The 45,797-nt window shown below is 73.7% G+C and carries 40 protein-coding genes and 1 pseudogene; 19 read left to right on the forward strand and 22 right to left on the reverse strand.

What is annotated here, in order from left to right:
• Window positions 1-866: transglycosylase domain-containing protein (locus VIG76_RS06495; RefSeq protein WP_331952308.1), on the reverse strand; the 866-nt coding region annotated here is incomplete at its 3' end.
• Window positions 867-977: 111 nt separating this feature from the next.
• On the opposite strand from VIG76_RS06495, the gene VIG76_RS06500 reads away from it, so the two are divergent.
• Window positions 978-1,928: a hypothetical protein gene (locus VIG76_RS06500; protein WP_331952310.1), complete on the forward strand. Its 951-nt coding sequence runs from the start codon at window positions 978-980 to the stop codon at window positions 1,926-1,928.
• Between the two features lie 14 nt (window positions 1,929-1,942).
• Here the strand turns inward: VIG76_RS06500 and VIG76_RS06505 are convergent, their stop codons facing one another.
• The 5 genes from VIG76_RS06505 to VIG76_RS06525 all read right to left on the reverse strand — a co-directional run bounded on the left by VIG76_RS06505 (window position 1,943) and on the right by VIG76_RS06525 (window position 5,632).
• The gene (locus VIG76_RS06505) at window positions 1,943-2,545 is read right to left on the reverse strand and encodes a DNA translocase FtsK (protein ID WP_331952312.1); all 603 of its coding nucleotides are present in this window, start codon (window positions 2,543-2,545) and stop codon (window positions 1,943-1,945) included.
• Window positions 2,546-2,802: 257 nt separating this feature from the next.
• Complete coding sequence (locus VIG76_RS06510) at window positions 2,803-3,390, reverse strand: DNA translocase FtsK (protein WP_331952314.1); 588 nt, start codon at window positions 3,388-3,390, stop codon at window positions 2,803-2,805.
• 38 nt (window positions 3,391-3,428) lie between these two features.
• A complete protein-coding gene (locus VIG76_RS06515; RefSeq protein WP_331952380.1) occupies window positions 3,429-4,394 on the reverse strand; it encodes a cation diffusion facilitator family transporter in 966 nt (321 codons plus the stop codon).
• Between the two features lie 2 nt (window positions 4,395-4,396).
• Window positions 4,397-4,693, reverse strand: a complete 297-nt coding sequence (locus VIG76_RS06520; RefSeq protein ID WP_331952316.1) for a DUF3253 domain-containing protein — start codon at window positions 4,691-4,693, stop codon at window positions 4,397-4,399.
• 9 nt (window positions 4,694-4,702) lie between these two features.
• The gene (locus VIG76_RS06525) at window positions 4,703-5,632 is read right to left on the reverse strand and encodes an aldo/keto reductase (RefSeq protein WP_331952318.1); all 930 of its coding nucleotides are present in this window, start codon (window positions 5,630-5,632) and stop codon (window positions 4,703-4,705) included.
• Between the two features lie 185 nt (window positions 5,633-5,817).
• Between VIG76_RS06525 and VIG76_RS06530 the strand changes: the two genes are divergently transcribed.
• Window positions 5,818-6,390, forward strand: a complete 573-nt coding sequence (locus tag VIG76_RS06530; RefSeq protein ID WP_331952320.1) for a hypothetical protein — start codon at window positions 5,818-5,820, stop codon at window positions 6,388-6,390.
• Between the two features lie 15 nt (window positions 6,391-6,405).
• On the opposite strand, the gene VIG76_RS06535 is transcribed toward VIG76_RS06530, so the two are convergent.
• Window positions 6,406-7,692: a GAF domain-containing serine/threonine-protein kinase gene (locus VIG76_RS06535; protein WP_331952322.1), complete on the reverse strand. Its 1,287-nt coding sequence runs from the start codon at window positions 7,690-7,692 to the stop codon at window positions 6,406-6,408.
• Window positions 7,693-7,741: 49 nt separating this feature from the next.
• Here VIG76_RS06535 and VIG76_RS06540 point away from each other — a divergent pair, with 49 nt between their 5' ends.
• Window positions 7,742-9,232: a CYTH and CHAD domain-containing protein gene (locus VIG76_RS06540; protein WP_331952324.1), complete on the forward strand. Its 1,491-nt coding sequence runs from the start codon at window positions 7,742-7,744 to the stop codon at window positions 9,230-9,232.
• A gap of 3 nt (window positions 9,233-9,235) precedes the next feature.
• Here the strand turns inward: VIG76_RS06540 and VIG76_RS06545 are convergent, their stop codons facing one another.
• Window positions 9,236-10,645, reverse strand: a complete 1,410-nt coding sequence (locus tag VIG76_RS06545; RefSeq protein ID WP_331952326.1) for an MFS transporter — start codon at window positions 10,643-10,645, stop codon at window positions 9,236-9,238.
• A 58-nt stretch (window positions 10,646-10,703) separates the two neighbouring features.
• Between VIG76_RS06545 and VIG76_RS06550 the strand changes: the two genes are divergently transcribed.
• The 3 genes from VIG76_RS06550 to VIG76_RS06560 are packed head-to-tail and all read left to right on the forward strand — an operon-like array spanning window position 10,704 to window position 14,215.
• On the forward strand, window positions 10,704-11,270 hold the full coding sequence (locus VIG76_RS06550; protein ID WP_331952328.1) for a hypothetical protein: 567 nt from the start codon (window positions 10,704-10,706) through the stop codon (window positions 11,268-11,270).
• A 7-nt stretch (window positions 11,271-11,277) separates the two neighbouring features.
• Complete coding sequence (locus VIG76_RS06555; RefSeq protein ID WP_331952330.1) at window positions 11,278-12,027, forward strand: dienelactone hydrolase family protein; 750 nt, start codon at window positions 11,278-11,280, stop codon at window positions 12,025-12,027.
• Window positions 12,028-12,079: 52 nt separating this feature from the next.
• The gene (locus VIG76_RS06560) at window positions 12,080-14,215 is read left to right on the forward strand and encodes an APC family permease (protein WP_331952332.1); all 2,136 of its coding nucleotides are present in this window, start codon (window positions 12,080-12,082) and stop codon (window positions 14,213-14,215) included.
• Between the two features lie 52 nt (window positions 14,216-14,267).
• Here the strand turns inward: VIG76_RS06560 and VIG76_RS06565 are convergent, their stop codons facing one another.
• On the reverse strand, window positions 14,268-15,044 hold the full coding sequence (locus tag VIG76_RS06565; RefSeq protein WP_331952334.1) for a potassium channel family protein: 777 nt from the start codon (window positions 15,042-15,044) through the stop codon (window positions 14,268-14,270).
• Between the two features lie 213 nt (window positions 15,045-15,257).
• Between VIG76_RS06565 and VIG76_RS06570 the strand changes: the two genes are divergently transcribed.
• The gene (locus VIG76_RS06570) at window positions 15,258-17,366 is read left to right on the forward strand and encodes a RecQ family ATP-dependent DNA helicase (RefSeq protein WP_331952336.1); all 2,109 of its coding nucleotides are present in this window, start codon (window positions 15,258-15,260) and stop codon (window positions 17,364-17,366) included.
• Here the strand turns inward: VIG76_RS06570 and VIG76_RS06575 are convergent.
• Window positions 17,363-18,979, reverse strand: a complete 1,617-nt coding sequence (locus VIG76_RS06575; RefSeq protein ID WP_331952338.1) for a cation:proton antiporter — start codon at window positions 18,977-18,979, stop codon at window positions 17,363-17,365. The two genes, VIG76_RS06570 and VIG76_RS06575, sit on opposite strands and share 4 nt — an antisense overlap.
• Before the next feature lie 98 nt (window positions 18,980-19,077).
• Between VIG76_RS06575 and VIG76_RS06580 the strand changes: the two genes are divergently transcribed.
• Entirely contained in the window at window positions 19,078-19,776 is a 699-nt protein-coding gene (locus tag VIG76_RS06580) for a hypothetical protein (protein WP_331952340.1), read from the forward strand.
• Window positions 19,773-21,314, forward strand: coding sequence for a DNA polymerase Y family protein (locus tag VIG76_RS06585; protein ID WP_331952342.1), 1,542 nt, complete (start codon window positions 19,773-19,775; stop codon window positions 21,312-21,314). Before VIG76_RS06580 ends, VIG76_RS06585 begins: the two co-directional genes overlap by 4 nt.
• A gap of 97 nt (window positions 21,315-21,411) precedes the next feature.
• Here the strand turns inward: VIG76_RS06585 and VIG76_RS06590 are convergent, their stop codons facing one another.
• Window positions 21,412-22,053 (reverse strand): UdgX family uracil-DNA binding protein, encoded by a 642-nt coding sequence (locus tag VIG76_RS06590; protein ID WP_331952344.1) that lies wholly within the window; start codon window positions 22,051-22,053, stop codon window positions 21,412-21,414.
• Window positions 22,054-22,235: 182 nt separating this feature from the next.
• On the opposite strand from VIG76_RS06590, the gene VIG76_RS06595 reads away from it, so the two are divergent.
• Together VIG76_RS06595 and VIG76_RS06600 are read left to right on the forward strand one after the other, a co-directional pair.
• Window positions 22,236-25,667: an error-prone DNA polymerase gene (locus tag VIG76_RS06595; RefSeq protein WP_331952346.1), complete on the forward strand. Its 3,432-nt coding sequence runs from the start codon at window positions 22,236-22,238 to the stop codon at window positions 25,665-25,667.
• A 113-nt stretch (window positions 25,668-25,780) separates the two neighbouring features.
• Window positions 25,781-26,152: pseudogene (locus tag VIG76_RS06600) on the forward strand (GNAT family N-acetyltransferase); the annotation flags it as partial.
• A 26-nt stretch (window positions 26,153-26,178) separates the two neighbouring features.
• Here the strand turns inward: VIG76_RS06600 and VIG76_RS06605 are convergent.
• Window positions 26,179-27,087 carry an MSMEG_6728 family protein gene (locus VIG76_RS06605; RefSeq protein WP_331952348.1) on the reverse strand — a complete coding sequence of 303 codons (909 nt, stop codon included), beginning with the start codon at window positions 27,085-27,087 and terminating at the stop codon, window positions 26,179-26,181.
• 45 nt (window positions 27,088-27,132) lie between these two features.
• Window positions 27,133-28,938 (reverse strand): DEAD/DEAH box helicase, encoded by a 1,806-nt coding sequence (locus tag VIG76_RS06610; RefSeq protein ID WP_331952350.1) that lies wholly within the window; start codon window positions 28,936-28,938, stop codon window positions 27,133-27,135.
• A gap of 119 nt (window positions 28,939-29,057) precedes the next feature.
• On the opposite strand from VIG76_RS06610, the gene VIG76_RS06615 reads away from it, so the two are divergent.
• Complete coding sequence (locus tag VIG76_RS06615; protein WP_331952352.1) at window positions 29,058-29,852, forward strand: SGNH/GDSL hydrolase family protein; 795 nt, start codon at window positions 29,058-29,060, stop codon at window positions 29,850-29,852.
• 16 nt (window positions 29,853-29,868) lie between these two features.
• On the opposite strand, the gene VIG76_RS06620 is transcribed toward VIG76_RS06615, so the two are convergent.
• Both VIG76_RS06620 and VIG76_RS06625 read right to left on the reverse strand, forming a co-directional pair.
• A complete protein-coding gene (locus VIG76_RS06620) occupies window positions 29,869-31,089 on the reverse strand; it encodes a D-alanyl-D-alanine carboxypeptidase family protein (protein ID WP_331952354.1) in 1,221 nt (406 codons plus the stop codon).
• 44 nt (window positions 31,090-31,133) lie between these two features.
• Window positions 31,134-31,940, reverse strand: coding sequence for a TrmH family RNA methyltransferase (locus VIG76_RS06625; RefSeq protein ID WP_331952382.1), 807 nt, complete (start codon window positions 31,938-31,940; stop codon window positions 31,134-31,136).
• Between the two features lie 69 nt (window positions 31,941-32,009).
• Between VIG76_RS06625 and VIG76_RS06630 the strand changes: the two genes are divergently transcribed.
• A complete protein-coding gene (locus tag VIG76_RS06630; RefSeq protein ID WP_331952356.1) occupies window positions 32,010-32,870 on the forward strand; it encodes a Sir2 family NAD-dependent protein deacetylase in 861 nt (286 codons plus the stop codon).
• Window positions 32,871-32,910: 40 nt separating this feature from the next.
• Window positions 32,911-33,519, forward strand: a complete 609-nt coding sequence (locus tag VIG76_RS06635) for a histidine phosphatase family protein (RefSeq protein WP_331952358.1) — start codon at window positions 32,911-32,913, stop codon at window positions 33,517-33,519.
• Between the two features lie 102 nt (window positions 33,520-33,621).
• Here VIG76_RS06635 and VIG76_RS06640 read toward each other — a convergent pair whose 3' ends face one another.
• Together VIG76_RS06640 and VIG76_RS06645 are read right to left on the reverse strand one after the other, a co-directional pair.
• Window positions 33,622-34,707 (reverse strand): glycosyltransferase family 4 protein, encoded by a 1,086-nt coding sequence (locus VIG76_RS06640; RefSeq protein WP_331952384.1) that lies wholly within the window; start codon window positions 34,705-34,707, stop codon window positions 33,622-33,624.
• A gap of 2 nt (window positions 34,708-34,709) precedes the next feature.
• On the reverse strand, window positions 34,710-35,606 hold the full coding sequence (locus VIG76_RS06645; RefSeq protein WP_331952360.1) for an alpha/beta fold hydrolase: 897 nt from the start codon (window positions 35,604-35,606) through the stop codon (window positions 34,710-34,712).
• 133 nt (window positions 35,607-35,739) lie between these two features.
• Between VIG76_RS06645 and treS the strand changes: the two genes are divergently transcribed.
• Complete coding sequence (gene treS / locus VIG76_RS06650; protein ID WP_331952362.1) at window positions 35,740-37,506, forward strand: maltose alpha-D-glucosyltransferase; 1,767 nt, start codon at window positions 35,740-35,742, stop codon at window positions 37,504-37,506.
• Window positions 37,507-37,557: 51 nt separating this feature from the next.
• A complete protein-coding gene (locus tag VIG76_RS06655) occupies window positions 37,558-38,316 on the forward strand; it encodes an exonuclease domain-containing protein (RefSeq protein ID WP_331952364.1) in 759 nt (252 codons plus the stop codon).
• Window positions 38,317-38,331: 15 nt separating this feature from the next.
• Here VIG76_RS06655 and VIG76_RS06660 read toward each other — a convergent pair whose 3' ends face one another.
• From VIG76_RS06660 to VIG76_RS06670, 3 genes are all read right to left on the reverse strand, one after another.
• Complete coding sequence (locus VIG76_RS06660; RefSeq protein WP_331952386.1) at window positions 38,332-39,861, reverse strand: glycosyltransferase family 39 protein; 1,530 nt, start codon at window positions 39,859-39,861, stop codon at window positions 38,332-38,334.
• The gene (locus VIG76_RS06665; RefSeq protein WP_331952366.1) at window positions 39,858-40,109 is read right to left on the reverse strand and encodes a type B 50S ribosomal protein L31; all 252 of its coding nucleotides are present in this window, start codon (window positions 40,107-40,109) and stop codon (window positions 39,858-39,860) included. Before VIG76_RS06665 ends, VIG76_RS06660 begins: the two co-directional genes overlap by 4 nt.
• A gap of 95 nt (window positions 40,110-40,204) precedes the next feature.
• Window positions 40,205-40,993, reverse strand: coding sequence for an ABC transporter ATP-binding protein (locus tag VIG76_RS06670; protein WP_331952368.1), 789 nt, complete (start codon window positions 40,991-40,993; stop codon window positions 40,205-40,207).
• 105 nt (window positions 40,994-41,098) lie between these two features.
• Here VIG76_RS06670 and VIG76_RS06675 point away from each other — a divergent pair, with 105 nt between their 5' ends.
• A complete protein-coding gene (locus VIG76_RS06675) occupies window positions 41,099-41,500 on the forward strand; it encodes a DUF6855 family protein (RefSeq protein ID WP_331952370.1) in 402 nt (133 codons plus the stop codon).
• Window position 41,501: 1 nt separating this feature from the next.
• Here the strand turns inward: VIG76_RS06675 and glgA are convergent, their stop codons facing one another.
• Window positions 41,502-42,689, reverse strand: a complete 1,188-nt coding sequence (glgA, locus tag VIG76_RS06680) for a glycogen synthase (protein ID WP_331952372.1) — start codon at window positions 42,687-42,689, stop codon at window positions 41,502-41,504.
• An 82-nt stretch (window positions 42,690-42,771) separates the two neighbouring features.
• Between glgA and glgC the strand changes: the two genes are divergently transcribed.
• Complete coding sequence (glgC, locus tag VIG76_RS06685) at window positions 42,772-44,013, forward strand: glucose-1-phosphate adenylyltransferase (protein ID WP_331952374.1); 1,242 nt, start codon at window positions 42,772-42,774, stop codon at window positions 44,011-44,013.
• Window positions 44,010-44,657 carry a phosphoserine phosphatase SerB gene (serB, locus tag VIG76_RS06690; RefSeq protein WP_331952376.1) on the forward strand — a complete coding sequence of 216 codons (648 nt, stop codon included), beginning with the start codon at window positions 44,010-44,012 and terminating at the stop codon, window positions 44,655-44,657. Before glgC ends, serB begins: the two co-directional genes overlap by 4 nt.
• Before the next feature lie 28 nt (window positions 44,658-44,685).
• Here the strand turns inward: serB and VIG76_RS06695 are convergent.
• The coding region (locus tag VIG76_RS06695) for a DUF222 domain-containing protein (RefSeq protein ID WP_331952378.1) at window positions 44,686-45,797 on the reverse strand (1,112 nt) is incomplete at its 5' end.

Below are 45,797 nucleotides of genomic sequence, written 5' to 3' on the forward strand. Positions count from 1 at the left end.
GGCGTGTGCACCGCCGTGTCGTACTGGGCCTGCGTGATGAGCTTGTGGCTGAGCTCGTTGGCGAGGATGTAGTCGCGCCGCGTGGTGTTCGGGGCGATGTTCGCCTTCTCGTCGATCCGCAGCACGTTCGGGTTGTTCACCATGGCGAGCAGGCTCGCGGCCTGCGCGACCGAGAGCTTCGTCGCGTCGACGCCGTAGTAGTACTGGGCGGCCGACTGGATGCCGTAGACGCGGCCGCCGAACGGCGCGATGTTCAGGTACCCGAGCAGGATCTGGTCCTTCGAGTACTTCTTCTCCAGCGCGATCGCGAGGCGCGCCTCACGAAGCTTGCGGCCGACCGAGGGGTCGATGCAGACGTTGTACGCCTTGTCGACGGCGGCCTGCGTGTGCAGCGACTCGGCCTCCTGCACGCAGACGTTCTTCACGTACTGCTGCGTGATCGTCGATGCGCCCTGCACGTTCTTGCCGAGCAGGTCGGCGACCGTCGCCCGGACGATGCCGGCCGGGTCCACGCCGCCGTGCGTGTAGAAGCGCACGTCCTCCGCCGCCAGCGTGGCGTTCTTCACCGTGGTGGTGATGTCCTTCCACGGGACGACCTCGCGGTCCTGCGTGTAGAAGGAGGCCAGGAGCACGTCCTTGCCGTGCGACTTGGCGTAGATCTTCGTCTTCTGATCCAGCGGCGCGATCTTCAGATCGGTCGGCAGGTCCTCGAACAGGCCGATGCCGTTCTTGGCCGTCGTGCCGGTGAGGGCGATGGCGGGAGTGACCGCCACTGCGACCATCACCCCGGCGATCACGGCGACCGCGATCATGCCGAGGAATGCGGAGAAGGCGGTTCCGATACGACGGGAAGCGGAGCCGGGCATCCGGCCATGGTACGAAGTGGGTCTGACCGTCCGGTGTCAGGCAGGCGCGTCGCACCCGTTCTGTTACCGAATGCCAAGCGTTCTGCCCACGGTTCCAGAGGAGGGGTGCGGGTGGCCGAACCGGCGGATGCGGTCGCCGAGGCGGCGGCCGAGCTCTACGCGCTGCCGCCCGAGGACTTCATCGCGGGGCGCACCGCGCGGGTCGCCGAGCTGAAGCGGGCCGGGGACGCCGACGCGGCGAAGGCGGTCGGGCACCTCGCCCGCCCGACCGCGGCCGCCTCGCTCGTGAACCGGCTCGTCCGGGAGCGGCCCGACCTCGTCCACGGGCTGCTCGAGACCGGCCGGGAGCTGCGCCGTGCGCAGGACGAGCTCGACGCCGAGCGGCTGAAGGCGCTCGGCGCCGAGCGGCGGCAGCGGGTCGCCGCGGCGGTCGAGGCCGCAGGCGCGATCGGCACGGCGGCCGGGCACGCCCCGGGCGCCGCGGTGGTCGAGGACCTGGGCGCCACCTTCACCGCCGCCGTGATCGACCCGGCCTCCGGTGGCGCGGTCGCATCCGGACGGCTGCTCCGCGCGCTGCCCGCCGACGGCCTCGAGGACGCCCCTGCGGAGGACTTCGTCGCAGTGCCGGAGGCTCCCCCGATGCTGGCCGCGGCGGCACCGGCGTCGCGGAAGGCGCCGAAGGCGTCGAAGGCGTCGGAGAAGCCGGCCGAACGCAGCGACGGGCACGAGGACCGGGTCGCGGCCGCGGCGCGGCGGGACGCCGGGCGGGCCGTGGCGGACGCGGAACGGGCGAAGGAGCGGGCGCAGCGGGCGGCGCGGGACGCGGAGGACGACCTCGCGGATGCCGACCGCCGCCGGGACGACGCCGATGCCCGCGTCACCGATCTGCGCAACCGGATCACCGAGCTGCAGCAGCGCCTCGACGCGGCCGAGGACGACCTGCGCGCGGCCGACCGCGACGTGCGGGACCGCCGAGGCGACGAGCGCACGGCTCGGCGCGCTGCCGAGGACGCCGAGGACGACCTCGCCGCCGCGAAGGCCCGCCTCGACGGGCTCGGCTGAGCCGTCACAGCGCGTCAGACGCTGAGCAGCTCCTCGAGCTCGGGCAGGCGGTCCTTCGGCAGCAGCACCTGGCGCGGCAGGGAGCCGGTCGCCGGGCCGACGACGTGCCGCTGCTCGAGGTCGCCGAGGATCCGACGCGCTCGCGAGTAGGGCACGTGCAGCTCCCGCTGCAGGCGGGCGGCCGAGGCGTACTGCGTCTCCACCACGAGCCGCGCGGCCCGCGCGAAGTCGGGGTAGTCGTCGCCGAGCTGCGCCTTCAGCCCGGTGAGCTGCTCGCGGATGGGATCGCGAAGCGCAGGGACCGCCGGTGCGGCCGGCTCGGGCTCCTCCTCGGCGACCGGCACGTGCACCAGCACGGGTGCGGGTGCCGCAGCGGGCAGCGGCAGCGCACGGGGCTCGTCCGCGAGCCAGGCGGTCAGGTCGTGCAGGTCGGACCACGGCTCGGCCTCCGCGCGCCGCTGCATCCCGGTCCCGATCCGGTGCACCGCGAGCGCGCCCCCGAGCAGGCCGACGAGCGTGCCTGCCGGCCACCAGAGGTAGAGCAGCACGAGGACGGCGACGAAGCCGGCGAGCAGCAGCGCGGTGGTGCGCTTCGGATCGGACGAGAGCTGGAGCATGGGTGGGACCTCCGGCGGGGACGGGCGACGGCCGCCGGGCATGCGGGCGCGCCGAACGTCGGGCACCGGCTCGGCGCAGCGACTTCGAGACGTCGGCGGCCGGGTCCGGCAGCACTGACGAGCGGCGCGCGGCCGAGGCCGCGGCGATGCGTCGATTCTCCCGGCCCCACCCTTGGCGGAGACCCCGGATCGGGCCTCCCGAAGAGGCCTCACGGCGCGTCGTTACCGGTTCGATAGCAACCGCGGCGTGTCGCGCGTCAGACGTGCAGCAGGCGACGGACCTCACCGGCGGAATCGGCCGGCACGAGCACGGTGCGGGGGGCGGTGCCGCGCGGCGGCCCGACGAAGCCCTCGGCCTCGAGCAGCTCGAGCAGGTGCCGCGCACGGGAGGCGGGGACGGCGAGGTCGCGCTGCAGCGCGGCGGTCGACGCCCACTGCGAGGCGGTCACGACGGCGGCGGCCCGGGCGAAGTCCGCCCAGTCGTCGCCGAGGCGCACCCGCATCCGCCGCACGTCGCGGCCGAGGTCGTCGAACGACGGGGCGTCGAAGTCGAGCTCCCCGTCGTGCGGCACGGCGGCCGCCTGCCGCTGCATCCCGATACCGATCAGCACCGTGCCCGCGACGCCGACGACGAGGGCGACGACGACGCCGACCCGCCACGACATCCACAGCGCCGCGGCGGCCACGACGAACACCGTCAGCGCCACCGCGGCGAGCCGCTCAGAACGCGCAAGCTCCCGCACGATCCCCCCGATCAGCGCCGCGGATCGGGTCGCTCCCCCGAGCGCATCCGCGACTGCTCCAAGGATCGCGGATCGTGCCCCGAACGGCACGACCGGCGGCACCCCCAGAGCGCGGGCCCACGGTGCTCAGGGCACGGCGCTCACGGCACGGCGGGGGCGTCCTCCGGCAGGGACAGGGTGAGCACCGCGCGGAGGATGTGCGGCCGCTCCTGGAGCTCCTCCGCGATGCGGCGCAGCCGGATGGCGACCTCGTGCTCCGGGGCATCCTCCGTCAGGTCGACGGCGGCGACGAGGTAGACCTTGCCCGGGCCCACGTACTCGAGGTGCAGGTAGCCGACCCCGAGCACGTCGGGACGCTTCAGCAGCATGTCGAGCACCGAGGCGCGCACCCGCGGATCGACGGCCTCGCCGATCAGGAAGATGCGGTTCTGCTGGATCAGCACGACCGCGACGACGCCGAGCACGAGGCCGACGGCGATGGAGCCGGCCGCATCCCACACGCCGTTGCCCGTCAGCTGGTGGAGCCCGATGCCGATCGCGGCGATCACGACGCCGACGAGGGCTGCGGCGTCCTCGAAGACGACCGCCCGAACGGTCGGGTCGCTCGTCGTGAGGGCGAAGTCGAGCAGGTCGCGGTCCGCGTCCTTGGCGTTCCGGCGCACCTGCTGGAACGCCCGGAGGAACGAGATCCCCTCGAGCACGAACGAGACCGCCAGGACGACGGAGTTCAGGAGGACGTTCTCGGCGGGGCCCCGCACGCCGAGCTCGCTGATGCCGTGCAGGATCGAGACCGCCGCCCCGACGGCGAAGAGGCCGACGGCCGCGAACAGCGACCAGATGTAGGTGTCGCGGCCGAAGCCGAGCGGATGCCGCGTCGTGGGCGGCTTCTCCGCGCGCTTGCCCGCGATGAAGAGGAACACCTCGTTGACGGTGTCCGCCCACGAGTGCGCCGCCTCGGCGAGCATCGACGCCGACCCGCTGATCATGGCCGCGACGGTCTTCGCGAGCGCGATGAGCAGGTTGGCGCCGAGCGCGACGAGCACGGTGATGGCGGACTCGCCGTGCTGCGGCGGCTGGTCCTGCTGCTCCTGCCCGTCCTGGGACATCGTCAAGCGCGGTGCACTCGGATGCGGATGGGGCCGCGCGCGGTGGACGGGTCCACGACCCGGCCGCCCTGCACGATGTCGACCTCGCCGGCCGCCACGAGCCGCCGCGCGGCGCGGCGCACCGGCTCCATGAGAGGCCGCCAGTCCTCGGCGGTCGCGCGGGCGACGTCGGACGGGCAGATCGTCGCGGTGGCGGCGCGCGTGGAGAGCAGGGTGCGGATGCGCTGCTCGAGCTCGCGGTCCGCCGCGGTCACCGTCGCGCCCATGGCGGGCTCCCCCGCATCCCGCTGCCTGCCCACGACCCCGCCTCAGGCCGAGACGGGCGCGGTCGGCGCGGAGAGCAGCTCGAGCTGCTGCGGGGTGAGCTCGAGGGAAGCGGACTCCATGAGGTCCGCGACCTGCTCGACCGTCCTGGCGCTCGCGATCGGGGCGCCGACGTGGGGCTGCGCGCGGAGCCAGGCCAGGGCGACGGCCGTCACGCTGACGCCGTGGTCCGCCGCGACGTCGTCGAGCGCGCCGAGCAGCTCCAGGTTCCGCCGGTCGTCGAGGTAGGCGCCCGCCCGGCCGGCGCGCTGCGAGTCGACCGCGGTGCCGGGGCGGTACTTGCCGGTCAGGAAGCCGCTCGCGAGCGAGGAGTAGGGCACCTCCACCATCCCGAGCTCGCCGACGGTCGGCACGAGCTCGATCTCGGCGTCGCGGGAGACGAGGCTCCACTCGTCCTGGGCGACCGTGAAGGGCACGAGCCCCGACGAGGCGGCGATCCGCTGCGCGGTGCGCAGGCGCGCCGGCGAGAAGTTCGAGGCGCCGATCTCCCGCACCTTGCCCGCGGTGACGAGGGCGTCGAAGGCGCCCATCGTCTCGTCCTGCGCGACGGTCGGATCGTCGCGGTGCGCGAAGTAGAGGTCGATCACGTCCGTGCGAAGCCGCTTCAGGGAGTCCTCGACGGCGGCCGTGATGTTCGCGGCGGAGAGGCCGCGGCGGCCCTCGAGGCTCGAGACCTTCGTCGCGATCACGACCCGGTCGCGCACGCCGCGCGACTCGGCCCACTCGCCGATGATCGCCTCGGACTCGCCGCCCGAGTTGCCGGGCACCCACGCCGAGTAGACGTCCGCGGTGTCGATGGAGCGGCCGCCGGCGTCGAGGAACGCGTCGAGCACCCGGAAGCTCGCCTCCCGATCGGCCGTCCATCCGAACACGTTGCCGCCGAGCATCACCGGGCCGAAGTCGAGTGCCGTCATGCCGTTCCCCTCACCGCCGCGCGGGGCCGCCCCCGCCCGAGTCCAAGTCAGCCAGACCCGCCCTCGGAGTATTCCGTACGTCCGCCTCATGTACCCCGATCGGTCCCCCGAAGCGCCGACGCCGGGACAGGGGCTGCTTCGGCTCAGCGAGCGCCGATAGCGTCGGACACCGGAAAGGAGGGCCGATGCCCTGGCTCGCACTCGCCCTCTGCCTCTGGGGGCTGTTCCTCGGCGTGACGGACGGCCCCGCGGCCGGCGCCGCGGTGATGGCCGCGGGCGTCGCCCTGCTCGTGCTGCGCGGCGCCGTCGACGCCCGGCGCGCTCGTCGCAGCCGCCAGGCGCTGCTCGCCGCGACCACCGCCGCCCGGCCGGCCCCGCGGCCCACCGCCGCTCCCGCCGCACCCACGACCACGGTCCTGCGGCGTCCCGCCTTCCGGGCGCCCGACGCGATCGACGAGGCGCTGCTGCAGGCGTTCTGGAACTTCGGATCCGTGACGGACGCCGCCGCGCTCGCCGGCTGCGAGCCGCTCGAGGCCCAGCGCCGCCTCGTCGAGCTCGTGCTCGAGCCCGGCGCCCGGGTGGCCGTCCCGGCGATGCCGGACCGCGCCCTCACCGACTTCGAGGAGCGCGCGGTCGTCCGCGGCTGGAACGCCGGTGAGCCGCTCGCCTCGCTCTCGGCCGCGTTCGGCGTGTCGGTCTTCGCCCTCGGCGGCCTGCTGCTCGCCGCCGGCCCCATCCCGGTCGGCGCCCGGGCGTAACGAGTCGGAGCCGGCTCAGCGGCGCGCGAGGGCCGCTCGCCGGGCCGCGCGGCGCAGCTCGAGCTCGTGCAGCACGATCGCCGCGAGGTCGGTGAGCGTGTCCGCCGCCGACGGGTCGAGGTCGGCCGGCGTCTCGTCGTAGACGGCGAGGAGTCCGATGAGGAGCCCCTCCGCGGTCCGGATCGGCGCTGCGGCGGCGAACCGGATGCCGAGCAGCGCCACGAGCGGATCGCCCGACAGCTCGGGATCCGCGGCGGCGTCCCGCACGGCGGCAGGCGAGGCGCCCTCGAGCAGCGCGACGTGCAGCGGGTCGACCCGCGGCACCTCGGCGGGCAGCTCGCCGACCCGCGCCTTGAACCAGATCCGGTCGGCGTCGAGCAGGCCGATCGCCGCCATCCGGGTGCCGAGCACCCGCGAGGCGAGGTCCGCGATCCGGTCGAACGGCGCATCGGGCGGTGTGTCGAGCACGCCGTAGGCGCGGACGGCGGCGAGGCGCGCGGTCTCCTCCGAACGCCGCGGCGCCTCGCGGTGCCGCCCGGTCTCCTCGACGACCAACCGGCCGAACGTCGCGACGAGGGTTGCCGCGTCGGGCCGCGCGGCGGGATCGGGGTCGAGCATGGCCGTGAGCGGCCGGCGCCACTCCCCGGCGACGACGTCGTCGAGCCCGTCGGGCCGGCCGGTCAGGCACTCGACCAGGACGAGGCCGAGGGCGTAGACGTCGGAGGCGCCGTCCGCGGGCTCGCCGGCGATCTGCTCCGGGCTGCGGTAGGCGCCCGAGGCCGCGGCCCCGCCGACGAGGTCCTGCAGCCCGAAGTCGCCGAGCTTCACCCGGGGTCGCCGCTCGGCGGCGTGGTCGAGCAGCAGCACGTTGGCCGGGGTGACGTCCCGGTGCACGACGCCGCGCTCGTGCATGTGGTGGAGCGCCTCGGCGAGGTCGAGACCGATGTGCGCGACCTGGCGGGCCGGCAGCGGTCCGCGGGCGAGCACCCGCTTCAGGTCCGTGCCGTCGACGAGCTCGAGCACGAGGAAGACGGTCGCGGGACCCTCGGCCGAGCGCTCGACGGCGACGTCGAACAGGGTGACGAGGCCGTGCATCGTGAGGCCGGCGAGCCGCCGGGCCTCCGCCTCCTGCGCGGCGAGGATCGCGGCGTCGGCCGCACCGCCGGTGACGACCTTCACCGCGACGCCCCGGCGCAGCAGGAGGTCCTCGGCGCGGTAGACCGTCGCGTGCGTCCCGACGCCGAGCACGTCGCCGAGCCGGTATCGGTTCCGCAGCACGCGCGGTGCGGCCGGGTCCCCCATCCGCGACTCCATTCCGTCACCGGATCCTAACGAGCGCGAGGATGAGGCCATGAGCGGTAGCGGGCAGGCGGAGATCGAGATCAAGTACGCGGTCGAGGAGACGACACGGGTGCCGGATCTCGCGGGCATCCCCGGGGTGGTGGCCGTCGACGCGCTCGGCGTCCTGCACCTCGAAGCGGTCTACTTCGACACCGCGGACCGCCGGCTCGTCGCCGCCCGCATCGCGCTGCGCCGCCGCACCGGCGGCCACGACGCCGGCTGGCACGTGAAGCTGCCCGCGGCCGTCGGCCGCACCGAGGTGCAGGCCCCGATCGACCCGGAGGCGCCCGACGCGCTGCCGGAGCCGATCCGCGACATGATCCGCACGCGGCTCCGGGACGAGCCGCTGGAGCCGATCGCGCGCATCGTCACGGAACGGGACGCCACGGTCCTGACGGATGCGGGCGGCAGCGGGGCGATCGAGTTCGTCGACGACCGCGTCACCGCGACGGACATCGCGGCCGGCGTGGTCCGCACCTGGCGGGAGTGGGAGGCGGAGCAGGTCGGCGACGACGCGGACGCCTCCGCCGCGCTGCTCGCCGCCGCCGACCGCGTGCTCCAGGCCGCCGGCGCCCGCATCTCGCCGAGCCCGGCCAAGCTCGCCCAGGCGCTCGGCGGGCAGCGGCGGGAGACACCGCCGCCCGCCACGACCGCGGGCGAGGCCGTCCGCCGCATCGTCGCCGGGCTCGTCGAGCAGCTCCACCGCGACGCGGTCGCGCTGCGGGGCGGCGGCCCCACGGAGGTGCACGCGGCGCGGAAGATCGTCCGCCGCATCCGGTCGGTGCTCGCGCTCGAGGCCGTCACCGGCGAGGCCGGCGCGGCGCTGCGGGAACGCCTCGGCACGCTCGGGACCACCCTCGGCGACGCCCGGGACCCGGTGGTCGCGGCGGCCGTGGCCGCGGACCTGCTCGACGACCTCGACGAGGGGGTGCCCGGCGCCGCGGACGCCCGCCGGCGCCTCGTCGACGAGCGGATCGCGTCGGCGGAGGCCGCGCACGCCCGCATCGTCGACAGCCTCGGCTCCCGGCCCGACCTCGCGCTGTTCGCCGACCTCGACGCGTTCGCGGCCGCTGCGCCGACGGGCCCGAGCGCCGGGGAGCCCGTCGCCGCGCTGTCGGGGCTCGCCCGCCGCGCGGTGCGGCGCGCCGTGCGCCGGACCCGCCACGTCGACGGGTCGCTCGCGGCGCTGCACGACGCTCGGAAGGCGGCGAAGCGCGCCCGGTACGTGATCGAGGAGCTGCACGCGGCGGGCGTGCTGCGCTCGACGTCCGCGCTGCGGAAGGCGGCGAAGCGCGCATCCGCGGTCCATGACGCGATCGGCACGCACCGCGACCTCGAGCTGGTCCTCGAGCAGCTGCCGTTCGAGTCGGTGCGGGCCACCGCGGCCGGCGAGAACGCCTTCGTGTACGGGGTGCTCGCCGAGCGGGGCGCCCGGAAGGCGGCCCGCCTGCTGCGCCGTGCCAGGAAGGTCGTCGACCGCTTCCGCGCCGGCGGCCGGTAGCCGTCAGGCGTCGGCGCGCGCCGGGTTCCGGATGCCGATGAAGGAGATCACGCCGCCCGCGGCGAGCAGGAACGCGGTGACGACCGAGGCCCGGTCGAACCCGGGGACCGTGATCGCGCCGCCGACGATCCAGCCGACGCACGCGGTCGCGACGAGCCCAGCGACGCGCGCGACGGCGTTGTTCACAGCCGACCCGATGCCGCTCTGCTCCGGCGGCACGGCGCCGAGGACCGCGGCGGTGAGCGGCGCGACGGTGGCTGCGATCCCGAGGCCCGCGATCACGATGCCGGGCACGATCAGCCAGAGCGCCCCGGCGGGCTCCCGCACGAGCGCCATCAGCCCTATGCCGATCGCGGCGGTGAGCGGTCCGACGGTCATGAAGAGCCGGGGCCCGTAGCGCCCGGCGAGCGCCCCGAAGCGGCCGGCGAGCAGGATCATCAGCACGGTCGAGGGCAGTCCGACGAGCGCCGCGACGGTCGCGGGCAGCCCGACGACCTGCTGCAGGAACAGGGTGGGCACGAGCGAGGAGAGGCTGAGCCCGGCGTAGATGGCGAGGGTCGCACCGTTGCCCCAGCGGAAGTTCCTGGCCCGGAACAGCGAGGCCGGCACGAGCGGATGCGCCGTGCGACGGTCCCGGAGCACGAAGGCGGTCAGCAGGACGACCCCGGCCACGAGCAGCACGATCGCGACCGGCAGGGACAGCGTCGCGGTGTTCCCGCTCCGGCTGTGGGCGCCGACCTCGATCAGCCCGGTGACGAGGGCGCCGAGCCCGAGCGCGGCGAGCGTCGCTGAGGGCACGTCGATCCGCGCCCGGGGTGCGTCGCGGCCTGCGTCGCGCATCCGGCCGAGCAGCAGCAGCGAGCCCGCGGCGGGCAGCACGGAGAGCACGAACACGCTCCGCCATCCGACGGCGTCGACGAGCAGCCCGCCGACGATGGGCCCGGCGAGGAACGACACGGAGGTCCACGAGGTCCAGCGGCCGATCGCCCGGCTCTGCTCCGGCCCCTCGAAGGTCGCGATGATCAGGGACAGGGAGCCGGGGACGAGCAGGGCGCCGGCGACGCCCTGGAGCAGCCGGGCGACCACGAGGATGGCGGCGGTCGGGGCGACCGCGCAGAGCAGCGACGTGGCCGCGAACGCGATGATCGCGATCCGCAGGACCTTGAGCCGCCCGAACGCGTCCGAGACGGCGCCCGCGGTGAGGATGAAGGCGGACAGGGTCAGCAGGTACCCGCTGACCACCCACTGCTGCAGCACGATGCCGCCGCCGATGTCGCGCGCGATGGCGGGCAAGGCGATGTTCACGATGGAGCCGTCGAGGAACGAGACGAACGACGCGAGGATCGCGGCCCAGAGCAGCCGGTTCTTCACCGCCGCACCCGCCGCGGTGTCGAGCGAGGGGGTGCCGGTCACGGGCGTCAGTATCCTCCCCGCGCGCGAACGGCAGCCGCCCGGCGGTTAGCGTGCCCAGGTGCGCCGCGCGACCTGGATCCCCCTGCTCGCCGTGGTGCTGCCGCCGGTCGCGCTCGCGGTCGCCGGGCTCCCTCATCCGCAGGACCTCACAGCGTCCGACGCGCTCGTCTGGCGGAACATCCACCTCGTCGCGCTCTGGATCTTCCCGCTGCTCGCGCTCGCGCCGTGGCTGGTGCTGCGGGAGCGGCATCCGCGCCTCGCCGTGGTCGCGGCGGTGCTCGGCTACCTCTTCGCCTGCGGCTACACGGCCCTCGACGTGCTCGCGGGCATCGGGGCCGGGGGTCTCGCGCTGCACGGGCTGCGGGGCGAGGGCGTGCTCTTCTCGCTCGGGAGGGCCCTGGCGCTGCCCGCGGTGATCGCGTACCTCGCCGCCACCGTGCTCGCCGCCCTGGCCGCAGTGGCGACACGGCGGCCGATCGCGGTGCTCGGCGCCCTCCTCGTCGTCGCCGGGGCGGTGTCGTTCCTGACCAGCCACATCTATCCGCCGCGCGGCGTCGTCACCATGCTCGTGCTCGCGGCCGGCTGGGCGGTCCTGGTCGTCGTGCGGCCGCGCGAAGGACGATGATGAGCCCGTGCCGACCCTGATCGACGTCCGCCTGCCCACCATCGAGGCGGGGAGCCCCGGCCTGACCGGGGTGCTCGGCCTGCCGGACGGCGAGGGGCCCTGGCCCGGCGTCGTGATGGTGCACGAGGCCTTCGGGATCACGCCCGTGATGCGCCGCCAGGTGGAGCGGAGCGCCGCGGCCGGCTTTCTCACCCTCATGCCGGACCTCTTCGTGGACGGCGGCCCCCGCAAGTGCCTCCGCCGCACGTTCGGGGACATCGGCCGCGGCTCCGGCCGCACCTTCGACGACGTGGAGGCCGCACGGCGCACCCTCGCGGGCCGGGACGACTGCACCGGGCGCATCGGCGTGCTCGGCTTCTGCATGGGCGGCGGCTTCGCGCTGATGGCGGTGCAGGACAAGGGCTTCGACGCGGCGAGCGCCAACTACGGCCGCCTGCCGAAGCCGCTCGACCCGCGGCTGGTCGGCGCCTGCCCCGTCGTCGGCAGCTACGGCGGCCGGGACCGGAGCCTGAGCGGTGCGGCCGCCCGCCTCGATGCGGCGCTCGAGCGGCACGGCGTGCCGCACGACGTGAAGGAGTACCCGACCGCCGGGCACTCGTTCCTGAACGACGAGCCGCACAAGTCGAACCCGGTGATGGGGCTGCTGCTCGAGCAGGTGCTGCACGCCGGTCCCGACCCCGAGACGGCCGCCGACGCGTGGGGCAGGATCGACGCGTTCTTCCGCCTCCACCTCGCGCAAGAGGCTTCCGCGGCCTGATCTACACTGGCCGCTGCCTGCGGCGATCGCCGCTCACGACGAAGACGGTGGGATGTCGGATCCGAAGGACCTGCGGGCCGCCCCGCCGCGCGGTCCGCTCCCTGCTCCTGACACGGCACCCGGGCACGGCCACCGGTCCCACGAGGCCGACGGCGACGGGCGGCACCCCGCCCACGAGCTCGGGCATCGCGCCGGGCTGTCCGTGCATCCCGACTCCCTCGCCGAGCAGCGCGCCGTGCCCGACGTCTGCGCGCCGGAGCCGCAGCAGCGCGGGCGATTCGGCCGCTGGGCGCTCGACGGCCTCACCGATTCCGCCGGCGCCCACCAGGGGCCGCACGGCAAGGCCGCCCACACCAACCACTGGCTCCGGGTCATGTGCCTCACCGGGGTCGACTACTTCTCCTCGCTCGGCTACCAGCCCGCGATCGCCTTCCTCGCCGCCGGGTTCGTCTCCCCCATCGCGACGCTGGTGCTCGTCGCGCTGACCCTGTTCGGCGCGCTGCCGGTCTACCGGCGGGTCGCGAGCGAGAGCTACCGCGGCGAGGGCTCGATCGCGATGCTCGAGCGGCTGCTGCCGTGGTGGGGCGGCAAGCTCTTCGTCCTCGCGCTGCTCGGCTTCGCCGGCACGGCGTTCATCATCACGATCACCCTGTCGGCGGCGGATGCGGCCGAGCACGCGGTGAGCAACCCGCTCGTCCCGAAGTCCTTCGCCGGGGCGCACCTCTGGGTCACGCTGCTGCTGATCCTGCTGCTCGGCGCCGTCTTCCTCCGCGGCTTCAACGAGGCGATCGGCATCGCCGTCGTGCTCGTGGCGGTCTACCTCGTGCTGAACGCGATCGTCGTGATCGACGGCTTCGTCCTGGTGCTCCAGCAGCCGGCGTTGTTCACGGACTGGGGCAGGGCGCTGCTCGCGCAGGGTGGCGGCAACATCTTCGGGGTCATCGGCGTCGCCCTGCTGGTCTTCCCGCAGCTCGCGCTCGGCCTGTCGGGCTTCGAGACGGGCGTCACCGTCATCCCCCAGATCCGCGGCGACGCGGACCGGCCCGGGCAGCGGCCCGAGGCGCGGATCCGCGGGGCCAAGCGCCTGCTCACGACCGCGGCCACGACGATGAGCCTCTTCCTCATCGCCTCGAGCCTCGTCACCACGCTGCTGATCCCGCCGCGGGAGTTCCAGCCCGGCGGCGCCGCGAACGGCCGCGCCCTGGCGTACCTCGCCCACGAGCACCTCGGCCCGATCTTCGGGACCGCGTACGACGCGTCCACGATCGCGATCCTCTGGTTCGCCGGTGCCTCCGCCATGGCCGGGCTGCTCAACATCGTGCCCCGGTACCTGCCGCGCTACGGCATGGCGCCGACCTGGGCGCGGGCGGTGCGGCCGCTCGTGATCGTGTTCACGGTGATCGCGGTCCTCGTCACGCTCGCCTTCAACGCGTCGGTGGACGCGCAGGGGGGCGCGTACGCCACCGGGGTGCTCATGCTGATCACGTCGGCCGCGACCGCCGTGACCCTGTCCGCGCGGCGGAAGCGGCAGTGGAAGCGGACGGTGGGCTTCGGCGTCGTCGCGCTGATCCTCGCGTACACGCTGGTCGTGAACATCGTGCAGCGGCCCGACGGCGTGCGGATCTCGCTGCTGTTCATCCTCGGCATCCTCGTGGTCTCCTTCCTCTCCCGGATCCGCCGCTCCTTCCAGATGCGCGCGACGAGCGTGCTCTTCGACGACGCCGCGCTCGAGTTCCTCCGCGAGGCCGAGGACTACGGCGCCATCCACCTCGTCGCGAACGAGCCCGGCGCCCGCGACGAGGAGGAGTACCGCACCAAGGCGCGGGACGAGCGGCGCGACAGCAACATCCCCGGCCGGGCGTCGATCATCTTCCTCGAGGTGACGAAGGCGGACTCCTCCGACTTCGAGGAGGACCTCGAGGTGCGGGGCATCATCCGGCACGGCTTCCGCGTGCTCGAGGTGGCGAGCGGCAACGTGCCGAACACCCTCGCGGCGGTGCTGCTGCAGATCCGGAACATCACGGGCGTCGTGCCGCACATCTACTTCGAGTGGACCGAGGGCAACCCGGTCTCGAACATGTTCCGCTTCCTCGTCTCCGGCGAGGGCGAGGTCGCCCCGGTGACGCGGGAGGTGCTCCGGGAGACGGAGCCGGATGTGCGCCGTCGCCCGATGGTGCACGTGAGCTGAGCCGAATCGCGCCGTTCCGGAGTTTTCAGCCGACACGCCGCGCCGAGGGCGCTCACGACGGCGTGTCGTCCGATTTCTCCGGAACGGCGCGATCTGTGCGAAGGGCGGCGAGCTCGGCGCGAAGGGCGCGGATCTCGCCGGCGAGGGCGTCGACGTGGGCCGTGGTGACGGCCTCGGCCGCCCGCTCCCCCGTCGAGATGCGCTCGACGAGCCACGACGCGAGCGTCGCGGTGATGATGCCGAGCAGCGCGATGCCGGCGAGCATCAGCCCGACGGCGATGAACCGGCCCTGCGCGGTCACGGGCACCCGGTCGCCGAACCCGACCGTGGTGATCGTCTCGAACGCCCACCACACGGCGTCCCCGAACGTGCGGATCTCGGCCCCCGGCGCAGGCCGTTCCGCCTCGAGCTCGGCGAGGGATGCGAGGAACACGAGCAGCGCCGTCGATCCGACGACGTAGACGGTCACCCGCCCGCGGATCCAGGTGCCGGTGGCCCGCTGCAGCACCGCGAAGAGGGTGAGCAGCCGCAGCAAGCGCAGCGGCCGCAGCATCGGCAGCGCGACCACGAGGAACTGCGGCAGGTGGGTGACGAACCATCGCCCCCGGTGCTCCACCAGCCAGAGCGTGACCACGTAGTCGACGACGAAGAGGAGCCAGACGGCGCCCATGACGGCCTCCGCCGCATCCGCCGGCGCACCGTGCAGGTCCGCGAGCACCTTCCACGCGTAGACCACGAGGAAGAGCACGGCCGCCACGGTGATCGGCAGCTCGGTGCGGCGCCGCCAGGCGTCGATCGTGAAGGGGTGGTGCGGCACGGTCCGGGACATGGACGAACGATAGGGAGCGGCGGTGGGCGGCGGGAGGGGCGGATCGTCCGGTGGCGCACCCGTTACCTGAACGCCGCACGTCGCGCGGATCCGGAGTTCCTGCACGACACGCCGGGGCGGAGCGCATCCGCCCGGCGCGTCGCCCGGAATCTCCGGATCCGCGCGATGGCGGCCCTGGGGAACGGCCCAGTCGCCCGCTGCTGCGATGGGTCGGTGAGCAGCACCGAGATCCAGATCGAGGACACGAGGGGCGAAGAGGCCGGCCGACACGCCCGCGACATCGAGCGCGTCGCGCGCGACGTCTTCGGCTGGGACCCCCTCCGGCCGGGCCTCGCGCGTGCCGTCGCCGCGGTGCTCGGGGGCCACGACGTGCTCGGCGTCATGCCGACCGGCTACGGCAAGTCCGCGGCCTACCGGATCGCCGGGGCGCTGCTGCCGGGCACCACGCTCGTCGTCTCGCCGCTGATCGCGCTGCAGGCGGACCAGCTCGCACACCTCGCGGAGACCGACGGCGCGCGGCCGGCGCGGCTCGTCAACTCCGCGCAGCCGAAGGCGAGGACGGAGGAGGCCTGGTCGATGCTCGAGGCCGGCGAGCTCGGCTACCTCTTCCTCGCGCCCGAGCAGCTCGCGAACGAGGAGGTCGTCGCCCGGCTCGCTGCGGCGCCGATCTCGCTGCTCGCCGTCGACGAGGCGCACTGCGTCTCGTCGTGGGGGCACGACTTCCGGCCCGACTACCTGCGCCTCGGCGAGGTCGCCGAGCGGCTGCCCGCTCCCCCGCAGGTCCCGGACGCCCCGCGGCCGCCGATCCTCGCCCTCACCGCGACGGGGTCGCGGCCGGTGCGCGAGGAGATCGTCGAGCGCCTGCGGATGCGGGACCCGCGGATCCTCATCCACGGCTTCGACCGGCCGAACATCGGCCTGAAGGTCGTGCGGCACACCGATGAGCACGAGCAGGTCGCCGCCGTGCTCGACGACGTGGCCGCGCTGCCCGCGCCCGGCCTGCTCTACGTGGGGACCCGGCGCGCGACGGAGGAGTACGCGGCCGCGCTGCAGGAGCGGGGCGTCGCCGCGGACGGCTACCACGGCGGTCTGCCCGCGAAGCGGCGCCGCGAGCTGTCGGCGGCCTTCCACGAGGGCGACGTCGCGGTCATGGTCGCCACCAGCGCGTTCGGGATGGGGATCGACAAGGCCGACGTGCGCTTCGTCGTGCATGCGGCTGCACCGGAGAGCGTCGACGAGTACTACCAGGAGGTCGGCCGGGCCGGGCGCGACGGGGAGCCGGCCGTCGCGACCCTGCACCACCGGCCGGAGGATCTGGCGCTCCGGAAGTTCTTCGCGAGCGCCGTGCCGAAGGCGAAGGACCTGAAGGCGCTGCTGCTGGCGCTCCGCGACGACCCCGACATCCGGGCGGCGGGCGAGCGCGCCGGCCTCAGCGGGCGCCGCGCCAGCGCCCTGGCCGCGCTCTTCGAGGAGGCGGGCGTCTTCTCGATCGAGGACGGCCGGGCGGTCTCGGGCGAGCGGCCGATCGTCGCGGACGAGGCGGTGCGGGCAGCGCTCGAGCAGGCCGAGGCGCGGCGCCGCATCGACGAGTCGCGGCTCGCGATGATGCGCTCCTACGCCGAGACGACGCAGTGCCGCAGGCAGTTCCTGCTCGGCTACTTCGGCGACGAGGACACCCAGCTCTGCCACGCCTGCGACAACTGCTTCAGCGGCGCGGCCGAGCGGTACGCCGAGGCGCGCGCCGTCGACGGCGACGGCGACGGCTCGATCCCGTTCCCCATCGACACGGCGGTGCGGCACGCCGAGTGGGGCGACGGCCGGGTGATGAGCGTCGAGGACGACCGGATCACCGTGTTCTTCGCCTCGGAGGGCTACCGGGTGCTGTCCATCGCCGCGGTCACGGAGCACGACCTGCTCACCGTCCTCACGGGCGCCGTGACGTCCCCTTCAGGTGCCGGTCGTAGCGTCGAGCGCATGAGCGACGCACGCACCGACGACATCGACCCCGACGCGACGGGTGAGGGCGCCGACCTCGGCTCGGCGGATCCGGTCACCGGCGTCCCGAACGGCGACGGCGGCCTGGACGGCGAGGCGGTGCTGCCGGACGACCCCGACGACGACCTCGCCGGCGGCGACCCGCTGGCGCTGCGCGCCGAGTCGATGGACACGGTCACGAACGACGCGGTCGCGGGCGACACCGTGCTCCCCGGCCCGGGCGACGGCAACGACGGGCCGACCGGCGGCGCGCCCGTCGAGTTCGAGCCGATCCTGCCCGACAACGAGCTGGCCGGTCAGGACATCGACCTCGACGACGAGCGCTAGGAGCGGCGCCGCACGCGGAGCAGCTGCGGCGGCCTCCGGCTGGGCAGATCGCGCCGGTAGGAGCGCTTCATCGCGGCCTCGATCGTGTCGTAGTCCGCGAGCACCGCGTTGATCGCGGACTCCTCGTAGCGGCCCTCCTGCCGCGCCTCGAGCACCGCGTGCCGTTCCGCGTCGAGCATGGCGAGGCGGAGACGGGCGTAGACGTCGGGCTGCGCTGCGACGCCCTCCTCGTCGGTGGTGCCGATCCCCATCCGGTACTGGGCGGTCTGCCGCAGGCTCTGCACGACCTCCTCCGGGTCGTCCTCCGCGGCCTCGTGCTCGAGCCGCTCGAGCGCCGCCTGCTGGGCCTCGCCGACGAGGATGCGGATCTGCATCCGGTCCTGATCGGGGTTCGGCAGCGGCAGGCGCATCCAGCGCACGAGCGAGGAGAGCCAGAGACCCTGCAGCAGCGACAGCACCACGATGACGAACGCGGCGAGCTTGAGGAAGCCCACCTGCGGCGTGTCGTCGGGCAGCAGGAACACCGCGGCGAGCGTGACGACGCCGCGCACCCCCGCGAACGAGATGGCGAACGCGGTGCGCCACCCCCAGCGCCGCTCGCGCAGCCGCTCCGGACCGAACCGGTACAGCACCGTCGCCGCGAGCACCCACAGGTACCGGGCGAGCACCATCGTGAGGTAGATGGCGGCGATGAGCAGCGCGCCCGGCAGCAGGCCGATGTTCGACTTCGACGCGCTGCGGACGATCTCGGGCAGCTGCAGCCCGATGAGCAGGAAGACGGCGTTCTCGAGCAGGAACGACAGCGTGCGCCAGTTGATCCGCTCCGCGATCCGCGACTCCGCCGACTGGAAGACCGGCGCCCGGTACCCGAGCCAGACGCCGGTCACCACGACCGCGAGGAAGCCGGAGCCGTGCACCAGGATCGCCGGCAGGTAGGCGATGTAGGGCGCCGCGAGCGACAGCGCGGTGTCGAGCACGGGGGCCTTGAGGCGGCGGCGGATCCAGGTGAGCCCGACGGCGACGGCCACCCCGGAGGCGAGGCCGCCGACGACCGCGAGCGTGAAGTCCCGGGCGATGTCCCCGATGGTGACCACCGCGCCGATCGCCGCGATCGCGCTGTTCAGCGTCACGAGCGCCGTGGCGTCGTTCAGCAGCCCCTCGCCCTCGAGCAGCGCCGCGAGCCGCCGCGGCAGCTTGCCGCTGCCCGCGATCGCGCCCACGCTGACGGCGTCGGTGGGCGCGAGGATCGCCCCGAAGGCGATGCCCGCCGCGAAGGTCATCTCGGGCACGAGCAGCCACGTGACGATCCCGACGACGAGCGCCGAGAACACGACGAGCCCGACCGAGAGCGTGAGGATGGAGTCGCCGCGGGCCCGCACCTCGAGGAAGGACGTCTGCAGCGCCGCTGCGAAGAGCACGGCGGGCAGCACGCCGACGAGCACCACCTCGGGGTTCAGCTGCACGGTCGGCACGCCGGGGATGAACGCGATGCCGACTCCCGCGAGAACGAGCAGCAGCGGCGCCGACCAGCCCACGCGGCGCGACAAGCCGGTCACGCCGACGACGAGCAGCAGGGCCGCGACGGCCCAGGCCACGGTCGCGGTGAAGCTCACCGGTGCGGACGCCGGTCGGCTCTGATCACCCCCGCAGCGTACCGAGCACGGGTGACGGGCATGTTGCGCGCATCGAACGCGTGTTCGAAGATGAGGGGGTGTCCCTCTCCGCCGTGCAGCTCGCGCCGGAGGAGCGCGCCCGTACGGTCGAGCAGCTGCAGGCGCAGATCCGCGCCATGCAGGCCACCGGGCTCGGCGCCCGCACGCTGCCGACCCGCCCCGAGCTCGCGCCGCTGCTGCCCGGCGGGGCGCTGAAGGCCGGGGTCGCCTACGCGGTGCCCGACTCGCTCACCCTCGCGATGCTGCTGATGGCCGGGCCGAGCGCGGCCGGCGGCTGGTGCGCGGCGATCGGGGTGCCCGACTTCGGGATCGAGGCGGCGGCCGGGTTCGGGGTCGACCTCGACCGGCTCGTGCTCGTGCCGGAGCCCGGCGAGGCGTGGCTCGCCGTCGCCGCGCAGGTCGCCGACGTGCTGCCGGTCGTGCTGCTGCGGCCCCCGGCGCGCGCCGCCGCTGGAGAGGCGGCGCGGCTCGCGTCCCGGCTGCGGCAGCGCGGCTCGACCCTGCTCGTGCTCGGCCCGTGGGCGCAGGCGGAGGCGACCCTCGAGATCGAGACCACCTCCTGGACGGGCATCGGCACCGGATCCGGCTACCTCGCCGGCCGCGACGTGCGCATCGCGGTGACGGCCCGCGACATCCGCACGGTGCATCCGGTGCGCATCCGCGACGACGCGTGGAGCATCGGCGAGGCCGACCTCTGGGCCGAGCAGCCGGCGCGGCGACGGCTGGAGGCGGTGTGACGCCCGAGCGCGCGATCGTCGCCTGGTGCCCCGACTGGCCGATCCGCGCGGGCGCCGCGGAGGCGGGCGTCGACCTCGAGGCCGAGATCGCGGTCGTCGAGGCCGGCGTGGTGGCCGCGTGCTCGGCCGCGGCCCGGGCCGCCGGGGTGCGCCGCGGCCTGCGGATCCGGGAGGCGCAGGCCCGCTGCGCGACCCTCACCGTGCTGCCCGCGAACCCGGCCGCCGACGCGCGGCACTTCGAGCCGGTGCTGCTCGCGCTCGAGGCGGGCATCCCGACCGTGCAGGTCGCGCGGCCCGGCGTGGTGGTGATCCGCGCCCAGGGCCCCACCCGTTACTTCGGCGGGGAGGCCGAGGCGGCGGATGCGGTGCTCGGCCTGCTCGCGGCCGCGGGGGTGCCCGAGGCGCGGGTCGGGCTCGCCGACGGGCCGTTCGCCGCCGAGCAGGCCGCACGGTCCACGACGGCGGCCAGGCGCTCCAGGATCGTGCCGCTGGGCGGCAGCGCGGCGTTCCTCGCGCCCCTGCCGGTGGCGCTCACGGGGCTGCCCGAGCTCACGCAGGTGCTCGCGAAGCTCGGCGTGCGCACGCTCGGCGCGTTCGCGGCGCTGCCGGTCGACCAGGTGCGGGACCGGTTCGGCCCGTCGGGCGAGGCCGCGCACCGGGTCGCGGCCGGCCTCGATGCGCGTCGCGTCGTGCCGCGCACGGCGCCGAAGGACCGGGACGCCAGGATCGAGTTCGAGCCGCCGCTCGACCGGGTGGACCAGATCGCGTTCGCCCTCCGCCGCACCGCGGAGGGGTTCCTCGACGCCCTCACGGCCGACCTCGCCGTCTGCACCGGCCTCACCGTCGAGATCACCACCGAGGACGGCGGGGTGCGCCGGCGCACGTGGCTGCATCCGCGGTCCTTCACGCCCCTCGACGTGGTCGACCGGGTGCGCTGGCAGCTGACCGGGGTGGGCGTCGAGGAGCTGTCCGCCGCGGTGACCGCGGTGCGGCTCACGCCCGAGAACGTCGACGCGGCGGCGAACCACGAGCAGGGCCTGTGGGGTGGCGGACCGGACGAGCGGATCCACCACGCGCTCTCCCGCGTGCAGAGCATGCTCGGGCACGAGGCGGTGCTCACGGCCACGGTCGGCGGCGGCCGGCTGGTCGCGGACCGGCGCGTGCTCGCGCCGTGGGGCGAGCGGGCGGCGCCGCAGCGGGATCCGGAACGGCCGTGGCCCGGCCGCCTGCCCGGGTTCAGCCCGGCGAGCGTGCTCGGCGACCGGCCCGACGTCGCCGTGCTCGACCCGGCGGGCGAGACGGTCGCCGTCGACGAGCGCGGCATGCCGAGCGGGCCGCCGGCGGGCTTCGTGCCGCCCGGGTCGAGCTCCCGGCTGCTGGTCACCGCGTGGGCGGGGCCGTGGCCGGTCGACGAGCGCTGGTGGGACCCGGCGGCGGCACGCAGCGTGCACCGCCTGCAGGTCGTCGCTGGCGACGGATCCGCGTGGCTGCTCTGCTTCGAGTCCGGGCGGTGGTGGGCGGAGGCGCGGTACGACTAGCCGTGCGTTCTGCAGGATCCGGTGCGGTCTGCAGGACGCGCGGCGCGTGCCGGTCCTGCACATCGCACGCTGTCCTGCACACCGCGGGCGGCCGGGGTCAGCCCGCGGCGGCCGCAGCGGTCTTGAGGTCGCGGACGAGCGCGGCGTAGGCGTCGTCGTAGCCGGGGTCGTCCTTCATCCGCAGCACAGCCGACGGATGCGCGGTGAGCAGCGCCTTCGCGTCGGTGTCGGGGATCGCGCCCTCGAGCACGTGCCCGCGCTCGGCGCCGATGCGCACCGGGCGGCCGAACAGGGATCGGCCCGCGGTCGCGCCGAGCGCGACGACGATGCCGGGCGCGAGCTGCTGCAGCTCCGCGTGCAGCCACGGCCGGCACGCGGTGATGTGGACGGCCTCCGGCGTCTTATGCAGGCGGCGGGCGCCGCGCAGCTCGAACCGGAAGTGCTTCACCGCATTGGTCCGGTAGACGGTGGCCGGGTCGATCCCGGCGTCCCGCACCGCTTGCACGAGCAGCGTGCCTGCAGGGCCGACGAACGGCATGCCGCGCCGGTCCTCCTGATCGCCCGGCTGCTCGCCGACCAGCACCACCGACGCGGACGGCGGCCCGGCCGAGAACACGACCTGCGTCGCGGGCTCCCACAGCTCGCAGCCCCGGCAGGCCTCGGCGGCGGTCTTCAGCGCCGCGATGTCGGCGCCCTCCGGCACCCACTGCCGGGCGCCCGGCCGCTCGCGATCGTCCATCGCTCCTCCAACCCGTCTGCTGTCCGCACGGACAACTGTGGCCGCTAGAACCGCAACAGTTGTCCAAGCGGACAGCAGACGCTCGCGGCGGCGCGGGAGCGTCGGCGAACCACACGGTTGTAATTCGGCCGATGATCAGCGATTCCCTTGCCGATGTCGAACACGTCTTCGATACTGGTGCCATGGGCTACAGCAACCCACCAATCCCCTGGTCCGAGTTCGAGCGACGGCTCTCCGACTCGCGCCGCCCGGGCGGGCCGCCGGTCGCGGCCGACGGCGGCGACAGCCCGGCCTGGTCGCTGAAGCGGCACCCCTACCGGCCGAAGGAGCAGCCGCCCGCGGCCGACTCGGATGTCGTGCCCTACGCGGAGCTGCACGCGCACTCGAACTTCAGCTTCCTCGACGGCGCCTCGAGCCCAGAGGAGCTGCTCGAGGAGGCGAGCCGGCTCGGGCTGTCGGCGCTCGCCCTCACCGACCACGACGGCTTCTACGGAGCCGTGCGCCTCGCCGAGGCGGCGGAGCAGCACGCGGTGCACACCGTCTTCGGCGCCGAGCTCTCGCTCGGGCTCGGGGCGCCGCAGAACGGCGTGCCGGATCCGGAGGGCTCGCATCTGCTGCTGCTCGCCCGCGGCGCGGAGGGCTACCACGCGATGGCGTCGGCGATCACCGACGCGCAGCTCGCGGGCGCCGAGGGCTCCCCGACCGGCGGCGCCGAGAAGGGCAAGCCGGTCTACGACGAAGCCGCGCTCGTCGACGCCCTCAACGGCCGGGTGCTCGCCCTCACCGGCTGCCGCAAGGGCCGGGTGCGGCAGGCGCTCGTGACGGGCGCCGGCCTCGATCCGGTCGCCGCGGGGCGTGAGCTCGACCGGCTGGTCGGGCAGTTCGGCCGGGACGGCGTGGTCGTCGAGCTGTTCGACACCGGCGCCCCGCTCGACTCCGCCGCGAACGACGCGCTCTTCGCGCTCGCCGGCGCCCGGCGGCTGCCCGTCGTCGCCACCGCCAACGCCCACGTCGCCACCCCGGGCGGCCGCCGCCTCGCGACCGCGCTCGCCGCGGTGCGCGCCCGCCGCAGCCTCGACGAGATGGACGGCTGGCTGCCCGCATCCGCCGCCCCCCTGTACTCGGGAGCCGAGCAGCGGATCCGCTTCGCGCGCTACCCGGGGGCCGTGGAGACCACCGTCGACATCGCCGAGGACACCCGGTTCGCGCTGAAGAGCCTGAAGCCGGGCCTGCCGAAGCTCCCCGTCCCCGCGGGGCACACACCGATCACCTGGCTGAAGCAGCTCGTGCACGACGCGATTCCGCAGAAGTACCCGCGGGCGTCGCCGGCCGATCTCGCCCGGATCGATCGGGAGCTCGCGGTGATCGAGGAGAAGGACTTCCCCGGCTACTTCCTGATCGTCTACGACATCGTCCGCTACGCGAAGTCCCGCGGCATCCTCTGCCAGGGCCGCGGCAGCGCCGCGAACTCGGCCGTCTGCTACCTGCTCGGCATCACCGCGGTCGACTCGATCTTCTTCGACCTGCCGTTCGAGCGGTTCCTGTCGAGCATGCGCGACGAGGAGCCCGACATCGACGTCGACTTCGACTCCGACCGCCGCGAGGAGGTCATCCAGTACGTCTACGCCACCTACGGGCGGCGCAACGCGGCGCAGGTCGCGAACGTGATCACCTACCGGCCGAAGAACGCGGTGCGCGACATGGCGAAGGCGCTCGGCGCCTCCACCGGCCAGCAGGACGCGTGGAGCCGCCAGGTGGAGCGGTGGGGCGCGGTGACCTCGAGCGACGACCACGACATCCCGGCGTCCGTCGTCGAGCTCGCCGAGCAGGTGCTGAAGTTCCCGCGGCACCTCGGCATCCACTCCGGCGGCATGGTGCTCACCGACCGCCCGGTGGGCGAGGTGGTGCCGGTCGAGCACGCGCGGATGCCCGGCCGCACGGTGCTGCAGTGGGACAAGGACGACTGCGCCTGGATGGGGCTCGTGAAGTTCGACCTGCTCGGGCTCGGGATGCTCGCCGCGCTGCAGTACGCCTTCGACCTCGCCGCGGAGCACGTCGGCGAGCGGTGGACGCTCGAGACGATCCCGAAGGAGGAGCAGGGCGTCTACGACCAGCTCTGCCGCGCCGACACGGTCGGGGTGTTCCAGGTGGAGTCGCGGGCCCAGATGGGCACGCTCCCCCGGCTGCAGCCCCGCCGGTTCTACGACCTCGTCATCGAGGTGGCGCTCATCCGTCCCGGGCCGATCCAGGGCGGAGCGGTGCATCCGTACGTCCGGCGGCGGCTCGGCGACGAGCCGGTCACCTACCTGCATCCGCTGCTCGAGCCGGTGCTCGCCCGCACCCTGGGCGTCCCGATCTTCCAGGAGCAGCTGATGCAGGTCGCGATGGCGGTCGGCGGCTGCACGGGCGAGGACGCCGACCTGCTGCGGCGCGCGATGGGCTCGAAGCGCGGGATCGAGCGGATCGAGTCGCTGAAGGAGAAGCTCTACGCGGGGATGGCGGCGAACGGCATCGACCCGGCGACGGCCGACGAGATCTACCTGAAGATCCAGGCGTTCGCGAACTTCGGCTTCGCGGAAAGCCACTCGCTGAGCTTCGGGCTGCTCGTCTACGCGAGCGCGTGGATGCGGCTGCACTACCCGGGCGTCTTCCTCGCGGCGCTGCTCCGCGCGCAGCCGATGGGCTTCTACTCCCCCGCCTCACTCACCGCGGATGCCCGCCGGCACGGGGTCGAGATCCGGCGACCCGACATCAACGCGTCGCTCGTCGACCCGACCCTCGAACCCGTCGCTTCCGCGCAGGGACCCACCGGGATGGCCGGCTGCCTCGATGCGCAGCAGCCGCCGGTGGCGCCGCGGTTCGACCGCTCCGCTCCGATCGCGGATGTGCAGCACCGGCGTGACGGCAACCATGCGGTGCGGCTCGGCCTCACCGGCGTCACGGGCATCGGCCAGGCGCTTGCGGAGCGGATCGTGCGCGAGCGCACCGCGAGCGGTCCGTACATCGGCATCCGCGACCTCGCCCGGCGTGTGGGGCTCTCGGTGCCCCAGCTCGAGGCGCTCGCGACCGCCGGCGCGTTCGAGTGCTTCGGGATGAACACGCGGGAGGCGCTCTGGGCCGCCGGTCCTGCCGCGGAGGAGCGGCCGGAGTACCTGCCGCACACCTCGATCAGCGTGCAGCCGCCGCTGCTGCCCGAGCCGTCGGGCATGGACCGCGTCGCGGCCGACCTGTGGGCGACCGGCATCACGCCGGACGACCACCCGGTCGCGTACGTGCGCGGGGATCTCAGCCGCCGCGGCGTGCTCACGTCGAGCGCCCTGCGGTCCGCGGAGAGCGGCAGGCGCATCGAGGTCGGCGGCGTCGTCACGCACCGGCAGCGCCCGGCGACCGCGAGCGGCATCACGTTCCTGAACCTCGAGGACGAGACCGGGATGATCAACGTCATCGCGAGCGTCGGGGTCTGGCAGCGGTACCGCCGCGTGGCCCGGGAGGCGCCGGCGATGATCGTGCGCGGCATCCTCGAGCGCTCGCCCGAGGGCGTGGTGAACGTGGTCGCGGACCGGTTCGAGCGGCTGCCGATCGGCGCGCGGCACGTGTCCCGCGACTTCCGCTGACCCCGGAGCACGTCAGCGATCGTGCTGATGGGTGCTCGGTCGCCGGACGGCAAGATGGGGCCATGACCGTGATCCGGCCGCTCACCGAAGGCGACGCGGAGGCCACCGGCCGGATGCACCTCGCCGCCTGGCACGAGGCCTACGACGACCTGCTGCCCTCGTCCTTCTGGGCCGATTTCACGGAGGGGCGCCGCATCGAGGCTTGGCGGCGGACCGTGACGGACCCGTGGCCAGGCCAGCGGGCCGTGGTAGCGGAGCGCGAGGGCCGTATCGTCGGGGTCGCCGCGAGCGGACCCACCCGCACCCATCTGCCACACGGACGCCCGCCGGCCACCGACCGCGAGGTGTACTCGATCTACGTGCTCGCCTCGGAGCAGGGCACGGGCACCGGGGTACGCCTGCTCGACGCCGTCCTGCCGCCCGGCACCGCCGGCGAGCTCTGGGTGTTCGAGGCGAATCCACGGGCCCTGGCGTTCTACGCGAAGCACGGCTTCGCACCCGACGGCGAGCGCTACGTCTTCGGCCCCGACCTCGGCGGCCAGGCCGAGATCCGGATGGTCCGCTGCTCGGGGTGCAGGTCGCCGGCGCCCGCGCGCACCGCATGCGGTGGTGCCACCGGGAAGAGGCGCCGAGGGTTCTGCAGCTCTGCCGGCACCGGCAGCTCGCCCCGGGCGAGGTCGCCCTCGTACCGAGCCGACCGTGCGAGGTACTCCGCCCCGTCGATCGTGACGGATGCGGGCGGTCCGGTGATCTCCGCGAGGTGCAGCAGCGCGGGATCCGCCGCGCCCAGCACCGCCACGAGCACACCCGGCGCGAGCTCCTCCGCGAACCGCTCGTGCTGCTGCCGCCAGGCCGGGGTGATCTTGCCGGCCGAGTTGGCCTGCGGGATGCCCACCAGGCCCGCGTCGCGCCAGCTGTCGAGGTCGTCGACCCGGACGACCCAGAGCGGCGCGACGTGCGGCTCCTGCGGCGCAGCGGGCGCCGGTGGCCACACGTACTCGAGGTCGAGCGGCGTGCCGGGGAAGCGCGTGCCGTAGAAGTCCGGATCCTTCGCGATCAGCCGCGACCGGTGGCTCTCGTGCACGACAGGATCGCCGAGCCACGGCGGGAGCAGCCCACGCTCCGCCAGCTCGTCCTGCGGCACCCCGTCGACCTCCGGCGCGAACTCGACCAGCTGCGGCCGCACGGTGTCCGCATGGCCGCGGCCGAGCCACTCGTCGGTCATCGCGAGCCCGTACGCCGTCAGCCCGGGCACGTGGCCGCGCCACATCTGCACGACCGGGTGCCGCTGCCATCCGTAGGTCGGCACGAGCAGCGCGCGCAGGATCTGCAGCGTCTCGACGCGCTGCTTGCCGAGCCGCGGGCCGTCGAGCACGGCCGCGCTCGCCGCGAACGACGGATACGGCAGGAAGGTCTGCATCGGCCGGAACCCTAGGCCGCGCCCCCGAGCGGCAGCCGAACGGCGTCAGCCGTTGATGCGCTTCCGGAGCAGGTCGATCCGGGCCTGCAGCTGCTCCGGCGACGCCTGCGCGACGGCCGGGCCGCCGCAGATCCGTCGCAGCTCGGCGTGCACGGAGCCGTGGGGCGCGTTCGTGCGGTGGGCCCACAGCCCGACGAGGTCGTTCAGCAGGCTCCGCTGCTCCTTGATCCGCTTGTGCAGCGGCAGGTCGTGCACCGGCTGCCGCGTCGGCGCAGGCGCGCTGGGCGGCGCGACGCGGCCCTTGCCGCGGCGCTGCTGCTTCGCCTGCCGGTGCCGCAGCAGGTCGCGCACCTGGTCCGGCTCGAGCAGGCCGGGCAGCCCGAGGAAGTCGAGCTCCTCCTCGCTGCCCACCTCCGCCTCGAAGCCGAACTCGCCGCCGTCGTAGAGCACGCGGTCGAACTTCGCGTCGCTGCCGAGCGCCTGGAACGCACCGTCGAGCGTGAGCGCCTCTGACGCCTTGTCCTGGCGGTTCGCCGCGGTGAGGGCGTCCTCGTCGAGGGCGCCGGACATGTCGTCGTCGGACGGCCGGTCGAGAGCGTGGTCGCGCTCCAGCTCGAGCTGCTCGGCGAGCTTCAGCAGCACCGGCACGTTCGGCAGGAAGACGGATGCGCTCTCGCCGCGCTTCCGCGCGCGCACGAAGCGGCCGATCGCCTGGGCGAAGAACAGCGGGGTCGATGCGTTCGTGGCGTAGACGCCGACGCAGAGCCGCGGCACGTCGACGCCTTCCGACACCATCCGCACCGCGACGAGCCAGCGCGAGGTGCCCGCCGAGTAGTCGGCGATCCGGTCGCTCGCCTCCTTCTCGTCGGAGAGCACGACGGTCGCCGGCTCCCCGGTGATCACCTCGAGCCGCTTCGCGTACGCGCGTGCCGTGGTCTTGTCGGAGGCGATGACGAGCCCGCCTGCATCCGGCACGTGGCGCCGCACCTCGGTGAGCCGCTGGTCCGCGGCCTGCAGCACCGCGGGGATCCAGTCCCCCTCGGGCGACAGGGCGGTGCGCCAGGCCTGCGCGGTGATGTCCTTCGTGGTCGCCTCGCCGAGGCTCGCGCTCATCTCCTCGCCGGCCGAGGTGCGCCAGCGCATCGCGCCGCTGTAGACCATGAAGAGCACGGGCCGCACGACGCCGTCCTCCAGCGCCCGGCGGTAGCCGTACGAGTAGTCGGACATCGACGTGCGGATGCCGTCGGCGTCCGGCGCGTAGCTGACGAACGGGATCGGCGCGGTGTCGCTCCGGAACGGCGTCCCGGTGAGCAGCAGCCGGCGGGTGGCGTTGCCGAACGACTCCCGCATGGCGTCGCCCCAGGAGAGCGCGTCGCCGCCGTGGTGCACCTCGTCGAGGATGACGAGCGTCTTCGCCGACTCGGTGAGCCGCTTGTGCAGCGCCGCGTCGACGCCGACCTGCGCGTAGGTGAGGGCCGCGCCGTGCCAGTGCCGCCCGAGCCACCCGTCGGAGTTCTTGAACACGGGGTTCAGGTGGATCGCGACCCGCTCGGCCGCCTCCGCCCACTGCCGCTTCAGGTGGTCCGTCGGCGCCACCACCGTGACCCGCTCGACCGTGCCGCGCGCGAGCAGCTCCTTCGCGAGCCGGAGCGCGAACGTCGTCTTGCCGGCGCCGGGCGTCGCGGCGGCGAGGAAGTCGCGGGGCTCGCGCTCGAAGTAGGCGGCGAGCGCCTCCTCCTGCCAGCGCCGCAGCGAGCCGGCGGTCCCGCGCGGCGCCCGGTCGGGGAAGGCGGGCGGCAGGTTCGCGGCCTGGTGGGCACCGGGGGCGGCGTCGAACAGGTGCGTGGACATGCGGTTGTCGAGGCTAATCGAGCCCCGGCGGACACGCCGACCAGCGCCGCCGGCCGGGCGCGTCACCTGGACGCGCCCCTCCGCCGGCGGTCGGATACTGGAGCACCGGAGGATCACGGATGACGGACACGATCGACACCCCGGCGCTGCCGGCTGCGGCACCGACCACCTGGCTGCGCTACGTCGCGGTCGGCGACTCGTTCACCGAGGGGGTGGGCGATCCGGATCCGGAGAGCCCCGGCGGCCTGCGCGGCTGGGCGGACCGGGTGGCCGAGGTGCTCGGCGAGCGCTCCCCCGACTTCGCCTACGCGAACCTCGCAGTGCGCGGCAAGCTGCTCGCCCAGATCGTCGACGAGCAGATCGAGGCGGCGGTCGCGCTGCAGCCCGACCTCATCACGATCTCCGCCGGCGGCAACGACGTCATCCGCCCCGGCACCGACCCCGACGTGATCGCGGCCCGATTCGACCCGGCGCTCGAGGCGCTCGCCGCCACCGGGGCGACGGTCGTGCTCTTCACCGGCGTCGACGTCGGCTTCTCCCCCGTCTTCCGGCGCATCCGCGGCAAGACGGCGGTCTACAACGAGCACCTCCGCGTGCTCGCGGCGAAGCACGGCGCGCTCGTCGCCGACCAGTGGGGCCTGAAGGTGATCCAGGACGCCCGCTACTGGTCGATCGACCGCCTCCACCTGAACACCCTCGGCCACCACGAGGTCGCCCGCATGGTCCTCGACACCCTCGGCGTCGAGCACGACCTGGAGCCCGGCCGTCCCGAGCCGCACAAGCCGCAGACGTGGCGGCAGGCGCGTCGCGACGACCTGGTCTGGACGCGGGAGTACTTCCTGCCCTGGGTGGGCCGCCGCATCCGCCGGGTGTCCTCGGGCGACACGATCCAGCCGAAGCGTCCCGGCTTCTGACGCGCGCGCTCCGCGGCTAGCGGAGCGGGTGCGTGAGCCGCCACCACACGGGCGCGGCGAGCACGTTCCGGTCGAGCAGCAGCGGCACCGCGACGGTGCGGCCGGCGATCGCGAAGGCGACGGAGCCGACCCGCTCGTTCTTCCGGCCGCCGCGGATGTCCTCGACCTGCGTCGTCCGCGACACGTGCTGCTTGCCCCAGACGAGCACCATCGCGTCGGCGCCGGCGACGGCCTTCGCGGTGCCGCCCCACTTCGTGTGGTAGGTCGCGAAGGGCTCGGCCTTCGTCGAGAGCTTCACCTCGTGGAGGCCCGCCGTCACGCTCCTCAGCAGGCCCGGCACGGTCGCGTCGAGCTGCGGATGCGAGGGGGCGCCGAGGATCACGCCCACCAGCTCGACGGGCTGCCCGTCGACCGACACCTTCGCGGTGAAGAGCAGGCAGGCGCCGGCCTGGTCCGTCGTCCCGGTCTTCATCCCGTCGACCCCGGCCTGCCCGAGCAGCTCGTTGGTGTTCGTGAGGAGGCCGATCTGCGGCTCGGTGACGCTGTGCATCGAGACGATCTCCGCGAGCACGGCGTTCGCGTGGGCGAGCATGCCGAGCGCGACGAGGTCGCTCGGCGTGCTCTTGTCACCCGCGTCCAGCCCGTTCGAGTCGACGAGCGTCGTGTGGGTGAGGCCGTGCGCTTTCAGGAACGCCTTCGCCGCGGTGAGGAACCTCGGGACGGAGCCGTACGCCCAGATCGCGAGGGACTCGGCGTAGTTGTTGGCGGACGGCAGCATCGTGGTCTCGATCGCCTGACGCTCCGTGAGCTTCCAGCCGGCCGCGACCGGCGCGTTCGAGCCGTTGTTGGCGATCACCTGGTCGTAGATCTGCACGTCGCGGTCGGTGAACGTGATCGTCGGGCCCTGCTCGCTGCCGGTCAGCGGCTTCTTCTCGAGCACCACGAGCATCGTGACGACCTTCGTGATGCTCGCGATCGAGTGGGGCTTCTGGCTGCCGGAGGTGGCGAGCACACCGGGAAGCCCGACCGCGCCGACGGCGCCGTCGCCGAACGACGGGAACGTCGCGTGCGCCGCTGGGGTGGTCGTCGGCGCCGCCTGGGGGACGCTCGCCTGCGCCTCGGGCACCGGGGCGAGGATCGCGACGGGCACGCCGATCGCGACGATCAGGATGAAGACCGCGAGCACTCCGACGACGAGTCGGCGCAGCCGGAAGTTCGGCGCATCGTCGTTCGGCACCGCAGAAGGATACGGAACATCCGCGGCCCTCCCCCGGATGGGGGTCACCGCACGCGTGTCGCCCAGAGCGCGACGGCCGCGGCAGCGGCCACGTTCAGCGAGTCGACGCCGTGCAGCATCGGGATGGTGACCGTCGTGTCGGCGACGGCGAGCGCCGCGCGGCTGAGCCCGTCGCCCTCCGCCCCGAGCACGAGCGCGAGCCGTTCGGGCGGGTCCTGCTCGAGCACGTCGAGGCCGACGGCGTCGTCGGCGAGGGCGAGCGCGACGATCACGAACCCGGCGTCGTGGAGCAGCGGCGCGGCGGTCCGCCACTCGGGAAGGCGGGTCCATGGCACCTGCAGCACCGTGCCCATGCTCACGCGGACGCTCCGCCGGTAGAGCGGATCCGCGCAGCGCGGTGTCACGAGCACCGCATCCGCCCCGAGCGCGGCCACACTGCGGAACACCGCGCCGACGTTCGTGTGGTCGACGAGGTCCTCGAGGACGACGACGCGGCGGGCGTCGCGAAGCAGCTCGGCGGGATCCGGCAGGTCGGGCCGGTGCATCGAGGCGAGCGCGCCGCGGTGCAGGTGGAAGCCCGTCATCCCGGCGAGCGCCGCGTCGTCGCCGATGTACACCGGCACGTCCGGGAACGGCGCGAGCAGCGGCTCGAGCTGCGGGAGCCACTCGCCGCGGGCGAGGACCGCGCGCGGCCGGTGGCCCGCGGCGAGCGCCCGCTCGATCACCTTGGTCGACTCGGCGAGGTAGAGCCCTCCGGCCGGCTCGAGCTTGCGCCGCAGCGCCACGTCGGTGAGCCGCACGAAGTCCTCGAGCGCCGGGTCGGCGAGTCCTTCGGGCGGCAGCGGTCGCACCTGCACACGCGCCTCCTCGAATCGGTCGGACGAAACCTGCCCGAAAACTCGCCCGATTATGCTGCCCGGATGAGCCTGACCACGGGCGTCGCCCCGGCGGGAAGCCCGGCGGCCGAGCCCGCGGGGCTCGAGAAGGCCCTCCCGCTGCTCGCCGGCCGCATCGCGGTGCTCACCGGCGCCGGGGTCAGCACGGACTCCGGCATCCCGGACTACCGGGGCCGCGACGCGGTCCCCCGCACGCCGATGACGATCCAGCAGTTCGTCTCCGGCGTTCCGTTCCGCCAGCGCTACTGGGCGGGCAGCTACCTCGGCTGGTCGCGCTTCGTCGCCGCGGAGCCGAACGAGGGCCACCGGGCGCTCGCCGAGCTCGAGGCGGCCGGCCACGTCAACGGGATCGTCACGCAGAACGTCGACGGGCTGCACGCGAAGGCGGGTTCGCAGCGCATCGTCGAGGTGCACGGCTCCGTGCACCGGGTGCTCTGCCTCGTCTGCGGGCAGACCTTCGCGCGGTCGAGCATCGCCGAGCGGATCGAGGCGGCGAACGCCTGGTTCGTCGAACGCGGCGCGTCCGGGGTGCTGAACCCGGACGGCGACGCGGACGTCGGCGACGTCTCCGACTTCGTCGTCCCCGACTGCACCGTCTGCGGCGGCGTGCTGAAGCCCGACGTCGTCTTCTTCGGCGAGTTCGTGCCGACCGAGCGCTTCGTCGAGGCGAGCGCCCTCGTCCGCACCGCCGACGCGCTGCTCGTCGCCGGCTCCTCCCTGGCGGTGAACAGCGGCATCCGGCTGCTCGAGCAGGCCCGCCGGCGCCGCATCCCGATCGTGGTCGTGAACCGCGGGGACACGAAGGGCGACAAGGTGGCCGCGGTTAAGATCGACGCCGGGACCTCGGAGACCCTCAGCGCACTCCGCGCGCATCTGATCGCGTGATCGCGGGCCGGGGCCGCCCCTCGAGCCCTGGAGCACCGCCATGACCGACCTCGTCCTCGTCCGCCACGGGGAGACCGAGTGGAATCGCCTCGGCCGCGTCCAGGGCCTCTCCGACATCCCGCTGAACGAGACCGGGCGGCGCCAGGCACGCGAAGCCGGCCGCCGCCTCGCCCGACAGCACTGGGACGGCATCGCCTCCAGCCCGCTCTCCCGCGCAGCAGAGACGGCCCGGATCATCGCTTCCGAGGTCGCCCTCGGCGAGCCGGAGCTCGTCGAGGCGCTCGTGGAGCGCAACTACGGCGAGGCCGAAGGGATGACCGGCGAGGAGATCGACCGCCGCTGGGCGGGCGTGCTGAAGGCGCGGGAGCCGCGGGAGGCGGTCATCGAGCGGGTGCGGCCCGCCCTGCTCGCGCTCGCCGAGAAGCACCCGGGCAGCCGGCTGCTCGTCGTCAGCCACGGCGGCGTGATCGGCTCGCTGGTCCGCGACGTCACCCGCTGGACCTGGCCCGAGCGCGGCGTCCGGATCGAGAACGGCTCCGACCACGTGTTCCGGGTCGAGGACGGCCGGATCTCCCTCATCACCTTCGCCGGTCGTCCCTGGTCGTCGGACCTCCTCCCGGTCGTGGACCCGGTCTCCACCGCCGACTGAGCGCGCCGGACTTCGCGCCGACGGGCCACTTCGGGCAGAACGGGCGTCCGATGACGCCCATCCGCGCCCGAAACCGCCCGTCGGGCCCTCGGCCCACGTGGGTCAGCGGTGGCGCGAGGCCGCCACGCGCTGCAGCACGGGCAGCAGGCGGGCGGCGGATGCGTCCCAGCTGTAGGTCGCCACGTGCGCGAGCGCGGTGTTCGAGCGGCGCCGCCACTCCCCCACGTCCTCGAGCCGCCGCACGGCCGCGGCGAACGACTTCGGGTCGCCGACCCGGGCGTAGATCGCGGCGTCGCCGCCGACCTCGCGGAAGATCGGGATGTCCGAGAGCACGACCGGCACGCCCCGCGACATCGCCTCGACCACCGGGATGCCGAAGCCCTCGTCGCGGGAGGCGGAGACGAGCGCGGTCGCCTCGTCGAGCAGCCGCGCGTACTCGGCGTCGTCGACGCCGTCGTGGAAGACCAGGTCGGCACCGCCCGCATCCGCCGCGACCTGCTCGAGGCCGGCGCGCTCGGTCGCGGAGATGCGGCTGGCGAGGTGCAGCGTCCAACCCGGCAGCAGCGCCGCTGCCCGCACGAGGGTGGCCACGTCCTTGTACGCGATGAACGCGCCCATGTAGACCAGCGACCGCTGCCGCGGGCCGGGCGCCGCCTCCGCCAGCGGCGCGGTGTCGGGCGCGTTCGGCACGACGGTGACGCGCTTGCGGGTGAGCCGGTGCTTCGCGATCTCCGCGGCCACCGTCGCCGAGACGGTGACCACCTCGTCGGCGCGGCCGAGCAGCACCCGCTGCGGCAGGTAGCTGAGGTAGGCGACCCGCCAGAGCAGCCGCACCCACCAGGCGAACTCGGCGGGCGGCGTCCGGTGCCGGTAGTAGATGAGGTCGTGCAGCGTGAGCACGAGTCCGTAGCGGCGACCGAGCGAGCCGGACGTCTGCATCGGGCTGAAGACGACGTCGGGCTGCAGCCGGTTCACGACGCGCGGGATGAGCGGCTCGAGCGGGTGCGTGACCGGGCGGGTGCGCGCCCACGGCAGGTCGGGCAGCAGCGCGAGCTGCCGCTCGTCGTCGATGAGCATCGTCAGCGGCACGAGCAGTCCGAGGGCCCCGGTGATGCCTGCGGTGTACCGGCTGATCCCGTCGTGCCGGCCGTCACGCCGGATGTAGCGGCAGTCGACGACGAGCCGCATCGTCACGGGACGGGGACGCCCGCGAAGCGCGCGATCTCCCTGGCGGCGGCCTCGGGCGTCTCGTAGTGCACGAGGTGCCCGACCGACGGGATGACCGTGAGCGTCGCATCCGGCAGCATCCGCTGCAGCGCTTCGACGTCCTTCACGAACGTGATGTCGTCGTGCTCGGCGGCCACGAGGTGCACGGGCAGGTGCAGCTGCGAGGCGTACTCGGTGATGTCGTGGGTGACGGAGGCCTCGAAGGCCTCGAGCACGACGCGGCGGTTGGCGTAGCCGGAGAAGTAGCGGTCGTGCTGGTTGTGGATCCACCGGCGCAGGGCCGGCTCCTTCGTCTTCGCGAGCACGATCGAGGACCCGCGCACCACCGCGCGGTTCTTCAGGAGCGCTCCGCCGACCCCCTCGGGCAGCGCGCCGCCGACCCGGTAGTAGAGCGAGGCGAGGCGGGTGCCGAGCGCGTTCGGCCCGGACAGCGCGGGCGCCGCGATCGGGTTCACGAGGATGGCCCGGGAGGCGGGCAGCCCCGCGGCGAGCGCCGCGGCGACGACGATCGTGCCGAACGAGTGCCCGAGCACGATCGTGGAGTCGTCCAGCCCGAGCTCGCGGGCGAACGCCGCGACCCAGGCGGCGTAGCCGTCGATGGAGTGCTCGCCCGGCAGCGGCGCCGAGAGGCCGAAGCCCGGCAGGTCGGGCGCGATGATGTGCACGCCGGGCAGGTAGGCGATCACGGGCTCGAGGCCGTGGTGGTCGCCGCGGAAGCCGTGCACGAAGAGCAGCGTCGGGCCGTCGCCGGCCTCGCCGTACTCCCACCAGGAGGCCGGCACGCCGTCCACCTGCACCTCGTGCTGGGTCAGCGGCGTGCGCGCGAGCAGCGCGGCGTAGGGCGAGGGCACGACCTTCATCGCGGTCAGTCTAGGAAGCGCGGGGCCCGGGTGCGGGAGGCGCCGCACGGAAGCAGGAAGTCCACGGGGAGCGCGCTGCACGCCGTCCTATGCTGACGCGGACCCGCCTGCCGTTCGGAAGGACAGCATCCCTGTGAGCTTCACCGCCCCGATCCAGCTGCCCGGTCTGACGAGGGACCCCCTCTGGTACAAGCGGGCGGTGTTCTACGAGGTGATGGTGCGCTGCTTCGTCGACTCGAACGGCGACGGCACCGGGGACCTCGGCGGCCTCGCCTCGCGCCTCGACTACCTGCAGTGGCTCGGGATCGACTGCCTGTGGCTGCCGCCGTTCTACATGTCGCCCCTCCGCGACGGCGGCTACGACATCTCCGACTTCAAGCGCGTGCTGCCCGAGTTCGGCACCATCGACGAGTTCCGCGACCTCGTGCGCCGGGCGCACGAGCGCAACATGCGGATCATCATGGACTTCCCGCTGAACCACACCTCGGTCGACCACGAGTGGTTCCAGCAGTCGCGCAGCGACCCGGAGGGCCCCTACGGGGACTTCTACGTGTGGAGCGACACGGATGAGAAGTACCCCAACATCCGCATCATCTTCGTCGACACCGAGGACTCGAACTGGGCGTTCGACCCCGTGCGCCGGCAGTACTACTTCCACCGCTTCTTCTCCCACCAGCCCGACCTGAACTTCGAGAACCCGGCGGTGCGCGACGCGATCGTCGACATCGTCAAGTTCTGGCTCGACATGGGGGTCGACGGCCTGCGGCTCGACGCCATCCCGTACCTCTACGAGAGCGAGGAGGGCAACGGCGAGGGCGAGCCGAAGACGCACGACTTCATCAAGGAGCTGCGTGAGATCGTCGACCGGGAGTACCCGGGCCGCATCCTGCTCGCCGAGGCGAACCAGTGGCCCCGCGAGGTCGCGGCGTTCTTCGGCAGCGAGGACGAGCCGGAGTGCCACATGGCCTTCGACTTCCCGGTCATGCCGCGGATCTTCTACTCGCTGCGCTCCCAGACCGCCACCGAGCTCGTGAACATCCTGTCCGAGACGACGGACATCCCGACCGCCGCCACCTGGGGCGTCTTCCTCCGCAACCACGACGAGCTGACGCTCGAGATGGTCGACGAGGAGTACCGGCAGGCGATGTACGGCTGGTACGCCTACGACCCGCGGATGCGCTCGAACATCGGCATCCGCCGGCGCCTCGCGCCGCTGCTCGACAACTCGCGCGCCGAGCTCGAGCTCGCCCACGCGCTGCTCTTCTCGCTGCCCGGGAGCCCGTTCCTGTACTACGGGGACGAGATCGGGATGGGCGACAACATCTGGCTGAACGACCGGGACTCGTCCCGCACGCCGATGCAGTGGACGCCCGACCGGAACGCCGGGTTCTCGACGGCGGATCCCGGCAAGCTCTACCTGCCGGTCGTGCAGTCGCTCGTCTACCACTACTCGCTCGTCAACGTGGAGTCGCAGCTCGCGCAGTCGCGGTCGCTGCTGCACTGGATCCGGAACGTGATCCACACGCGGAAGGCGCATCCGGTGTTCGGCTTCGGTGACCTCACCGTGCTGCCGACCGACCACGACTCGGCACTCGCGTTCCTCCGGTCGTATGCCGGCAGCGGCACGTCGACGGGGCTCGGCGACCCGCCGGAGCAGGTGATCTGCGCGTTCAGCTTCTCGCAGAACCCGATCGCGTTCACGATCACAGCGCCCGAGCTGGCCGGCGCGCAGCTCACCGACCTCTTCGGCGGCGCCCGGTTCCCCACGTTCGACGCGGAGGGCAGGGTCACGATCACCCTCGGCACGCAGACCTTCTTCTGGCTGAAGGTCACGCTGCCGCAGGAGCCGGCGACCATGACGACCGCGATCCCGGTGATCACGCCGCAGCCGGCGATCTGAGGCCGCCGCGCCCTGCCAGGCGCTGTCGGAGGGCGCCCCTACTCTCGCGGCATGACGGATCAGGGGGTCGAGCTCGAGCTCGAAGGGGTGACGGTCGAGACGGTGATCTCGGCCGCGGCGGCCGCGGCCGGGTGGTCGCAGGCGCTCGGCGTGTTCGACCTCGAGACGACCGGTGTCGACACGGCGACGGCCCGCATCGTGACCGCCCACGTCGGCGTGATCGATGAGAACGGCGCCGTCGTGGAGCGCAAGGACTGGATCGTCGACCCCGGCATCGCGATCCCCGACGGGGCCGCCCGCGTGCACGGCATCACCACCGAGCGCGCGCGCCGGTTCGGGCGCTCGCCCTTCGAGGTCGTGCCGGAGATCCTCGCCGCGATCCGCAGCGTCTTCGAGCGCGGCTTCCCGCTCGTGATCTACAACGCCCCGTACGACCTCACGCTGCTCGCGGCCGAGGCGGCGCGGGTGGGTGTGCCCGCGCTCGAGCTGCCCGCCCCCATCGTGGACCCGCTGGTGCTCGACAAGGCCGTCGACCGCTACCGCAAAGGCAAGCGCACCCTCGAGGCCGCTGCCGCGGCGTACGGGGTACCGCTGCTCGACGCGCACGACGCCGGCGCGGATGCGATCGCCGCCGGCCGGCTCGCGCAGGCGATCGCCGGCCGCTACGCGGACGACCTCGACCTGTCGGCCGCCGAGCTGCACGAGCAGCAGGTGGCCTGGTGCCGCGAGCAGACCGCGCGCTTCGAGGAGTACATGCAGCGCACGCACGACCCGGCGTTCACGGCTTCCGGCGCCTGGCCCTGCCGGTAGGCGCTCGCCCGGGGCTCAGCCGAGGTGCGCGGCCCGCGCCCAGATCGACGACATCGACGCGGTGCGGCCGGTGCACACCTGGATCGGCGCGCCCTGCTCCTCGCTGTGCACCGCGAGTCCGCTGTCGAGGTGGCCGACGGTGCGGCAGGACCGGAACGCCCCGTGCAGCCAGGAGAGGGTGCGGCCCACGGCGACCACCGTGGTCGTGGCGGCGGGCGGCGCCTGCAGGTCGTGCATCCCGTTGTGCCCGCTGTACACCCGAGGGGCGAGCGCGGGCGTGAAGCGCTCGAGCGCTCCCGCCTCGCCGTAGTTGGCGGTGAGCACCACGGTGCCGGGCTGGTGCGTCTCGGGAACTGCGTTCACCTCGGCCGCGTACCGGGGCCATCCGACCTGGTCGCGGGCGACCTTGTCCCAGGCCGGGATCGGCGTCAGCCCGAGTACGGGCAGCGGCACGATCGGCAGGGAGACGATGGCGCAGACGACCGCGTTGACCGCGACCGCCGCGATCACCAGGTGTCGCCGTCCCCGCGTCGACGCCCATTCCGTCACGGGGATGCAGCCGACCGCGAAGACCGCGGCCAGCACCCCGTAGCAGTAGTAGAACTGCGAGCCCATCGCGATCACGAGCGCCACGGCGACCGCGAAGGCCACGCTCAGCAGCCGAAGGGGCCGCCACTCGGGCCGCCGGGCGATGGCGACGAGTCCCGCGACCCACATCGGCACGAGCGTGGGGCCGAGCAGGACGGTCAGGAATGGCACGATGAACGGCCGCACGAGCATCCCGTTCGCCGAGGAGAGGGCCGAGCCCATCGCGAGCTGCGGGTACCCCGAGACCACCTGGTAGATCAGGTTGGGCGCCCCGACCAGCAGGGCGAGCACCGCCCCGGCGAGGGCGCGCAGCCAGGTGCGCCCCGGCACCTTGAGCACGAGGAGGCCCGTGGCGATGCCCACGAGGAGCACGACGACGAGCAGCTTGTTGTAGAGGCTCAGGCCCGCGACGAGGCCGGCGGCGAGCCACCAGCCCGTGCGGTCCCGGATCAGCCCCTTCAGCGCGAGGAGCAGGACGAGCGGCCAGACGAGCAGGTCGAGCGACGCGGTGAGCATCACGTGGCCGAGCTGCAACGTGAAGTCCGCGAAGCCGTAGCCCCAGGCGGCGAGGGCCTGCGCCCGTCGGTCGCCGCCGGCCTCGCCGGTGATGGCCGCGACGACGACGACCGACGCGGCCGCGGCCAGGGCCGCGGGGATCCGGATCGCCCAGACGGTGTCGACGATCAGCGAGATCCCGTGCACGAGCAGCGGAGTCAGCGGCGGCTGATCGGTGTACCCCCAGGCGGCGGGGAGCAGCCGGAAGTAGAGCTCGTCGCGGTGGTACCCGTAGGCCGGCGACAGCGCCAGCAGGACGACGAGCAGCGCCGCCGCGGCCAGCAGGACCGGCCCGCGCGCGAGGCGAGCGGGCGTCAGCGACGCTGAGAGGACCGATCGGGCCGGTGCGGGCGCCTCAGGCGCCCGGACGAGCTCGATCGGCCCTGAGGCGGAAGTGGTCAGCGACCGAAGTTCTTGAAGCGCTGGTTGAACTTCTCGACGCGGCCGGCCGAGTCGAGGATGCGCTGCTTGCCCGTGTAGAAGGGGTGCGAGGCCGACGAGATCTCGACGTCGATCACCGGGTAGGTGTTGCCGTCCTCCCACTCGATGGTCTTGCCGGAGCCGACGGTCGAGCGGGTGAGGAACGTCTCGCCGGAAGCGAGGTCGCGGAACACGACGGGACGGTACTCGGGGTGGATGCCGGTCTTCATGCGAATCCTTCTGCGGGAGGCGAGATCGTGGCCGGGATCGTGGACACCCGGACGGGGCCGCTATCGCGGCCGACCGTCGATCCTACCAGGCGGGGTCAGCCGAAGGAGGCCCGGGCGGCGTAGCGGCCGTCGCGGTCGGTGATCTCCACGGGCAGCCCGAAGGTCTCCTCGATCCGCTCGGACGTGATCGTCTCGGGGATCGGGCCGGCCGCGACGACGCGGCCCTCGCGGAGCAGCAGGGCGTGCGTGAACCCGACGGGGATCTCCTCCACGTGGTGGGTCACCATGACCATCCCGGGCGCGGCCGGCGCGCTGGCGTAGCCGCCCAGCAGCTGCAGCAGCTCCTCGCGGGCGCCGAGGTCGAGGCTCGCGGCGGGCTCGTCGAGCAGCAGCAGCTCCGGGTCGGTCATCACGGCGCGGGCGATCTGCACCCGCTTCTGCTCGCCGTCGGACAGGTCGCCGAACCGCCGCTCGCCGAGGTGGTCGAGCCGCCACTCCGCCAGCACGCGCTGCGCGCGCCGCGTGTCGATGTCCTCGTACTGCTCGCTCCACCGGCCGGTGACGCTGTAGGCGGCCGTGAGCACCACGTCGAGCACCGTCTCGGAGGCCGGGATGCGCTTCGCCATCGCGGTGGAGGCGAACCCGATGCGGGGCCGCAGCTCGAACACGTCGGCACGGCCGAGCTTCGAGTCGAGCACCTCGACGGTGCCGCGGGTCGGGTGCAGCTGCGCGGCGGCGAGCTGGAGCAGGGTCGTCTTGCCTGCGCCGTTCGGTCCGAGGATCACCCAGCGCTCGGCGCTGTCCACGCTCCACGAGACGCCGTCGAGGATCGTCGTGCCGTTGCGGGTGAGGGAGACGTCGGTCAGCTGCAACACCACAGGCATGGCCTCAACCCTACCGAGCGCGAACCGGGCGAATCCCTCCGGAGGGGCTAGGCGCGAGACCGCGGCGCGTGGTCGACTGTGCTCCGACACGAGGAGGTGCCGGCGATGGCCGAGGGCACGAAGGACGACCCGTGGGTGCTCACCACGCCTCCCGGCACGTCGGAGTACCGGATGTGGCGGGAGCCGGACGCGGACCCGCCCGCGATCGTCTGCCAGGTGGGCTCGACCACCCTGCGCTACCGCCCCGAGGCGATCGACGACCTCCACGGATGGCTCGTCGCGCAGGGCGACTGGGTCCCGCTCGGCGCCGCGGACGAGCAGAAGCCCGCCGCCGACGGCACGGTGGAGGCCTTCGGGCGCGACCCGGGCAACCCGGTCGGCGGCTGGTACGGGCTCCGCAAGGGCTACCGCGGGCGCTTCGGCATGTACCTGCCGCCGCTGCTCGAGGCGCTCGGCATGGCCGAGCTGACGCACGACGCCCGGAACAACCGGATGCGGGCGCGCTGAGTCAGCCGGCGAGCAAGCCCTCGTAGATCGACACGGTCTGGGCGCCGATGGCGTCCCAGTCGAAGACGGCCTCCGCGCGGGCGCGGCCGGCGGCACCGTAGCGCTGCGCGGTCGCCCGGTCGGCGACCACCTCGGTGAGGGCGGCGGCGAGGTCCGACACGAAGCGCTCGGCGTCGAGCGGGGTGCCGGTCCCGTCGGTCGCCTGGTCGATGGGGACCAGCCGCCCGGTCTCGCCGTCGACGATGACCTCGGGGATGCCGCCGGTGGCGGTCCCGACCACGGCGGTGCCGCAGGCCATCGCCTCGAGGTTCACGATCCCGAGGGGCTCGTACACGGAGGGACAGACGAAGACGTCCGCGGCGGTCAGCAGCGCCGTCAGCTCGGGGCGCGGGAGGATCCGCTCGATCCACACGACGCCGCTGCGCTCCTGCTGCAGCTCCTGCACGAGGCCTGCGACCTCGGCCATGATCTCCTTCGTGTCGGGGGCGCCGGCGCAGAGCACGAGCTGCACGTCGGCGGGCAGCCGCTTCGCCGCCCGCAGCAGGTAGGGCAGGCCCTTCTGGCGGGTGATCCGCCCCACGAAGATGATGGTCGGCCGGTCGGGATCCACGCCGAGCGCCCGGACGGCATCGGCGTCCGGGTTCGGGCGCCACGCGTCGAGGTCGATGCCGTTGTAGACGACGTGCATGCGGGCCGGGTCGACGCCCGGGTAGCTGCGGAGGATGTCCTCCCCCATGCCGCGCGACACGGCGATGACCGCATCCGCGGCCTCGAACGCGGTCCGCTCGATCGCGCTGGAGATGCGGTAGCCGCCGCCCAGCTGCTCCGCCTTCCAGGGCCGCAAGGGCTCGAGGCTGTGCGCGGTGACGACGTGCGGGACGCCGTGCAGCAGCTTCGCGAGGTGCCCGCCGGCGTTCGCGTACCAGGTGTGCGAGTGCACCAGGTCGGTCCCGGCGGCGCCCTGCGCCATCTGCAGGTCGACCCCGAGGGTCGTGAGCGAGCCGTTCGCGCCGTCGAGCTCCGAGGGGGTGCGGTAGGCGGTCACGCCCGGCTCGTCGCGGGGTTCGCCGAAGCAGCGCACCTGCACCTCGATCCGGGACCGGAGGGCCTTCACCAGCTCCGCCGCATGCACGCCTGCTCCGCCGTAGATCTCGGGCGGATACTCCCTGGTCAAGAGGTCGACTCGCATGGCCGTCACCCTAGCCCGGAGGTCGCAGGAAGTCCCGGTCGGGGGCCAGCCACGCGCCCTCCCCGGGCGATACGGTGTGGCCATGCCATCGAAGAAGATTTTCGGCATCGTGCTCGCCGGCGGCGAGGGCAAGCGGCTCATGCCGTTGACCGAGGACCGAGCGAAGCCCGCCGTGCCCTTCGGCGGCGTGTACCGGCTCGTGGACTTCGCCCTGTCGAACCTGCTGAACTCCGGCATCACGCAGATCGTCGTGCTCACGCAGTACAAGTCGCACAGCCTCGACCGCCACGTCGCGGAGACCTGGCGGCTCTCGGGCCTGCTCAACTCCTACGTCGCCTCGGTGCCCGCGCAGCAGCGGCTCGGCAAGCGCTGGTTCGCCGGCAGCGCCGACGCGATCTACCAGAGCCTCAACCTGATCGGTGACGAGCAGCCCGACATCGTCGTCGTGGTCGGCGCCGACCACGTCTACCGGATGGACTTCGGGCAGATGATCGACGCCCACATCTCCTCCGGGCGCCGCGCGACCGTCGCCGCGATCCGCCAGCCGATCGAGCTCGCCAGCTCCTTCGGCGTGATCGACGTCGACCGGGCGGACCCGACGCGGATCAAGCGGTTCCTCGAGAAGCCGAAGGACCCCGAGGGCCTGCCCGACTCCCCCGGCGAGGTGCTCGCCTCGATGGGCAACTACGTGTTCGACACCGACGCGCTGATCGAGGCCGTCCGCGAGGACGCGCAGCTCGAGGGCTCGAACCACGACATGGGCGGCGACATCGTCCCCTACTTCGTCAACAACGACCAGGCCGGCGTCTACGACCTCATCCGCAACGAGGTGCCGGGCGCGACCGACCGCGACCGCTACTACTGGCGCGACGTGGGGACGATCGAGTCGTTCTTCGACGCGCACATGGACCTCGTGTCAGCGCTGCCGGTCTTCAACCTCTACAACCGGTCCTGGCCGATCTACACGCAGACGCTGAACTCGCCGCCCGCGAAGTTCAACCGCGACGGCTGGGGCAACAACACGGTCGTGCACGACTCGATCGTGTCGCCCGGCTCGATCTTCAGCGGCTCGCGGATCGTGAACAGCGTGCTCGGCCCGTGGGCGATCGTCGAGTCCGGCGGCGCCGTCTCCGACTCGGTGCTCTTCGACCGGGTGCGGATCGGCCGCGGCGCGGTCGTGCAGCGCGCGGTGCTCGACAAGAACGTCGTGATCGAGGACGGCGCACGCGTCGGCATCGAGCGCGAGCGCGACCTCGAGCGCGGCTTCACGGTCACCGACAGCGGGATCACCGTCGTCGGCAAGGGGGTCCGGGTCCGACCGTGAGGGCCGGGAACCGCGGCCCGCTGGTCGTCCTCGACGTCGACTCGACGCTGATCGGCCAGGAGGTCGTGGACCTGCTCGCGGACGCCGCCGGCGTCGGCGACGAGGTGGCCGCGATCACCGCCGCCGCGATGCGCGGCGAGCTCGACTTCGCGGGCAGCCTGACGCGGCGCGTCGCGCTGCTCGAGGGGCTGCCGGAGGCCGTGCTCGCGGACGTGCGGGAGCGGATCACCGTGACCGACGGCGTACCGGCCCTGATCGCCGCGGTGCACGAGGCGGGCGGCGCGGTGTGCGCCGTATCGGGCGGCTTCGATCAGGTGCTCGACCCGCTCGGGCGGGAGCTCGGGCTCGACCGGTGGCGCGCGAACCGACTCGGGGTCGTCGACGGGCGGCTCACGGGGCGCATCGACGGCCCGATCGTCGACGCCGGCGTGAAGCGGGACGCGCTGCTCGGCTGGGCCGCGGAGCTGGGCATCCCGCTCGGGCGCACGGTCGCGATCGGCGACGGCGCGAACGATCTGCTCATGCTCGACGCCGCGGCGCTCGGGGTGGCCTTCGATGCGAAGCCGGCCGTCCGGGCCCGCGCCGATGTCGTGCTTGCGGGCCGAGACCTGGGCCCGGTGCTCGCCCTGCTCGGGCTCACCTGAGCCCACCCGCCTCTCGCACCTGAGGCGCTCAGGCCGCTTTCGCGTGGGTGGGTGGTGCGCCTCTCGGGCGGGTCTGCATCCGGTGGCGGGGTTCGGGTGGGCCGTTCCATCGTTTGGGGACGAGGTGGGGGAAGCCGTTGTGGACCCGGATCTCCTGCTGGAACGCCTTGGAATGCACCAGGTGGTGGTGGAACGCACAGAGGAGCACCCCGTTCTGCACGTCGGTGCCGCCGTCGTCGCGGTGCCACCACTCGATGTAATGCGCCTCGGTCCCCGCGGCCGGGGCGGTGCAGCCGGGGTAGGCGCATCCGCCGTACCGGACCACCAGGGTCTTGCGTTGCGCGGGCGTGAAGAGGCGCTCCGCGCGGCCGAGGGCGAGTGGTTCGCCCGCCTCTCCGGTGACGAGCAGCCGGAGGCCGCCGCCGCAGGCGAGCCGCTCCACGGACGGGATCGAGATCCGTGCCGCGACCCCGTCGATGCTCCCGCAGCCCCGCCCGGCCTGCAGGTCGGCGAGTGTGGTGGTGACGATGACTTCGTGGCCGGGCTTGGTCGGGCCGGCTTTGGCGTCGTCTGAGGCGGACATCCCGGCCTTCAGCAGCGCGATCACGGTGTCGAAGTCGAACTGGGCCTTGCTGCGCCGCTCGCCCTCGGTCTCCCGCCACCCGGATTCGAGCTCGTCGGTCTCGTCGCAGTCCTCGCGCTGCCAGTGCACGCCCCGGCGGACGCTGTGCAACGCGGCGCGGATGACGGCGGCGTCCTCGGCGCCGGCGAGCCCGCGGAACGGGGTCATCCCGTGCAGGCCTTCGCGGCCGAGGGTGAAGGAGCGCTTGCGGTGCTGCTCGTCCTCGTCGGGCTCGGCGCCGTCGGGGTCGAGGTAGACGCGCCAGGTGTCGGCATGGATCCGGACCAGCTCGGGACCGACCTCGCAGGCGACCTCGGTGGGCGCCGCCTCGGCGACCGGCAGCTGCTCGCGATCCGCCCGACGCCGGACCGACTGCAACGTCTCCACGATGATCCGCGCCGACTCGAGGCCGACCTCGCCCGCCTGCACCGCGGCCGCGAGCTCGGGATAGCGGCCGGGCACCTCCTCGCCGGCGAGGGTGTGCCGCGGCTGCAGCGCCAGGCCGAGCCCGATGCGCC

The organism is Amnibacterium sp. (assembly GCF_036559085.1).
In the GTDB taxonomy this organism is placed as follows: Bacteria; Actinomycetota; Actinomycetes; order Actinomycetales; family Microbacteriaceae; genus Amnibacterium.

What these genes read in the sequence shown, in the direction of transcription:
- VIG76_RS06540 (WP_331952324.1), top strand. Translation starts at nt 7,742, where the DNA reads ATGAGCGGTAGCGGGCAGGCGGAGATCGAGATCAAGTACGCGGTCGAG.
- VIG76_RS06595 (WP_331952346.1), top strand. Translation starts at nt 22,236, where the DNA reads ATGGGCTACAGCAACCCACCAATCCCCTGGTCCGAGTTCGAGCGACGG.
- VIG76_RS06590 (WP_331952344.1), bottom strand. Translation starts at nt 22,053, where the DNA reads ATGGACGATCGCGAGCGGCCGGGCGCCCGGCAGTGGGTGCCGGAGGGC.
- VIG76_RS06565 (WP_331952334.1), bottom strand. Translation starts at nt 15,044, where the DNA reads ATGTCCCGGACCGTGCCGCACCACCCCTTCACGATCGACGCCTGGCGG.
- VIG76_RS06530 (WP_331952320.1), top strand. Translation starts at nt 5,818, where the DNA reads ATGCCCTGGCTCGCACTCGCCCTCTGCCTCTGGGGGCTGTTCCTCGGC.
- VIG76_RS06560 (WP_331952332.1), top strand. Translation starts at nt 12,080, where the DNA reads ATGTCGGATCCGAAGGACCTGCGGGCCGCCCCGCCGCGCGGTCCGCTC.
- glgC (WP_331952374.1), top strand. Translation starts at nt 42,772, where the DNA reads ATGCCATCGAAGAAGATTTTCGGCATCGTGCTCGCCGGCGGCGAGGGC.
- VIG76_RS06645 (WP_331952360.1), bottom strand. Translation starts at nt 35,606, where the DNA reads ATGAAGGTCGTGCCCTCGCCCTACGCCGCGCTGCTCGCGCGCACGCCG.
- VIG76_RS06675 (WP_331952370.1), top strand. Translation starts at nt 41,099, where the DNA reads ATGGCCGAGGGCACGAAGGACGACCCGTGGGTGCTCACCACGCCTCCC.
- glgA (WP_331952372.1), bottom strand. Translation starts at nt 42,689, where the DNA reads ATGCGAGTCGACCTCTTGACCAGGGAGTATCCGCCCGAGATCTACGGC.
- VIG76_RS06640 (WP_331952384.1), bottom strand. Translation starts at nt 34,707, where the DNA reads ATGCGGCTCGTCGTCGACTGCCGCTACATCCGGCGTGACGGCCGGCAC.
- VIG76_RS06635 (WP_331952358.1), top strand. Translation starts at nt 32,911, where the DNA reads ATGACCGACCTCGTCCTCGTCCGCCACGGGGAGACCGAGTGGAATCGC.
- VIG76_RS06615 (WP_331952352.1), top strand. Translation starts at nt 29,058, where the DNA reads ATGACGGACACGATCGACACCCCGGCGCTGCCGGCTGCGGCACCGACC.
- VIG76_RS06535 (WP_331952322.1), bottom strand. Translation starts at nt 7,692, where the DNA reads ATGGGGGACCCGGCCGCACCGCGCGTGCTGCGGAACCGATACCGGCTC.
- VIG76_RS06665 (WP_331952366.1), bottom strand. Translation starts at nt 40,109, where the DNA reads ATGAAGACCGGCATCCACCCCGAGTACCGTCCCGTCGTGTTCCGCGAC.
- VIG76_RS06515 (WP_331952380.1), bottom strand. Translation starts at nt 4,394, where the DNA reads ATGTCCCAGGACGGGCAGGAGCAGCAGGACCAGCCGCCGCAGCACGGC.
- VIG76_RS06610 (WP_331952350.1), bottom strand. Translation starts at nt 28,938, where the DNA reads ATGTCCACGCACCTGTTCGACGCCGCCCCCGGTGCCCACCAGGCCGCG.
- VIG76_RS06525 (WP_331952318.1), bottom strand. Translation starts at nt 5,632, where the DNA reads ATGACGGCACTCGACTTCGGCCCGGTGATGCTCGGCGGCAACGTGTTC.
- VIG76_RS06605 (WP_331952348.1), bottom strand. Translation starts at nt 27,087, where the DNA reads ATGCAGACCTTCCTGCCGTATCCGTCGTTCGCGGCGAGCGCGGCCGTG.
- VIG76_RS06505 (WP_331952312.1), bottom strand. Translation starts at nt 2,545, where the DNA reads ATGCTCCAGCTCTCGTCCGATCCGAAGCGCACCACCGCGCTGCTGCTC.
- VIG76_RS06655 (WP_331952364.1), top strand. Translation starts at nt 37,558, where the DNA reads ATGACGGATCAGGGGGTCGAGCTCGAGCTCGAAGGGGTGACGGTCGAG.
- VIG76_RS06630 (WP_331952356.1), top strand. Translation starts at nt 32,010, where the DNA reads ATGAGCCTGACCACGGGCGTCGCCCCGGCGGGAAGCCCGGCGGCCGAG.
- VIG76_RS06670 (WP_331952368.1), bottom strand. Translation starts at nt 40,993, where the DNA reads ATGCCTGTGGTGTTGCAGCTGACCGACGTCTCCCTCACCCGCAACGGC.